Annotated in this window: 59 protein-coding genes, 2 tRNA genes and 12 pseudogenes (2 of these 73 only partly in view); 23 read left to right on the top strand and 50 right to left on the bottom strand. The window is 61.3% G+C overall.

The features are described 5' to 3' along the window. Positions 1-516: pseudogene (locus tag AAF143_RS03460) on the top strand (aldo/keto reductase); it begins 472 nt to the left of the window's first position. A gap of 32 nt (positions 517-548) precedes the next feature. Here the strand turns inward: AAF143_RS03460 and AAF143_RS03455 are convergent. Continuing rightward, entirely contained in the window at positions 549-1,211 is a 663-nt protein-coding gene (locus AAF143_RS03455) for a hypothetical protein (protein WP_255009506.1), read from the bottom strand. A gap of 121 nt (positions 1,212-1,332) precedes the next feature. Continuing rightward, positions 1,333-2,365, bottom strand: a pseudogene (gene purM / locus AAF143_RS03450) (phosphoribosylformylglycinamidine cyclo-ligase). 401 nt (positions 2,366-2,766) lie between these two features. Here purM and AAF143_RS03445 point away from each other — a divergent pair. Both AAF143_RS03445 and AAF143_RS03440 read left to right on the top strand, forming a co-directional pair. Further along, positions 2,767-3,323: pseudogene (locus AAF143_RS03445) on the top strand (septal ring lytic transglycosylase RlpA family protein). 131 nt (positions 3,324-3,454) lie between these two features. Continuing rightward, positions 3,455-4,968, top strand: a pseudogene (locus AAF143_RS03440) (bifunctional pantoate--beta-alanine ligase/(d)CMP kinase). A gap of 234 nt (positions 4,969-5,202) precedes the next feature. On the opposite strand, the gene AAF143_RS03435 reads toward AAF143_RS03440, so the two are convergent. From AAF143_RS03435 to cpeB (AAF143_RS03375), 13 genes are all read right to left on the bottom strand, one after another. Continuing rightward, positions 5,203-5,694, bottom strand: a complete 492-nt coding sequence (locus tag AAF143_RS03435; RefSeq protein ID WP_255009500.1) for a low molecular weight protein-tyrosine-phosphatase — start codon at positions 5,692-5,694, stop codon at positions 5,203-5,205. A 20-nt stretch (positions 5,695-5,714) separates the two neighbouring features. Further along, on the bottom strand, positions 5,715-6,395 hold the full coding sequence (locus AAF143_RS03430) for a HEAT repeat domain-containing protein (protein WP_414026514.1): 681 nt from the start codon (positions 6,393-6,395) through the stop codon (positions 5,715-5,717). Next, the gene (locus tag AAF143_RS03425) at positions 6,392-7,144 is read right to left on the bottom strand and encodes a HEAT repeat domain-containing protein (protein WP_315859631.1); all 753 of its coding nucleotides are present in this window, start codon (positions 7,142-7,144) and stop codon (positions 6,392-6,394) included. The genes AAF143_RS03430 and AAF143_RS03425 overlap by 4 nt, the downstream gene beginning before the upstream one ends. Positions 7,145-7,290: 146 nt before the next feature. Beyond that, positions 7,291-7,779, bottom strand: a complete 489-nt coding sequence (gene cpcA / locus AAF143_RS03420) for a phycocyanin subunit alpha (protein WP_255009496.1) — start codon at positions 7,777-7,779, stop codon at positions 7,291-7,293. Positions 7,780-7,824: 45 nt separating this feature from the next. Next, entirely contained in the window at positions 7,825-8,343 is a 519-nt protein-coding gene (locus AAF143_RS03415) for a phycocyanin subunit beta (RefSeq protein ID WP_255009494.1), read from the bottom strand. 174 nt (positions 8,344-8,517) lie between these two features. Then, complete coding sequence (locus tag AAF143_RS03410) at positions 8,518-8,811, bottom strand: CpeR family transcriptional regulator (protein ID WP_255009493.1); 294 nt, start codon at positions 8,809-8,811, stop codon at positions 8,518-8,520. A gap of 20 nt (positions 8,812-8,831) precedes the next feature. Then, positions 8,832-9,449: a CpcT/CpeT family chromophore lyase gene (locus AAF143_RS03405; protein ID WP_414026513.1), complete on the bottom strand. Its 618-nt coding sequence runs from the start codon at positions 9,447-9,449 to the stop codon at positions 8,832-8,834. A gap of 28 nt (positions 9,450-9,477) precedes the next feature. After that, the gene (locus tag AAF143_RS03400) at positions 9,478-10,023 is read right to left on the bottom strand and encodes a phycobiliprotein lyase (RefSeq protein WP_414026512.1); all 546 of its coding nucleotides are present in this window, start codon (positions 10,021-10,023) and stop codon (positions 9,478-9,480) included. Positions 10,024-10,144: 121 nt separating this feature from the next. After that, entirely contained in the window at positions 10,145-10,891 is a 747-nt protein-coding gene (locus AAF143_RS03395) for a phycobilisome rod-core linker polypeptide (protein WP_414026511.1), read from the bottom strand. 86 nt (positions 10,892-10,977) lie between these two features. Beyond that, on the bottom strand, positions 10,978-12,456 hold the full coding sequence (locus tag AAF143_RS03390; RefSeq protein ID WP_255009486.1) for a phycobilisome rod-core linker polypeptide: 1,479 nt from the start codon (positions 12,454-12,456) through the stop codon (positions 10,978-10,980). A gap of 33 nt (positions 12,457-12,489) precedes the next feature. After that, positions 12,490-13,359, bottom strand: coding sequence for a phycobilisome linker polypeptide (locus tag AAF143_RS03385; RefSeq protein WP_255009485.1), 870 nt, complete (start codon positions 13,357-13,359; stop codon positions 12,490-12,492). A gap of 203 nt (positions 13,360-13,562) precedes the next feature. Next, the gene (locus AAF143_RS03380; RefSeq protein ID WP_255009471.1) at positions 13,563-14,057 is read right to left on the bottom strand and encodes a bleomycin hydrolase; all 495 of its coding nucleotides are present in this window, start codon (positions 14,055-14,057) and stop codon (positions 13,563-13,565) included. A gap of 54 nt (positions 14,058-14,111) precedes the next feature. Next, positions 14,112-14,672 carry a class 1 C-phycoerythrin subunit beta gene (gene cpeB, locus AAF143_RS03375; RefSeq protein WP_255009469.1) on the bottom strand — a complete coding sequence of 187 codons (561 nt, stop codon included), beginning with the start codon at positions 14,670-14,672 and terminating at the stop codon, positions 14,112-14,114. Positions 14,673-14,983: 311 nt separating this feature from the next. Here cpeB (AAF143_RS03375) and AAF143_RS03370 point away from each other — a divergent pair, with 311 nt between their 5' ends. Next, complete coding sequence (locus tag AAF143_RS03370) at positions 14,984-15,181, top strand: hypothetical protein (RefSeq protein WP_414026510.1); 198 nt, start codon at positions 14,984-14,986, stop codon at positions 15,179-15,181. Here the strand turns inward: AAF143_RS03370 and AAF143_RS03365 are convergent, their stop codons facing one another. From AAF143_RS03365 to AAF143_RS03350, 4 genes are all read right to left on the bottom strand, one after another. After that, complete coding sequence (locus AAF143_RS03365) at positions 15,182-16,495, bottom strand: HEAT repeat domain-containing protein (protein WP_255009481.1); 1,314 nt, start codon at positions 16,493-16,495, stop codon at positions 15,182-15,184. It abuts the gene before it with no gap. Between the two features lie 9 nt (positions 16,496-16,504). Then, positions 16,505-16,951 carry a DUF2656 family protein gene (locus tag AAF143_RS03360; RefSeq protein WP_255009480.1) on the bottom strand — a complete coding sequence of 149 codons (447 nt, stop codon included), beginning with the start codon at positions 16,949-16,951 and terminating at the stop codon, positions 16,505-16,507. A 93-nt stretch (positions 16,952-17,044) separates the two neighbouring features. Then, positions 17,045-17,659, bottom strand: a complete 615-nt coding sequence (locus AAF143_RS03355) for a hypothetical protein (protein WP_255009478.1) — start codon at positions 17,657-17,659, stop codon at positions 17,045-17,047. 123 nt (positions 17,660-17,782) lie between these two features. Then, positions 17,783-18,058 (bottom strand): hypothetical protein, encoded by a 276-nt coding sequence (locus tag AAF143_RS03350; RefSeq protein WP_255009476.1) that lies wholly within the window; start codon positions 18,056-18,058, stop codon positions 17,783-17,785. A gap of 129 nt (positions 18,059-18,187) precedes the next feature. On the opposite strand from AAF143_RS03350, the gene AAF143_RS03345 reads away from it, so the two are divergent. Then, the gene (locus AAF143_RS03345; RefSeq protein WP_255009474.1) at positions 18,188-19,096 is read left to right on the top strand and encodes a HEAT repeat domain-containing protein; all 909 of its coding nucleotides are present in this window, start codon (positions 18,188-18,190) and stop codon (positions 19,094-19,096) included. Here AAF143_RS03345 and AAF143_RS03340 read toward each other — a convergent pair. The 5 genes from AAF143_RS03340 to AAF143_RS03320 all read right to left on the bottom strand — a co-directional run bounded on the left by AAF143_RS03340 (position 19,071) and on the right by AAF143_RS03320 (position 23,883). Next, positions 19,071-19,676 (bottom strand): HEAT repeat domain-containing protein, encoded by a 606-nt coding sequence (locus AAF143_RS03340; protein WP_255009473.1) that lies wholly within the window; start codon positions 19,674-19,676, stop codon positions 19,071-19,073. The genes AAF143_RS03345 and AAF143_RS03340 overlap by 26 nt on opposite strands. 112 nt (positions 19,677-19,788) lie before the next feature. Beyond that, complete coding sequence (locus AAF143_RS03335; RefSeq protein ID WP_255009471.1) at positions 19,789-20,283, bottom strand: bleomycin hydrolase; 495 nt, start codon at positions 20,281-20,283, stop codon at positions 19,789-19,791. 54 nt (positions 20,284-20,337) lie between these two features. Next, positions 20,338-20,898, bottom strand: a complete 561-nt coding sequence (gene cpeB, locus AAF143_RS03330; protein WP_255009469.1) for a class 1 C-phycoerythrin subunit beta — start codon at positions 20,896-20,898, stop codon at positions 20,338-20,340. Positions 20,899-21,544: 646 nt separating this feature from the next. Then, entirely contained in the window at positions 21,545-22,720 is a 1,176-nt protein-coding gene (gene hemH, locus AAF143_RS03325; protein ID WP_255009468.1) for a ferrochelatase, read from the bottom strand. A gap of 548 nt (positions 22,721-23,268) precedes the next feature. Beyond that, the gene (locus tag AAF143_RS03320; RefSeq protein WP_255009466.1) at positions 23,269-23,883 is read right to left on the bottom strand and encodes a pentapeptide repeat-containing protein; all 615 of its coding nucleotides are present in this window, start codon (positions 23,881-23,883) and stop codon (positions 23,269-23,271) included. Positions 23,884-23,910: 27 nt separating this feature from the next. Here AAF143_RS03320 and AAF143_RS03315 point away from each other — a divergent pair, with 27 nt between their 5' ends. The 3 genes and pseudogenes from AAF143_RS03315 to AAF143_RS03305 all read left to right on the top strand — a co-directional run bounded on the left by AAF143_RS03315 (position 23,911) and on the right by AAF143_RS03305 (position 26,054). Continuing rightward, entirely contained in the window at positions 23,911-24,606 is a 696-nt protein-coding gene (locus tag AAF143_RS03315; protein WP_255009465.1) for a phycobiliprotein lyase, read from the top strand. Beyond that, on the top strand, positions 24,599-25,318 hold the full coding sequence (locus tag AAF143_RS03310) for a 15,16-dihydrobiliverdin:ferredoxin oxidoreductase (RefSeq protein WP_255009464.1): 720 nt from the start codon (positions 24,599-24,601) through the stop codon (positions 25,316-25,318). The genes AAF143_RS03315 and AAF143_RS03310 overlap by 8 nt, the downstream gene beginning before the upstream one ends. Further along, positions 25,318-26,054: pseudogene (locus AAF143_RS03305) on the top strand (phycoerythrobilin:ferredoxin oxidoreductase). The gene AAF143_RS03310 and the pseudogene AAF143_RS03305 overlap by 1 nt, the downstream one beginning before the upstream one ends. Before the next feature lie 18 nt (positions 26,055-26,072). Here AAF143_RS03305 and AAF143_RS03300 read toward each other — a convergent pair. Next, positions 26,073-26,546, bottom strand: a complete 474-nt coding sequence (locus AAF143_RS03300; RefSeq protein ID WP_255009460.1) for a hypothetical protein — start codon at positions 26,544-26,546, stop codon at positions 26,073-26,075. Between the two features lie 114 nt (positions 26,547-26,660). Here AAF143_RS03300 and AAF143_RS03295 point away from each other — a divergent pair, with 114 nt between their 5' ends. Continuing rightward, positions 26,661-27,077 (top strand): hypothetical protein, encoded by a 417-nt coding sequence (locus tag AAF143_RS03295; RefSeq protein WP_255009459.1) that lies wholly within the window; start codon positions 26,661-26,663, stop codon positions 27,075-27,077. Between the two features lie 663 nt (positions 27,078-27,740). Then, complete coding sequence (locus AAF143_RS03290) at positions 27,741-28,658, top strand: NAD-dependent epimerase/dehydratase family protein (protein ID WP_255009458.1); 918 nt, start codon at positions 27,741-27,743, stop codon at positions 28,656-28,658. Here AAF143_RS03290 and AAF143_RS03285 read toward each other — a convergent pair. The 15 genes and pseudogenes from AAF143_RS03285 to psbB all read right to left on the bottom strand — a co-directional run. Next, a complete protein-coding gene (locus tag AAF143_RS03285) occupies positions 28,637-29,497 on the bottom strand; it encodes a hypothetical protein (RefSeq protein WP_255009456.1) in 861 nt (286 codons plus the stop codon). The two genes, AAF143_RS03290 and AAF143_RS03285, sit on opposite strands and share 22 nt — an antisense overlap. Positions 29,498-29,562: 65 nt before the next feature. After that, on the bottom strand, positions 29,563-30,294 hold the full coding sequence (locus AAF143_RS03280; RefSeq protein ID WP_255009454.1) for a phycobilisome rod-core linker polypeptide: 732 nt from the start codon (positions 30,292-30,294) through the stop codon (positions 29,563-29,565). 105 nt (positions 30,295-30,399) lie between these two features. Then, a complete protein-coding gene (locus AAF143_RS03275; protein ID WP_255009452.1) occupies positions 30,400-30,990 on the bottom strand; it encodes a chromophore lyase CpcT/CpeT in 591 nt (196 codons plus the stop codon). A 251-nt stretch (positions 30,991-31,241) separates the two neighbouring features. Then, a complete protein-coding gene (locus AAF143_RS03270) occupies positions 31,242-31,535 on the bottom strand; it encodes a hypothetical protein (protein WP_255009450.1) in 294 nt (97 codons plus the stop codon). A gap of 105 nt (positions 31,536-31,640) precedes the next feature. Next, positions 31,641-31,713 (bottom strand) — tRNA-Phe (locus AAF143_RS03265). An 8-nt stretch (positions 31,714-31,721) separates the two neighbouring features. Next, entirely contained in the window at positions 31,722-32,393 is a 672-nt protein-coding gene (locus AAF143_RS03260; RefSeq protein WP_414026509.1) for a ComF family protein, read from the bottom strand. Positions 32,394-32,427: 34 nt separating this feature from the next. Beyond that, entirely contained in the window at positions 32,428-32,709 is a 282-nt protein-coding gene (locus tag AAF143_RS03255) for a DUF2470 domain-containing protein (protein WP_255009447.1), read from the bottom strand. Between the two features lie 157 nt (positions 32,710-32,866). After that, positions 32,867-34,137 (bottom strand): annotated as a pseudogene (locus tag AAF143_RS03250) (FGGY-family carbohydrate kinase). A gap of 44 nt (positions 34,138-34,181) precedes the next feature. Next, positions 34,182-35,435, bottom strand: a complete 1,254-nt coding sequence (metK, locus tag AAF143_RS03245) for a methionine adenosyltransferase (protein WP_255009443.1) — start codon at positions 35,433-35,435, stop codon at positions 34,182-34,184. A gap of 98 nt (positions 35,436-35,533) precedes the next feature. Next, positions 35,534-35,662, bottom strand: coding sequence for a hypothetical protein (locus AAF143_RS03240; RefSeq protein ID WP_414026508.1), 129 nt, complete (start codon positions 35,660-35,662; stop codon positions 35,534-35,536). Between the two features lie 26 nt (positions 35,663-35,688). Continuing rightward, positions 35,689-36,258 carry an HAD family hydrolase gene (locus AAF143_RS03235; protein ID WP_414026507.1) on the bottom strand — a complete coding sequence of 190 codons (570 nt, stop codon included), beginning with the start codon at positions 36,256-36,258 and terminating at the stop codon, positions 35,689-35,691. 77 nt (positions 36,259-36,335) lie between these two features. Continuing rightward, positions 36,336-37,342, bottom strand: a pseudogene (locus tag AAF143_RS03230) (30S ribosomal protein S1). Positions 37,343-37,486: 144 nt separating this feature from the next. Continuing rightward, on the bottom strand, positions 37,487-37,993 hold the full coding sequence (nrdR, locus tag AAF143_RS03225) for a transcriptional regulator NrdR (protein ID WP_255009438.1): 507 nt from the start codon (positions 37,991-37,993) through the stop codon (positions 37,487-37,489). Positions 37,994-38,235: 242 nt separating this feature from the next. After that, positions 38,236-38,331: a photosystem II reaction center protein T gene (locus AAF143_RS03220; RefSeq protein ID WP_010314684.1), complete on the bottom strand. Its 96-nt coding sequence runs from the start codon at positions 38,329-38,331 to the stop codon at positions 38,236-38,238. 132 nt (positions 38,332-38,463) lie between these two features. Then, positions 38,464-39,914 (bottom strand): annotated as a pseudogene (gene psbB, locus AAF143_RS03215) (photosystem II chlorophyll-binding protein CP47); the annotation flags it as partial. Between the two features lie 259 nt (positions 39,915-40,173). On the opposite strand from psbB, the gene AAF143_RS03210 reads away from it, so the two are divergent. Together AAF143_RS03210 and psbM are read left to right on the top strand one after the other, a co-directional pair. Next, on the top strand, positions 40,174-40,620 hold the full coding sequence (locus AAF143_RS03210; protein WP_255009434.1) for a 2Fe-2S iron-sulfur cluster-binding protein: 447 nt from the start codon (positions 40,174-40,176) through the stop codon (positions 40,618-40,620). A 123-nt stretch (positions 40,621-40,743) separates the two neighbouring features. Then, positions 40,744-40,848 (top strand): photosystem II reaction center protein PsbM, encoded by a 105-nt coding sequence (gene psbM / locus AAF143_RS03205; RefSeq protein ID WP_254940831.1) that lies wholly within the window; start codon positions 40,744-40,746, stop codon positions 40,846-40,848. A 26-nt stretch (positions 40,849-40,874) separates the two neighbouring features. Here the strand turns inward: psbM and AAF143_RS03200 are convergent, their stop codons facing one another. Then, positions 40,875-41,723: a universal stress protein gene (locus tag AAF143_RS03200; protein WP_255009432.1), complete on the bottom strand. Its 849-nt coding sequence runs from the start codon at positions 41,721-41,723 to the stop codon at positions 40,875-40,877. Between the two features lie 71 nt (positions 41,724-41,794). On the opposite strand from AAF143_RS03200, the gene AAF143_RS03195 reads away from it, so the two are divergent. The 6 genes and pseudogenes from AAF143_RS03195 (at position 41,795) to AAF143_RS03170 (ending at position 45,271) form a co-directional block, all read left to right on the top strand. Beyond that, positions 41,795-42,253, top strand: coding sequence for an acyl-CoA thioesterase (locus AAF143_RS03195; RefSeq protein WP_255009668.1), 459 nt, complete (start codon positions 41,795-41,797; stop codon positions 42,251-42,253). 229 nt (positions 42,254-42,482) lie between these two features. Next, positions 42,483-43,126 (top strand): annotated as a pseudogene (locus AAF143_RS03190) (DNA-processing protein DprA); the annotation flags it as partial. Beyond that, positions 43,112-43,474, top strand: a complete 363-nt coding sequence (locus tag AAF143_RS03185) for a hypothetical protein (RefSeq protein ID WP_414026882.1) — start codon at positions 43,112-43,114, stop codon at positions 43,472-43,474. The pseudogene AAF143_RS03190 and the gene AAF143_RS03185, both read left to right, overlap by 15 nt. A 227-nt stretch (positions 43,475-43,701) precedes the next feature. After that, on the top strand, positions 43,702-44,400 hold the full coding sequence (locus AAF143_RS03180; RefSeq protein WP_414026506.1) for a methyltransferase domain-containing protein: 699 nt from the start codon (positions 43,702-43,704) through the stop codon (positions 44,398-44,400). Between the two features lie 67 nt (positions 44,401-44,467). Then, positions 44,468-45,070 carry an L-threonylcarbamoyladenylate synthase gene (locus tag AAF143_RS03175; protein ID WP_255009427.1) on the top strand — a complete coding sequence of 201 codons (603 nt, stop codon included), beginning with the start codon at positions 44,468-44,470 and terminating at the stop codon, positions 45,068-45,070. Between the two features lie 39 nt (positions 45,071-45,109). Next, a complete protein-coding gene (locus AAF143_RS03170; RefSeq protein WP_255009426.1) occupies positions 45,110-45,271 on the top strand; it encodes a hypothetical protein in 162 nt (53 codons plus the stop codon). An 82-nt stretch (positions 45,272-45,353) separates the two neighbouring features. Here the strand turns inward: AAF143_RS03170 and AAF143_RS03165 are convergent, their stop codons facing one another. Beyond that, entirely contained in the window at positions 45,354-45,755 is a 402-nt protein-coding gene (locus AAF143_RS03165) for a hypothetical protein (RefSeq protein ID WP_255009424.1), read from the bottom strand. 163 nt (positions 45,756-45,918) lie between these two features. On the opposite strand from AAF143_RS03165, the gene AAF143_RS03160 reads away from it, so the two are divergent. Then, positions 45,919-46,443: a DUF1543 domain-containing protein gene (locus AAF143_RS03160; protein WP_255009666.1), complete on the top strand. Its 525-nt coding sequence runs from the start codon at positions 45,919-45,921 to the stop codon at positions 46,441-46,443. A gap of 23 nt (positions 46,444-46,466) precedes the next feature. On the opposite strand, the pseudogene AAF143_RS03155 reads toward AAF143_RS03160, so the two are convergent. The 5 genes and pseudogenes from AAF143_RS03155 to minD all read right to left on the bottom strand — a co-directional run bounded on the left by AAF143_RS03155 (position 46,467) and on the right by minD (position 48,841). Next, a pseudogene (locus AAF143_RS03155) lies at positions 46,467-47,200 on the bottom strand (putative 2OG-Fe(II) oxygenase). A gap of 136 nt (positions 47,201-47,336) precedes the next feature. Then, a tRNA-Thr gene (locus AAF143_RS03150) sits at positions 47,337-47,408 on the bottom strand. A gap of 12 nt (positions 47,409-47,420) precedes the next feature. Further along, positions 47,421-47,675: a response regulator transcription factor gene (locus AAF143_RS03145; RefSeq protein WP_255009422.1), complete on the bottom strand. Its 255-nt coding sequence runs from the start codon at positions 47,673-47,675 to the stop codon at positions 47,421-47,423. A 36-nt stretch (positions 47,676-47,711) separates the two neighbouring features. Next, entirely contained in the window at positions 47,712-48,023 is a 312-nt protein-coding gene (gene minE, locus AAF143_RS03140; RefSeq protein WP_255009419.1) for a cell division topological specificity factor MinE, read from the bottom strand. 5 nt (positions 48,024-48,028) lie between these two features. Beyond that, entirely contained in the window at positions 48,029-48,841 is an 813-nt protein-coding gene (gene minD, locus AAF143_RS03135) for a septum site-determining protein MinD (protein ID WP_255009664.1), read from the bottom strand. A 160-nt stretch (positions 48,842-49,001) separates the two neighbouring features. Between minD and AAF143_RS03130 the strand changes: the two genes are divergently transcribed. From AAF143_RS03130 to AAF143_RS03115, 4 genes are read left to right on the top strand one after another with little or no spacing between them, the layout of a single operon-like run. Then, positions 49,002-49,586 carry a phospholipase D-like domain-containing protein gene (locus tag AAF143_RS03130; protein ID WP_414026505.1) on the top strand — a complete coding sequence of 195 codons (585 nt, stop codon included), beginning with the start codon at positions 49,002-49,004 and terminating at the stop codon, positions 49,584-49,586. Then, positions 49,583-49,960 (top strand): phospholipase D-like domain-containing protein, encoded by a 378-nt coding sequence (locus tag AAF143_RS03125; protein ID WP_414026504.1) that lies wholly within the window; start codon positions 49,583-49,585, stop codon positions 49,958-49,960. Before AAF143_RS03130 ends, AAF143_RS03125 begins: the two co-directional genes overlap by 4 nt. A 3-nt stretch (positions 49,961-49,963) precedes the next feature. Next, complete coding sequence (locus AAF143_RS03120) at positions 49,964-50,560, top strand: chromate transporter (RefSeq protein WP_255009416.1); 597 nt, start codon at positions 49,964-49,966, stop codon at positions 50,558-50,560. A 5-nt stretch (positions 50,561-50,565) separates the two neighbouring features. Beyond that, a complete protein-coding gene (locus tag AAF143_RS03115; protein WP_414026503.1) occupies positions 50,566-51,171 on the top strand; it encodes a chromate transporter in 606 nt (201 codons plus the stop codon). Here AAF143_RS03115 and minC read toward each other — a convergent pair. The 3 genes and pseudogenes from minC to ctpZ form a co-directional block, all read right to left on the bottom strand. Then, positions 51,172-51,851: pseudogene (gene minC / locus AAF143_RS03110) on the bottom strand (septum site-determining protein MinC). Between the two features lie 24 nt (positions 51,852-51,875). Next, positions 51,876-53,144 (bottom strand): annotated as a pseudogene (locus AAF143_RS03105) (HD domain-containing protein). Beyond that, positions 53,141-53,773: the 3' portion of a carboxyl-terminal processing protease CtpZ gene (gene ctpZ / locus AAF143_RS03100; RefSeq protein ID WP_409995655.1), read on the bottom strand. It continues 585 nt past the right edge of the window; only the last 633 of its 1,218 coding nucleotides appear in the window; its start codon lies beyond the right edge, outside the window; it ends in the stop codon at positions 53,141-53,143. Before ctpZ ends, AAF143_RS03105 begins: the two are co-directional and overlap by 4 nt.

Here is a 53,773-nt window from a genome sequence, read left to right as displayed (position 1 = left end):
TTTCCAATTTCGGCCCGCGGCGGCTGCGCTGGGCCCATGAACGGCTCCAATGGCAGGGGTGCGGCTCGCCAGCCTCCAGGTTCAGCTGTCCTTGCTCGCTCCGGCGCCGATCCAGCCGGGGGTGTGGCGGAGGTCTGCCGGGAGCTGGGGATTCAGCTGATCGCCTACAGCCCCTTTGCCCTGGGGCTGCTCACCGAGGGCCCGGCCTCGGAGCGGGCCTTACCGGCGGGTCCCCGCGGCAGCCTGTTTCGCCGGCTGCGGCCCCGGATCCAGCCGCTGCTCGAGGAGATCGGACGCATCGCCGATCGGCACCAAGCCACAGGCGCCCAGGTGGCCCTCAACTGGTGCCGCAGCCATGGCGCCATGCCGATCCCCGGCCTGCGCACGGTGGCCCAGGCGGAAGATGCCGCCGCCGCCCTCAGCTGGCGGCTCAGCGCTGCCGAGAGCTCTCGCCTCGATGGGTTGTCGTCGGGGCTGGGGGCGTCGATGCCGGCCAACCCCTTTTCCAGCGACTGAAAGGGGTCCTGCGAGGGGTGTGGGCCGTTGGCTCAGAGCGCCTGGCCAGAGGGATCTGGGGTGAGCACCACGGGCATCGTTTCCCGCCGCACCGGAGGCTCCGGGGATTGCCGCAGCAGGGGCGCCCCGTGGCCTGACTCTGGCCCCAGAGGGCCAGAGAGCGCCAGGCTGGCGGTGGGCTCTGGGTTGTCGCAGGCGGCCAGGGCCTCCTGGAGCAGCGAATCGAAGATGACGATGGGCAGCCGCTGGCGGGCGATTTCGAGGAAGGCGCTGCTCACCGATTCGCCGGCGGCCGAGGGCAGCCCCGGGTTGCTGCGCCGATGCTCCTGCTCCTCCTCCACGGCGCGGATGAACCGCTCGGTCACATCGCGTTTGGTGGAGGCGCGGATCTGGGTCTCCCGATCGACCGAGGTGAGCGAGAGCTGGCACTCCAGTTCCTGCAGGCGGCGGTTGAGGCTTTCGAGCACCTCTTGGGCCTCCTCAACCACTTTGGCCAACTGGCCATCGGAGAGCCTGGGCAGGTGGGCGACGTAAACCTTGCCGTGGTCCCTGAGGGTGAGAAAGGTGGGCCGGAAATTGCCCCGGCTCGAACCGGGGAAGGCCTCGCGGGGGCGCTGGGGTCGGTTGGGGGGAAGCGGGCCTGCGGAACTGCGGCGGCGGGTGAGCCGTCCCGGCGATGAATTACTGGACGTCAAAAAACGAACCTATGGAGAATGAAACGGATGTCGCTGCGGCGTCGAATGGGTGTGAATCCCTATGGGTCGCACATTAAGCAATAGATAGTGTGCCCCGGCGAATTCGGCAGGACTTGATGCCTCAGCCGGGGAGCCTCACCAGCGCCCCATGGCCCTCGGGATCGTTCTCCACCTGGCCCAGCACCCAGGCGTCGTGGCCGCTGGCGGCGGCGGCGGCCATGGCGGCTCCCTCGGCGCCGTCGGGAACCACCAGGCAAAACCCCACCCCCAGGTTGAAGGTGTTCCAGAGATCGTCCTCGGGGACGCTGCCCTGCTCCTGCAACCACTGAAACAACTCGGGCCGCTCCCAGCTGTTCGGGTCGATGCGGGCCCGCAGCCCACCGCCCAGGCACCGGGGCAGGTTTTCCGGCAGGCCACCACCGGTGATGTGGGCCATGCCATGGAGGGGCACGGACTGGGCCTTGAGAGCGCTCACCAGGGAGCCGTAGAGGCGGGTGGGGGTGAGCAGGGCCTCCAGCACAGGACGGCCGCTGTGGGGCAGGGTGGTGGTGGCCTCGGTGCCGGCGGCCTCAAGGATGCGCCGCACCAGGCTGAAACCATTGCTGTGGACGCCACTGCTGGCCACCGCCACGATCCGGTCCCCGGCGAGGGTGCTGCGGCCGTCGATCAGCTCGTCCTCCTCGACGACGGCCACGCAGAACCCGGCCAGGTCGTAGCGGCCCGGTGCATAGAAGCCCGGCATTTCGGCGGTTTCGCCCCCCAGGAGCGCACAGCCGCTCTGCCGGCAGCCGTCGGCGATGCCCTCCACCACGGCCGCCATGGCCTCGGGGCTGAGCTTGCCGGTGGCGATGTAGTCAAGGAAGAACAGCGGCTCGGCGCCAGTGGTGATCACGTCGTTGACGCACATGGCCACCAGATCGATCCCCACCGCGTGGTGCTGGCCGTGGGCCTGGGCCAGTTCCAGCTTGGTGCCTACCCCATCGGTGCCCGCGACCAGGAGGGGCCGGCGCAGGCCCGCAGGCAGGCGGCAGAGTCCACCAAACCCCCGAGCCCCCCAGCACTTCTGGCCGGCGGGTGGAGTCCACGCTGGAGCGGATGCGTTCCACGAAGGCCCGTCCGGCCACCACATCCACGCCTGCTGTGCGGTAGTCCATGCGGGTATCGCCCTTTCCCTGATCCTCCGATGCCATCGCCCCTGGGGCGCCGTTCTTTCCCGACAGACTGTGGACAATTCCATTATTGGCACAACAAGCGATCAGCCGAGCTTATGGGGTCGATTCGGTTGTCTGATCAATTCCGGTTGACGGAGCCGTGTTCAGGCCTGTGGGTGGCAGGGATCAGGCAATTGATGATGAATACTGATCAATCTTGGTCCCACGGCTGCTCACTTTTTTGACTGCATTCACGGGTTAACTTTGCGTCGTTGTCAATTCCCGTTAGGAACTCAGCCGACTGGTTCGCTCCACAAACTCTCCTATTCGTGAGGGAGCAACCACAGTCAACAGCCCACTGAATTTCCAGTAACTGCTGTTTTACCCGGCGAGTTCCGATTGTTATGCGTCGTACCACCTCCCTCGGGGCCCTGGCCCTCCTGCTCTCCGGCAGCAGCGTTCTGATCCCCGCCATGGCCCAATCGGGCCGCACGATCAGCGGCGAGGCCATCGCCTCCGCCCAGTACAGCGAAGAGTTGGCCGCTCCTGCCGCCACCACCAAGCTGGCGATCCGTGAGGTCCAGGAACCTGCTCCCGCCGCAGAACCGCTGCTCCGTCCGATCACCCCGCCCCTGCCGATCGCTCCGGCGCCGGTGGCCCCCGGGTTGTGGCTACGAGCAGTGGTCAGGCCAGCTGGTATGGCCCTGGGTTCTTCGGCCGTCGCACGGCCAATGGTGAACGGTTCCGTCCCGGCACCCTCACCGCAGCCCACCGCACACTGCCCTTCGGCACCAAGGTGCGTGTCACCAACCTCTGGAACGGTCGCACCACTGTGGTGCGGATCAACGACCGCGGCCCGTTCCACGGCAACCGTGTAATCGACCTGGCCCATGGTGCTGCCAGTCAGCTCGGCGTTGTCGCCAGTGGCGTCGCCCAGGTGAAGCTCGAAGTGCTGCGCTGAACCTCCGCCTTGACGGATCCCCAGGCCCATCCGCCACATTGGCGGGTGGGCCTTTCCGTTGAGGGCGCTTGCAACTGCTCCAGACCCGCGTCGAACTGCTGCACTGGTGCGCTACGCCGGCCCAGAGAACGGTGCCGCTGCACTTCGTCCCCACCATGGGGGGCCTGCACCGGGGGCACAGCAGCCTGGTGGAGGCGGCCCGTCGACCCGTTGCTGGCCTGGAGCCCAGGGTGCTGGTGAGCGTGTTCGTCAACCCGCTGCAGTTCGCACCAGGTGAGGATTTCAGCCGCTACCCCAGGCCCCTTGAGGCGGACGAACGCTTGGCCAGGGAGGCCGGCGCCGATGCCCTGTTCAGGCCCAGCGTCGAGGAACTGTTCCCGGGGGAGGGCCAACTCACACGGCTCAGTCCCCCCGGGAGCTGCAGGAGGTGCTCTGCGGTCGCCATCGGCCCGGCCACTTCGATGGGGTGGCCACGGTGGTGACACGCCTGTTGGGCCTGGTACGCCCCGAGCGCCTGATGCTGGGCGAGAAGGATTGGCAGCAGTTGGTGATTCTCAGGCGCCTGGTGGCCGACCTGGGCCTGCCCTTGCGCGTGCAGGGTTGCGCCACCGTGCGGGAGAGCGATGGTCTGGCCTGCAGCTCCCGCAACCGCTACCTCAGCGCTGCGGAGCGCCTGCAGGTGCAGGCCTTGCCCCAGGCCCTGGAGGCCGCCCGGGGAGCGCTGCGGGCGGCCGGTGACATGGTCAATGGCGTGGGCAGTGGCGTTTCAGGCGAGGCGCTGGTGGCGGTGGTGCGGGAGGCCCTGGGGCGGGCCCAGCTGGAGGTGGAGTACGTGGAGTTGGTGCAACCCCATAGCCTGGCACCGTTGCCCCGATTGGATCGCCTTGGCCTGCTGGCCGTGGCCGTGCGCTGTGGCGGCTGCCGCCTGATCGATCACACCGTTCTGATGACCCGCCTGCCCCTCGTTGCCATCGATGGACCCGCCGGAGCGGGCAAGAGCACGGTCACCCGCGCCTTCGCCGCTCGCATGGGCCTGGTCTACCTCGACACGGGGGCCATGTACCGGGCGCTCACCTGGTGGGTGCAGCAGCAGGGGGTGGATCCCAGCGATGGGGCCGCGATCGAGCCGCTGCTGCAGGGCCTCGACCTGCAACTGAGCACGGCGGCGGGCGGCGAGCAGCGGGTGTGCATCAACGGCCATGACGTGAGCGAGGCCATCCGCAGCCCCGACGTCACCGCTCAGGTGTCCATGGTGGCGGCCCACGCCTGCGTGCGGGCGGCCCTCACCCGCCAGCAGCAGGCCATGGGCGAACGGGGGGCTGGTGGCCGAAGGCCGCGACATCGGCACCGCCGTGTTCCCCCACGCCGATCTGAAGGTGTTCCTGACGGCCACGGTGGAGGAGCGGGCCCGGCGGCGGGCCCTCGATCTTGAGCAGCGGGGCTTCCCGGTTCCTCCCCTTGCCGAGCTGGAGGAGCAGATCGCAAGCCGCGACCACGCCGATGCCAGCCGGGAGGTGGCCCCCTGCGACAGGCCCCTGATGCCCAGGAACTGGTCACCGATGGGATGACGATTGAGTTGGTGATCCAGACCCTGGTGGACCTGTTCCGCGAACGGGTCCCGGAGGAAGCTTGGCCAGGATCTTGACGGTTTGTTTCGAAGCCGCCCTGGGATACTCCCCCACACCGGTAGTGTTTGAAGCAAGTTGAATTCAGAAGGCGCTTCTCGGAATGTCATCAAGCACAACGACAGCGAACTCTTCATCGGCAGCTTTGAACTATTCAAGCGCTTCCGATTCCACAATTCGACGTCCATCCAAGCGTCCTCTAAGCAGCGGCGATCATGCCTTTGGCATGATGATCCATTCCATGGTGAGCATGGTTAAGAATGGCTCCTCTCGTTGAGGCGAGCAAGTAAGCCGGCGCAAGCATCTTCCAGCAGATCGAGCACATCTTCAAACCCATTATCGTCGCCGTAGTAGGGATCAGGGATCATTGTTGCTGAAAACTTGCAGCAATGATTGGTGATCGGCTCTATTAAGGCAATTTTGTCTTGGTCAATCCCACTTTGTGCGGCCATTCTGCATACTTGCTTGAAGTTTTCCTGATCCATCGTAAGGATCCGATCGAAATTCATGAGATCGTCCTCTGTGATTTGGCGTGCCTTGCTGAGTAAGTTGACCCCGCGTTTCGCCGCTGCTGCCCGCATTCTCTTGTCGGCATCATTTCCGACGTGCCATGCTCCCGTCCCTGCAGAATCGACAAGATAGTTAGACTTGAATTCGGTTAAATCCAACAGATGAAGAAAAATCCCCTCGGCAGCGGGCGATCGACAAATGTTGCCTAAACAGACGAAAAGGATACGCTGTGTCATGTTCAATTGAGTCTGAGTTTTCACTTGGTCAAGTTGCGATCTGGCCGCTTGGCGTTCAGCCGTCTTAGAGCCAAGTCTGCCCGCATTCTTACCACCATCACAGGCTCCTTCTCTTCATTGACAAGGCCGCCGAGGCTTTCGATCACCCTAGAGACGTCTCCAGGAGGTGACTGAAGGGCCGGAGTGAGTTTTTCCAGACCTACCACTACGGCGTAGCGAACAATCCACTCCCCATCGCTCAGGCCCATCTCCAGGGAGGTGAAACAGCGATGGATCACCTCCTCTTGCTGCTCCTGCCCAAGGCCCTGCAGCTGAAGCCTTCCGAGGCCACAGGCGGCAGCTCGTCGCACGCTTGGCACCATGTCTTCTGCCAGAGCCTGCTCCAAAACAGCAAGACCTCGGACGTCGCCGATACCAGCCAGGGCTCTGACCGCCCAGGCTCTGGCTCCGTAGTTGTGTTGATCCAGATTGGCGAGCAGTGGGGCCACGGCTGGCCCACCGATCGAGACCAGCCCCTCCACGGCTGCCACGGCTGCTCCTGGGTTGTTGTAAGTGAGAATCTCCATCAGACAATCCAGGCTGCCAGGGTCTGCCATGGCGCTGAGGGCTTCGGTGGCGTCCAGAAGCGCCTCGCCAGTGCAGGCCAGTTGGACAGCAGCAATCAGATTTGCCAATTCATCTGGGGATGCGGATGTCTTCACAGCAACTCATCCATCGCCGCAAGGACAGCTTCAGTGCTGCATGGGTCCGCTGCAGCCTCTGCAAGCCCTCGAAGAGCAATCAGTTTGAGGCTATTTTCGGCCAGAGTCTGGGAGATGGGCAACAGTGCCGGTAACCATCCACAGGCGCCCAAGTCCAGAAGAGCCGATCGTCGTACCTGCAACTGTGGGTGCCGAAGCATCGCGACGAGCCTCTCTCCCCAGCAGGGCTGACCGGTGAGTTGAAGGAGCGCCCGTGCGGCGGCATTGCTCACCACCGGACGTTCGTGGTCGAGAAAGGGAGTGATGACCTCCAGCACCTCGGGACTTGCCACCCCCAGCTCTCCCAGGGTCTCAATGATGGCTTCGCATGGTTCAACCAGACGAGCCGTGCCACTCTGAGAACGTCCGGGTCCAGTTAGCCCTCCTTTTAGGCGGCGAGCCAGTGGCTCAACAGCCTCCTTGGCACCTAAGTTTCCAAGACTCCGGGACGCCGCTTCGCGCAGCCCTGGATCTTCATCCTCGAGCGCAGAGAGCAGATCGGGAATCGCCTGGCGCGCTGCCGGCCCAAGTTTTCCAAGGGCTCGTGCGGCATTTCTAGCCACTGCAGTTGCATCTAGATCCTGCCCTGGATGAACAACGTGGCGGTCTCGAAGGGCTTCCAGCAACAACGTGATGGTTCTTGGATTGTCGCTGCGATGCCTTCCCAGCCACCAAGCGGCGTAGTAACGGGAGGATGCATCGTCAACCAACCCGAGCCTGCGCAAGGCCTCGGCTTCGCTGATGGGAGTTCCTATTGGCTCCGCATCTGTTTGCCTCACCATCTAACCAGAGCCCAATAGTTCCATGAAAATGGGGGCATTAAGCCCCCATGAGAGACACCGATGTCTATGTCTTGTCAGACGAGGGCGTTGATCGCATAGTCGAGGTAGTTATTGGCTTCGGTTGCAGCTTCGCCACTCAGACCATGGTTGGATTTGATGTAGCGAAGAGCTTCTACATACCAGGAGGGAGAGAGCTCAAAAGTACGGTTGATCTCGTCAAGCCCTGCAATCAGGTAGTCGTCCATTGGACCTGTACCACCTGCAACCAAACAGTAGGTCACCATACGAAGATAGTAGCCAACGTCTCGAGCACACTTCGCTTTGCCCTCTGTAGTTGAAGCGTAGTTCGGTCCCTGCTGCTGTGTAGTGTAAGGGAACTTGGTGTAAACCGCCTGGGCGGCCCCGTTGACCAAGGCGTCGGCCTTGGCGGTCAGTTGCTTGGCGGCTTCAAGGCCTGCCTTGGCACGACTAAAGCGACCGAAGGCGGCTTGAATCTCCGTGTTGCTCAGCAAACGAGCCTGGGAGTCAGCGGTGGAGACGGCTTCTGTGAGTGGGGATTTCATGGAAAGCGAGAAAGAAAGAAAGGGTTGTTCAGCTGAATGGGAGCCTTAGGCGACAGAAGATGCGGCTCTGTCAAAGTAGGTGCCGATTTCAGAAGAAAGTGCGGTGCAATCACCCTGGGTGATACCGGCACGATCGTTCACAATGCCAAGAGCAGCTTCTTTCATCTTGCGGACACCTTCCGCAACCGAGGCGCCAGGGGTGCCTAAAGCCAGGTAGGTCTCGCGCAGTCCATTCAGGCAACGATCCTCCAAAACGCTGGAGTCTCCGTTGAAAATGGAATAGGTCACGTAACGCAGGATGATCTCCATGTCGCGGAGGCAAGCAGCCATGCGACGGCTGGTGTAAGCATTGCCGCCGGGTGAGATCAGGCCGGGTTGCTCAGCAAAAAGGGCGCGAGCGGCGTTGGCGACGATCGAGGATGAATTGCTTGTGATGCGATTGACTGCATCCAGCCGCTTGTTGCTGTCTGAAACCATCGCAGCTAAGGCATCGAGTTCGCCAGCAGAGATGAAGCTGCCACGCGCATCAGCTTGGGCAATAACCTTTGTGAAAGCGTCAAACATGGGGTTGGCACCTATTCTTTGAGGGAGTGTCGTGAAAGACCCTGACAAACTCCAGAACGTCGAAACGCTAGGGGAAAGGGCTTCGCTGGCTTGCCGATGCCAAGCACTGGGGGCCAAGCGATCTGTCTATTATTTAATGCGCACGGTCCAGAGGGGGGAGGTGTTAACAAAAGGTCACCCACGCTCGTCAAAACGACTGTAAAACCCTCCTTTTTCTGCCCAGTATTGTAGTAGCTCACCCCAGTGCTGATTCAGCATTGAGGCCTTGCCTTGAAGCACGCGGATAGTGCGATTTCCTGAGGAAAGACTCTTGTCGGTGTTCACGCTGATGAGGTGTCCATCAAGGCTCTCAACGGCTTCCGCAAAGCGATCAATGGCGTTCTGCTCAAGTGACTCCATGAGCAGGAAGTTGCCCTTAAGAACAAGGTGGCGGCTCCGTATCCAGCTCCTGAGACGCTGCTTGGCCATTGGGGGCAGAATGGCTCCACTCATGGAAGTGGCTTGGCAGGATCAAAAGAATGTGTCAACTCGTGAGCAAAACTCTCAATGAGCTCAAACTCAAACTGTCGATCAGTGAGACCCCAGCGTTGTTCATGGCTCTTTGGGTCACAGCCGAAATCACGGCTACGCCATAGGCCTTCTTCAAGTAGAACTTCACTAACGAGATAGGTGAGCTGGCCGTCGCGGGGCACCATGCAGCGACAGCCTTCTTCAAGCTGGCCGCGGAAGCCACCTGTGTCTTTTGGGAAGAACTCCATAGCGCAGCCAGGCCTTGCAGTCAGCTTGCTCCGCTCCAAGGTCTTCAGAAGACTGGGTTCATGGCTCGCACCTGCTACAAATAGGGGATCAGGTGGACTGAAGTTATCGATTCTGAGCCGATCCGACAGTTGTGTTACATGGTGTACACCTTGCCGATACGGACGCCAGAGGTCAAAGGTGTAGGCCTGTTCTGAGTACAGCCAACAACCATCAAAGCCAGGAGCGTTGAATGGGCGAAAGGCTAGTTGAATATGAGATACCTCAGTGGAGTGGGTGGCAAACTGGCGATCATTGCGGAAGGAGCCCACCATGAGCTGAATACACTGACGGGCTTGGGTGTCGGTCAACTGCATCTCAATCATTGATTATGTCTACTCAGCTCCCATCCCGTTGGCGAATCTCTGAAGAAAAAGAAGCTTGGACGATACCTTGGCCGCCCTTAGTTCGCATCAACGATACTCGCAGTCTCACATCCTTTGTGGCAAACCAGATGCGCTCTTCTGCGCTTGAACCTTGGTAAGGAGTAATCAGCGTAAACGCCCCATCGTCGTCAAGTCTATAGTGACCTACGGCAGGAATTTCTTCTGTATAACCTATGCTTCGGAGCAGCCTTCCGCTTCTTGTGCCATCCGGGACTGGGACGAGCAGGCATTCACCAGCGCTGACTTCTGATTCATCCCAATCGGAACTCCCGCGCCAAGACATGCGAAAAGGGCTGGTAATTGCTTGGCTGTCCACCTCATTAGAGTTCAGTAGCTGGATTAACTCAGCGGAATCATGGGGCTCAGCAATGATTTCAATCGTGGATTCGACCTCCTCGACATGCCGAAAGGCCAGGTTGTGACCACTGCGCTTGGAATGCCATGTTCCAAGGGATCTCTCGACGAAGTCTGAGATTGAGATATCGGCCAAGGTCTTCAAGTCTTTGAGTTTCGGTTTAGCCTGGGGATTCTTTGAGTAGGCCTAGATTAATGAATTTACAATATGCAAGAGAAAGCCACCATGACTAGCATGGTGGCAACACGATGGAATCTGCTCGAGTTTACTTGGCGACAGGCTTGATTGTGCGAATGCGAGCACCCTGGCGCTGGATCACATTGATTCGCTGGCTGAGTTGAGCATAGTCAACAGTGATGACTTGGGCAGCCCGTCGGTTGACAGCACTGTTGCGGGGCATGTCGATCACAATTTCGAAGCGTCCGTTTCGATTTCCGCCCGATCGAGTGGCTGTCGGAGGATTGGCCGATTCTGCAATGTTGGAGGCCAAGCTTCGAGCGTTTGGCTGGCTTTGAGCTAGGTCGCTGCTGGCAAAACCGCGGCATTGGTTAATCGTGCGCAGGAAGTCTCTTGTTTGGGAGAGCTGGGCCGAATCTGTGCGGGTGAAAGGGGTAATGTTGTCTCCGAAAACGGAGCTGTATTCGTCACTTTCAATGTAGGAAAGAATGTCGGCCTCATAGCCGGCAGCTGCGTAGATGGCTGTGTGTTCGGCAATTTCGGCCTGATTCCGAGGCGCGCGGCCAAGCAAATGCTTGAAGTTCAATTCGATGAAACGATACTGTGAGTTCGTGTCAAAGAATCGTTGCCTGTAGGCATCAGAGAGGGCGACAGCGGCGACAAATTGCCTGACGGAAATGTCACGATTCCGCAACTGAGATTCGGCTGTGGTCAGCCGATCGGACTCAGTTACGTGAGCATTCCCCAAGACTTGACGATAGACGGAGAGCATGACATCGTCCAGCTCCATTTCGCTTGAACTCGCCCAGAGTTCACTTGTGGGGTTGGATTGCATCCAGAGAGACATTGTTTTAGAGCAAGTGAGAAGGGGAATGGGAGCAACAAGTTGCTTTGCTGAGACTAAACTTGCATCAGTGGATCTCAGACGATCTCACTGATGCTGACAATACGGCCGCTTGTGCTGTGAATGAACTTCAGTTGACTCGTCATGCGGTCTCCAGCAACCTCATAGGTTGTTGCCGCCCTACGACGACGACTCCCGAAGGTTTGACTTGTGACCTCAATTCGGTAGCGCTTGCCGGGCGGCTGCATCGATCCACTGGATGCAGTCGAGCGCAGTGGAATGATCTGATTGGCTCCTCCAGTCACCTGATTGAGCAGACGAGAACTGGTGACTTGACGGTCCCCACCGCTGAAGCCATTGACGAGTGCAAGCGTACGGTTGAAATTGCTTTGGCTGCGGCCTTGCGCAGACTTTACGGCTTTAAGATAGGGAACGACGTTCTCTCCAAAGCTGTTGATGTATTCTTCGCTGTTGACGAAATGGTCAATCGTGGCTGTATACCCTTGGCGAATCACGATGTCAAGCGGAACTCTGAATTCTGCTTGATTTTCTGGAGCACGGCCAAGCAGTTGCTTGAATAGCAACTCGACAAAGCGATAGGGTGAAGCCTTGGCAAAGAATCGCTGTTGATAATGAGCTGTGAGACAGAGCTCACGGATGAAGGCCCTGACACTGAGTTTCCCGTCAATCAGTTGCGATTCAAGCGAAGTTGGGATGTCCCCTTCCATCAGGTGTGGATTGCCAAGCACCTGGCGGTAGACGGCGCGAATCACTTGCTTGACATCTTCGGCGCTGCTGCCAACCAAACATTCTAAGCGTTCTTGATCTTGCTGTGAGACTCCAAAGCCGGCGTAGAGTGAAGGGCTGAGGGGCGCTGTGTCGAGCCCTGAGGTGGAACGCATCGGCTTGTAAACAGCCGTTGGAGATGGATTGTATCGACCGAAACTCAAACCCGACATAGCCCTTGCCGCCGCGGCAAGGTAGGGAAGGGTCTGTGATCGTTTCGGTTGGGAGTTATCGCTGCTGCTGTTGGTGCCCTTAAGCAAGAGCATCTTGGTGTAATTGTTCTGAGCAAGACTGACTTGGCTTACCACTGAACGCAGATAAGGAACAGTATCTTCTCCAAAAGCGTTTAGATATTCTTCGCCGTTGGTATAACTTTTGATTTCCTCCTCAAGACCTTTGCCCTGAAGAAGCTCTACATGTTCTGTCACTTCCGCTTCGGACTGCGGAGCACGACCAAGAAAGTGCTTGAAATTAAGCTCTACAAAACGGTGGGGTGAGCATGTCTCGAAGAAGCGACGACGATACAGTTCTGAGCAACCAAGCTCAGTGACAAACTCGCGAATTGATCGTTCGCCGTTTGTTAGCCTGGATTCGGAAGTGAATAGCCGCTCACTCTCCATCACGCCGATGTTTCCAAAAACCTGTTTGTAGGCGGCACGAATTGCAACCTGGCAGGCCTCTGTTCCCGCTTGAGGCCAGAAACTTGTTGGAGCTATGTTCGGCTGCATCAGATTGGCAGACGCAGCCTGATACCGATTAATGGTGGGCATGGGATGATAATGAATAGGACTCAGGTGAATCGATCAATTGACAGGGGTCACGCTTGCTATTTTTCCGCCTTCAGCGTGGATGCGCTGAAACTGCTCTGAGAGTTTCTCGAACGGTACATAGAACACTCGATTGGATTGGCGATAGCGGGAAAACTTTTGAACATTGTTTGCTCGGTATCCGCTCACCTGAATCTTGTAGATTTTGCCTTCCTGGCCCGCTCCAACCCCTGCTCGGGTTTTGCCCACACCATTCTGGGGTGCAAGCCGGAAGCTGCTAGCTGTATTACCAGGGCTGATCACCGGGAAGCTCGTGTTCTGGTAAGCGGCACCACCAAGTTTGGGGGCAATTCCGGCTACGTCTCCCTTGAGATCGCTGCTGCTGGCGCCCCGAGTGAGCTGGAACATCCAGGTGAATTCGCGCATACTCTTTCCAGGACCGGTTTGCCAGCCGTGCAGGTAAGGAACTGTATCCTCGCCAAATCGATTTTGATATTCGGCGCTGTCGATATAGCTATCGATATCCGATTGATACCCGAAATGATCTAGAATTTCGCTATGGCCCCGCATTTCTTCGAAGTTGTCTGGAGCTCTCCCAAGTAAATGCTTGAAAGTGAGTTCAATATAGCGATACCGGCTGCATGTATCGAAAAAACGGCTTTGGTACGTTGCACTTTTGGATAGCAGTCGAACAAACTCGCGAACGCTGATGCGGCCAAGCTTGAACTGCGACTCGGCTACGATCTGGCGCTCTTCCTCCATCACATAGGCATTGCCAAGGACCTGACGGTAAATGGCTCGGATGATGACGTCCTTGTCAGCGTTGGCATCACCAGAGAAATGCTCTTGAGCGTTGATAGATGTGAAGCGCTCTACACCAAGGAAGGAGGCAGGTCCAAAAGTCATGCTGGGAGTGCTCGGGGAACTGGTGGCATACCCTGGGGCCGCGGGTGCCAAGGTTTAAGTCTTGAAAATCATACTAAAGGCTTCCTGCCCATTGCCTTTTAGTGCGTGATCTGTTACCTCAAGAGGCCTATAGAGGTTTGAGCGCTTTGAAAAAAGGCCCCGTGAGGGGCCTTTGGAGAAGTAGTTGATCAGCGCCTTGGGGTTCAGGAGAGTGACTCGATCACATAGGAGAGCAGAGCCTTGAATTCCTTGGCGGCTTCAGGGCTCATGTCGCGCGGTGCGCAAGCGCGCTCACGGGTGTAGGAGAAGGCCTCCACATAAGCTGCGGTGGGCAGATTGAGGGTGCGGTAGACCTCACGGGCGCCGGCAATGCCCCACTCATCAATCGGGCCGGTGCCGCCAACCACCAAGGAGTAGTTGATCAGACGCATGTAGTGAGCGATATCGCGGTAGCACTTGTCGGTTTTGATTTGGTTGCTAGCAGCTTCGCCCGACTGCTTGAGGTAGGGGTACTTCTTGAAGACAGCATCGCCAGCTTCCTGGACAACTTTGTCAAGCCCGGCAGCGAGCTTTTCAGCGGCTTCCAGACGAGCGGCAGAACGCTGGATTGAACCTTGGACCGCTTCCAGGTCGGACTGGGTGGGGAAACGACCGGCGGCGTCAGCAGCTGTGACGACGGTGGTGACAACAGATTTCATTGGAGACTTTGAAACGAATGGGTTGGAGAAGGATCAGTCAGAGACGGGAGGGAATCAGCCGAGTGCGCTGATGACGCGATCGAAGTAGCTGGCCGCTTCTGAAACCACAGCCGAGCAGTCGCCCTGGATGGTTTGCATCTTGTTGAAACGGGTTTCGTCTGGATTGGTGCCGCTGGTGTTGGTCTCGCTGATGTGAGCACAGGAGGAGGCCTTCATGATCGCCACGGCCCGACCAGTGGATTGCAGGGGCACACCCAGAGCGATGTAGGTTTCCTTGAGGCCGTTGAGGCAGCGGTCGTCGAGGACGGAGGCATCGCCGGCCAGCAGGGCGTAGGAGATGTAGCGAAGAACGATTTCACCATCACGCAGGCAGGAGGCCATGCGGCGGTTGGGGTAGCAGTTGCCACCAGCCTGGATCAGACCGGTGTTTTCGCAGATCATGCCTGACACGGCGTCGGAAACGATGCAGCTGGCGTTGCTGGCAATCGCGTTGACGGCATCAAGGCGCTTGTTGCCATTAGCCACGTATTGGCGCAGGGCGGCCAGTTCGGCACCACCGATGGTGGCTGTCTTGGCGTCAGCGCTGACAACAGCGCGGGAGAAGGCGTCGAGCATGGGTTCCTGAAGAGGGAGATCTCAGTCGCGACAAGACGAGCGGGTTTGGCCTTGGTGAGGAATACTTGCGATGCTCAGCTGTTTGGGTGCCGAATCCGACATGTCAACAGGCCAAGGCGTGGAGCAATCCCTGTGGCCAGCAAGGTTTCTAGCCTTGTTGGACCAGTGCGTCTTTATCGCTCACTGAACATAAATCTCAGAAGCTCCCCCTGGACCTGAGTGTGGGGACTCATAGGATTTCGTAACAAGCAGCCGTCCGCAGGCCGGGCTCAGGATGGAGGATGGGCAGGACAAGCCCATTGGAATGATTGATGACAGACCTCAGCGACCTCTCCGCAATGAGTTCCGACGGGCAGGTAGAGCTTGAGCTTGCCATCGAGGACCTGCAGGCGTACCGGCAGCGGCTTGTGCAGGACTTGATCAGCATGGGGCACAAGCTGAAGCTTCCCAAGGCCAAGGTTGACCGAGACCTGAACGAGCATCCGGAGATTCGGGGGTTGACCAGTTGATCAGCCAGTTGACCCAACAGCATGGCGACAGCGCCTCGCCCGCAGGCCAACCAGCCGATCCTCATCGCTCAGGCACGCTTCCGGAGGGCTGAGGCCAAGGCTTTCCATCGCCATCAAACAGGCGTAGCGAAGCTCCCAGCTCCTGGCGTTGACGGCTTGGTCCAGAAGAGCAGTTCCGGCTTCAGGTCCTTGAAGTCGCGCCAGGGCCAGGGCGGCTGCCGGGCGTGATTTCAGGAACTGGGGTCGCAGGTTGTTCAGCCCATCCAGCACCAGAGGCAGCAGCATTGGGTCGCCCAGTCGACCAAACAAATGCATCAGGTGGTAGTGGGCGCCGTAGTCGTTCCAGCCCTCTTCCTCAAAGCTTGTCACCAGTGTCGGCAAGGCGCTGCTGCCGAACTGATCCGTCAAGGTGGCGATCGCCAGGTAGCTGCGTCCGAAGTCGGTACCGTAAAGCTCGCGCACCAGTGCTCCAAGTTCCTGGGGCTGGTCGTAGCGATGAACGAGCCGCAGGGTTTGGGGACGATCATCGATCTGATGGTCGATGACATTCAACAGGATGTCATCGGATGGGGCGACGCCGAAGGAGGCCGCGTCTGCATCCGCTGCCAGGTTGGCCAGGTGTCGGATCCCCCGAAGCCGAAACACAGGAGATACCGGCGCCTGTCCGATGGTCGGAATGGCTGGCAGCCAACCGGCGTCCATCAGGTCCTGGATCACCCCTCGCCGTACGTTCACATTGGGATGAAAGAGGAACGGCTCCAGATTTTCCAGGTTTGAGCTGTTACCTGAAATCAGTGCATGGGCGGTGATCGCGGCGGTGGCCAGCATGCCGTCGTCGGCATCCATGAATGCTGAGATGGGTGCCAGGGCTGCCTGGCATCGCTGGCGTGAGAGAACCTGCACGATCACCCTCCTGCTCTGGCTGGGGTCGGCCAAAAGGTTGATCAGGTTGGCCTGAATGCCAACATCATCTGCGCCCAGCTGACCTAGGGCCCAGCTGGCATTCTCAACTAAGTAGGGATCCTTGCTGGTTAAGCATTCCACAATGTCGGGGATTGCTTGTCGACAGCCCAATCGGGCCAGAGTTTCCACTGATTTACGTCGAGCAATCCTCTGGGCTTGAGCCGTGTCAGTGTCCCTGAGGCAGGCTATCAGTGCAGCTTCACTGTCCTCACCGGGGAAATTGATCAGGTGTGCCGCTGCCGTGTAGCGATCACTATCAAGGTCAAGTTCCTCAAGTGGTCTCAAAAGCATGGAGATGGCCTCATCCTTGCCCAGGCCGGGGTGGATGTTGTGGAAGCGGTTATCGGACATGGTCTGAACTCACTGGCAATCAGGCTCCCACACTTCGAAGACGGCATCGAGTGCTCGACTGGCTTTCATGGCTTCCCAGGAGAGGGCACTGAGAAAGGCCTGGGGCGTTGTTGTTTCCACCATATCAACTCCCCACATCCCAGCTTGCAACGGAGATCCTGGCTGAGCGGCCTGATCCTTGCGCCCTCCAAGCAGCAGAACGGTATAAGCATCGGACTCACCAGCCTTCACCCGTTCGCTTCTCAGGGACTGGCCGAGGAGGCGTGCCAGAGCGATCGGTTCGAGGGGCGCCGTGATCTTGGCTCGCCAATGGGGGTGAACAAGCCCTTCGATAGCGATGCCGTTGGCCAATCCGTGCGAGAGAAGAGCTACTAAAGAGCCTTCCCGTAGCTCATTGTACTTCTCGTTCGGTAGCTGGAAGTTATGCGAGAGCACGAAGCTTGTCTTCGTTTCCATGGCCGTTGATTGTCTGCGCTCATTCTATGCTGTTGTGGAAGGGCTTCGTCTTGTATTGCCTTCGGGGGTCATTCATGACCAGTACCACGATGGCTACACAGGCATCTCCCAGCTCAAGTGACGGGCTCGCTGCAGGGATGTGTGGATGTGTCCCAAGCCGCCAATCAGCTGCTGCTCTGTAGCTGATGGGGCGGATTGCAATCTTTCGCGATAGGTGCTGGCCATGTCGACAAGGGCCGCGGCCATGGCGTCAACGGGCACGTTGAACAGGCGATAGAGCTCCATAGTGGCGGCATAGCCTTGCTGATCGCAAAAACTGAGATCGTCGATCGCTGCTCCGTAGGTGGTGATCCTGAGGAAATGCCAAAGGTCGCGCCAACAGGCCTTGGAACGATCGGGCGTGTACAGGGCGCCGTTGATCTTGAACAACAGCGGAAATTGCTTTTTGATCCTTAGCCTTGCATGCTCAACGAGCCCATCCATCATATGCTGGAACGTCAGGATTGCCACAGGTTCTGCCTGGGATTCTGCGCAGATTGAGGAGAGCTCATTCGGCTCAAGTAAGCGTTTCCCCAGGTTTGTTTCATTCAAGATTCTGCGACTTTCGCCACTTATGCGCGATGAATCGGGTATGATAAATAAGCGAGCTTGCGATTGAATTGTTTGTAAATATTCAGCAGACTCTTTGGGTTTATTTGCTGATGTCATAGCCTGATTTTATCGCACTGTGTTGTTAGTTTAGCACCCAAAAAATTTACGTCAAATTTTAACTCAGCACTGGCCGGGATGGGCGAGACTAGTGAAGCTCGCAGGCGAAGGAGTCTGCACTTTCTAGCGGGAGAGAAGTTCGATGAGTTTTGCCCTGGAAAGTTTTTTTGCTGTGTCGATACCCTGCTCCGAGGCTTTCCTGCGGAGTTCGGCTAAGCTGAGCATGGCCAAGGCATTTTCGTCGCTTGGATTTAATGTAGATTCTGCATGCTGTTCATTGTCGTCATGTTTGTTTGACGTTTTTGAGTCTGCAGGATTCGTCTCCACAATGGACCGGACAAGGTATTGCCAAGGCCGCTGTCGGCCCGCTTGTTCCCGCTTGCTCAAGGTTGCGACCATGGTGACAGTTGTTGGTCCTTCTATCTAGGATGGAGTTTCCATGTCGGCAAGGCCTCTTCAGATCTTGTGATCCATTCCCATGGGGGCAGCGGCGTGCTTGAGAATGCTTCCACAAGACCTGGTTTCTGCATGAGTGGCACGATCTCGCCTCAGTTCACTCCCAAGGAAAATGACGCGTTACTTACCGAAGTTCGTTCTGCTCTGGCTTCCGGTCAATTCAGCAGCGATGACCCTGAGGCCTTGGCTCGAGTGGTGGAGGGATTGGGGGATTCACGGGGCTTGATCCGCCTTAATTTTGCCGAGACGCTTGGGGAGATCGGCCGTCCAGCGATTCCGTTCCTCATCAGGGCGATGCGTGGCCATGAGAATGTGACGGTTCGCCGCGCTGCTGCCAAGACGCTGACCCTGATCGAGGCCCCAGAAGCCTTACCCGATCTCGATGCGGCGCTCAGTCACGACCCCGATCCCGTTGTGCAGGGCTCGGCGGCCGGCGCCATGGCTCGTTGTGGTGCAGAAGCTGTTCCTTTCTTGATGAGGCAGCTTCAGGATCCTGGGGCAGGTTCCATCGTCAAGGGATTGGCCAGTTGGGCACTCTCTTTCATTGGTGCTGAGGATCTTGGCCCTATCAAAGAGACCCTTCAGCATGGGAACGAGGATCAACGTGCGGCTGTGGTCGGAGTGATGGCTGATCTCGTACGATCCAGCGAGGACATTGAGCTGAAAGTGCTGTTGATCAATTGTTATTCTGATTCTTCGGCTGATGTCAGGGCTGAAGTCGTGACAGTTCTAGGTAATATGTTGGATCCTCAGTACTTACCTTCGCTGCTCATTGGGTTGTCAGATCCATCGGGGGTGGTGCGAAGGGTGGCAGCATTGGCCCTTGTCAAACAGAAGGATCCTCGAGTGCTAGATCAAGTTAGAGAGGCTGCTGCTGCGGAGAAGGATCCAAGTGTCAAGCCTGTGATGGCGCTGGCAATCCGCCAGCTCGAGCAGCTCAATGAGTCTGGAGATATCAGGCCCGCCAGGCTTGAGTTGTGAATCGTTCAAGTGCCTGATTGGCGGCTTGCTGGATCAGTGGATCTTCCTGATGCTTGCCATTGGCGATAAATGTTGTCACAAGAGTTTTGCCTTTAGAGTGGTTCATTGAGGCAAGGGCATTGAGCGTGGCCATGATCACAGCAAGATCATCTCCGTTCAGGGCGCGTTCCAAGGCGGGCAGGGCCAACGATCCCATTTCCCCAAGAGCCATCACAGCTGTGAGCTGGACCACTGGATTTGGTTCCAGACACTTCTGACCCAGCAGAGTGAGCGTCTGCTCACTGAATGAGTGCTTCGGCCAGGCGACGGCGATCTGGGCCATGCCTTTGCAGCAACTGGCACTGGTGGTTGGATCGATGGTTTCAGACAGTTTTTCTCGGAGTAATGGTTCCACAGATGGTCCGATCGCCCCCATGGCACGAACCGCACTCCGACGCAGGCTCACATCTTCAGCATCCAGCAGGCCGAGCAGACGTGTTTTCACGCTCTGATCACCGCTGGCGATGATCTCGTGCATCAGCCTGTCGCGCTGATGAGGATTGGGATGGTGGAGTTGAGCGAACAGGTCGTCGAGAGGCATGGAGAGGCTGGGTAAGGATACGTGTGCTGCGCAGAACGTCTGCCAGAAAAAAGCGGCCCCATGGGGGCCGCAGTGCAGACAGGCTAGAGGCCGCTGAGAAGGATCGCTGTGATCAGGAGAGTGACTCGATCACATAGGAGAGCAGAGCCTTGAATTCCTTGGCGGCTTCAGGGCTCATGTCGCGCGGTGCGCAAGCGCGCTCACGGGTGTAGGAGAAGGCCTCCACATAAGCTGCGGTGGGCAGATTGAGGGTGCGGTAGACCTCACGGGCGCCGGCAATGCCCCACTCATCAATCGGGCCGGTGCCGCCAACCACCAAGGAGTAGTTGATCAGACGCATGTAGTGAGCGATATCGCGGTAGCACTTGTCGGTTTTGATTTGGTTGCTAGCAGCTTCGCCCGACTGCTTGAGGTAGGGGTACTTCTTGAAGACAGCATCGCCAGCTTCCTGGACAACTTTGTCAAGCCCGGCAGCGAGCTTTTCAGCGGCTTCCAGACGAGCGGCAGAACGCTGGATTGAACCTTGGACCGCTTCCAGGTCGGACTGGGTGGGGAAACGACCGGCGGCGTCAGCAGCTGTGACGACGGTGGTGACAACAGATTTCATTGGAGACTTTGAAACGAATGGGTTGGAGAAGGATCAGTCAGAGACGGGAGGGAATCAGCCGAGTGCGCTGATGACGCGATCGAAGTAGCTGGCCGCTTCTGAAACCACAGCCGAGCAGTCGCCCTGGATGGTTTGCATCTTGTTGAAACGGGTTTCGTCTGGATTGGTGCCGCTGGTGTTGGTCTCGCTGATGTGAGCACAGGAGGAGGCCTTCATGATCGCCACGGCCCGACCAGTGGATTGCAGGGGCACACCCAGAGCGATGTAGGTTTCCTTGAGGCCGTTGAGGCAGCGGTCGTCGAGGACGGAGGCATCGCCGGCCAGCAGGGCGTAGGAGATGTAGCGAAGAACGATTTCACCATCACGCAGGCAGGAGGCCATGCGGCGGTTGGGGTAGCAGTTGCCACCAGCCTGGATCAGACCGGTGTTTTCGCAGATCATGCCTGACACGGCGTCGGAAACGATGCAGCTGGCGTTGCTGGCAATCGCGTTGACGGCATCAAGGCGCTTGTTGCCATTAGCCACGTATTGGCGCAGGGCGGCCAGTTCGGCACCACCGATGGTGGCTGTCTTGGCGTCAGCGCTGACAACAGCGCGGGAGAAGGCGTCGAGCATGGGGGAGGAGAGAATGGAGTGGTGGTGACGCAGTGATGGGAACGAGGGTTGTTCCAGCCACTTGAGAGGGACTCTTTCAGTTCTCTTGCCCTGTCCCGCGGGGACAGGGACCGCCACCAACAAAACTTAAAACAGAATAAAATGTTAAGAACAACCCGGGTTCGACGCCATGGGTGTGAGATGGCCTGGGTTTTCTGGGAAGGCTCCATCGTTAACTTTTGATTCAGGGCCCCGCCCCTTAGTGGGGCTTTAGCCCATCAGCAAACGCCATACCCACAGCCCCCAATCTCAAGACCAGAGTCGCCAGGGAGGCATCAGTGGCCGCACGGCTCTCCAGGCGATCGCCGCCGACCACGCGGTGCACCCGATCCAGGTGAGCGAATGGAAGAAGCGGCTGCTGGAGGGAGCCAGTGTGCTGTTCACCAGGGGGAAAGAAGCCCCATTGCACAGTGGAGAGCCAGGTCAAGGAAGGAGAGCTGCTCCTGCAGGTACACGGGGTCAACTACGTGGGCGGCTGCGTTGCCTCATGGAATTTGTTACCCATTTAATCGACGCCGAACAGCCCTTGCTCCATTGCCGTTATCAGCAGCAGCTGTTCCCTAGCTGCTGCATTTTCGCAGAGCAGCCTGAATTTTTCAGCGAACTCTTAGAGTAAACCAAGGGCATGAAGCGGACCTCGGCCACTCAATAACTCCAGCAGGAAGGCCGAGAACCCGAGCATCGCCAGGCGACCATTCCAGACCTCCGAGCTGTTGTTCCACCCCCAAGCCCACTTGTCCTGGGGGAAGAGCTTCACCTGGCTGGGCAGGGAGGCGGCCTGATCCAGGTTCACTTCGGGGCCGGCCTGGGCCAGTTGTACCAGATCAGCCAGACCCTTGATGAAGGTGGGGTAGGTGTCGAGGGCGGGCACGCGCACGAAGTTGCTGATGCCGGCTCTAGTGGCGATTTCCCGGTATTCGATATCGATTTCCTCGAGGGTCTCGATGTGCTCGCTCACGAAGCTGATTGGCACCACCACCAACTCCTGGACCCCCTCCTCACCAAGCCGCACCAAGGCTTCTTCGGTGTAGGGCTTGAGCCATTCCACCGGACCCACCCGGCTCTGGTAAGCCAGGGTGTAGGGATTTGCATGGCCGAGCAGTTCCTCCAGCTTGACCAACACCAGCCTCGAGCAGGCTTCGATCTCCTGCTGATAGGGATCACCGGCTTCCTCTACATAGCTTTTGGGCACTCCATGGGCGCTGAAGAACACGTGGGCCGAGGCGGGGTCCTTGCAGCTGCGCACCCCAGCGGCAATCAACTCGGCCATCGCAAGCACGTAGCCGGGATGGTCGTACCAGCTGCGGATGCAGCGGATCGGCAATTTGCTGAAGGCGGGATCGGCCTGGCGCAGGCGCTGCAGTTCGCGGAAGCTCGAACCGCTGGTGCTGATCGAGAAGTGGGGATAAAGGGGGAGCACCACCACCTCATCGACTGAATCCGCCTTGATGTCACCCACGGCCGATTCGGTGAATGGATGCCAGTAACGCATCGCCACGTAGGTGGTGGCCTCGATGCCCCGCTGCCGCAGCTCACTCTGAAGCTCGCGCGCCTGCTGTTCTGTAATGCGGCGGAGTGGAGAGCCACCGCCGATGGCGCGGTAGGCCTCCTTGGACTTGTTGCTGCGCAGGGTGCTGATCAGCCAGGCCAGAGGCTTCTGCAGTAGGGGCGTGGGTAGCCGGATGATCTCCGGATCAGCGAAAAGATTGTAAAGAAAAGGGCCGACATCTTCGATGCGCTCAGGCCCACCGAGGTTCAGCAGCACTACGCCGATCCTGGCCATACCCGAATTGGTCCATCGATTGGCTCAGAGCGTAACCCTGCTGGTGCCCGCCAGAGCTTGCCAGCACTGATCGATCCGTCTTCGCGCCCATCGCCGCCATGGCAGCCGACCCACTGTTTGGTGGCGGCCATCGGCTCCCACTGCCCAGAAACCCTCCCTTGTCGGGATCGATGCTGGCTGAGCCAGGCCCTGAGCCAGCAACGCTTCAGCTGTGGAGACTGGGGACTGCCGAGCGCAGCGGCCACGGCGCTTGAGCGGATCGAGGCCTCCAAGCAAGCCTTTTTCACCAATCCCTTCGGTGGTTTTTGTTGCAGATGCAGGTTGTGGAGATCCTGGGTGGCTCACTGCGTCGGTAAGGTAGTGGGTTGTTGAAGATCCGCCTCAACATCTCCCCATCACAGGACTCAGCTGGATCTATTCCACTGATCACCAGCACCTGGGTGCTCGCCGGTTGATTTGTGGAGACTTCACTGCAGGGGGAGTCAGAGGACGCACTCCTTAGGAGGCTTTCCTCTGGCTGTTCGTTCCGTCATGACCAGATCTGAGCCTCACAGCGAGAGGAGGCTGTCGCGGCTAGTGCAGCGCGCCAGTGGATTCCAGCAATCCAGTTCCGCGGGAGACCGACTCAGCAGTGAAGAGGACCATTCCTCGCTTCCCAGCGCTTCAGAAAACACCGCTCCCTTGATGCTGCGGGCCTGGGTTAAATCAGCTCCGCGTAGGTCTGCCCCGCGAAAGTCGCAACCGTCCAACTCTGCGTCCCTGAAGCGGCATCGTGCCATCAAGGCACCTCCAAAACGTGCCTGCCGCAGATCGCCGCCGACAAAGGAGATGTCTTCAAGGATGGCACCGCGCAGGTCAGCGCCACTGAGATATATTCCTAACATACTGCAGCCTGTGAGATCCATTCCACGTAAGTCGGCGGTGCAGAGGTACTTACCAGAGAGGTTGGCACCCGGGCCGACAGCCCCCGAGTGGCGATAGTCGAACCCCTCTGGCCAGCGAGTTGCCGCGTCATAGCGGGCCTGGTTGAGACGTGCCTGGGCCAGCTGTGCACCGCGCAGATCGGCTGCCCGTAGATCGGCGCGGCATAGGTTGGCGCCTATGAGGTTCTGACCACGTAGATTCGCCCCCTGGAGGGCTGCGGCACGGAGGTTCTGGGTCATGACAAAATCTGAGGATCCTGCAGGAAAATGCTTCCGATCATGCAGTATGCAACAAGTGATGATCTGAGTGTGTCATTAGCAATGCAGACTGCTTCACCGCGTACAATGGCGGAGTTCCTAGCCAAAAGCGCTGGAACCTGGCTGTCTCACCGCTCTGTTCACCACTTTGAGGAGAGTGAAGATGAGTCAGGGTGTTCAAATCTTGTCATCGTACCCTTCGGGCCTGATGATAGTTCTGTAGGCCGTGTTTGTGAGCAGTTCAAGCTTGCGAGTGATGGCGCTGCTGGCGGGGCGAGATTCTATTGGCAGAGCAATACGATGTCGATTGACCTCGCCGAGGGAAGTGCTGCTGTTCTGGTCGATATTCCTGATCCAAGTGATGTTACGAGGGGTGTAATGTATCGCGATATTGGCTACCTTGAAGGCTTGGCGGTTGCTAGCCACTATGTCATCAGTGATGATGGGGTCATGTCCCTGCATACCGAGTATGATCGCAATTCTGGGGTGGAACGTTGTTGGTTCTTGAGCGATGACACCCGTGTCCGAGTGGGAACTTCGTTGGTGATGGGTGGGGTGAATCTAGTAAGCTACTCTACTGAAACCAGATGCCACGAGATTGGATCTTTTCATGCCTTGCGCCGAGACAGCGAAGTTAGGCGGGATCAACTTAAGATGTCGGACGTGAATACTATCAAGTTGGATGGGGCCTCCGACAATGTTTGACCGTTACCATGACATCTTAATTAAGGAGATTGAAGCCTTAGGAGGAACACGTCTATCCTTGGATTCCGATCTAGCTCATCAGGCCAATTCTCGCAAAGGAGCTGTTATTCGGAGCAGTCTATGGCAGGCCCCCGGTATTCGCCGATGGAGAGTGACCCAACTTGATGGCGGTGATGCCGTCCAAGTTCTCAATGCGGTCGCCTACCCAGAGTTTGGCCGCGATCAACCGATCCTTGGCATCGACCTGCTCAGCTTTGCAGTTCGAGACAAGCTGGTTGCTGTGATGGACTTCCAGCCTCTAGAGCAGGGCAAGATCTATGCCGAACGCTACCTTGCAGGATTGGAAGCCATTCAGGCAAGGCATCCAAGCTTGGCTGTTGGTGAGGCGATGCGCTTCTATGACGCTGATCAGTATTTTTCACCATTTCTCCTGTTTGCTCGAGGCTCGATTGCTGAGCTCGCCCCTTTGGTCGAGCAATCATTTCTTGAGATCATTCAGGCGTATTCAGCTATGCACTTGGAGGCGCTTAGCACACCTGACCAGATTGAGCGTGTCGAATCCCTGCAGCGGGCTTACGATCAGTACAGTGCTGAGCGTGATCCCGCCCACGGGCTTTTTACCAGCTATTTCGGCGAGGAATGGAGCAATCGTTTCATGCGATCCTTCCTTTTCCCGCTCTCCTCTCTTGTGTCAACTTCTTTAAATCACTGATGACCTGGCGCTGGGAATCCTTTTTTAATCATGCAGTGACACGGATCACCGAGAAACTTGATCTGGAGCCATACCCGATTCCGATAGACATGGTAAAGAAGGTCGGTTCCACGGGATCCCGTTCGAATCCGATTGATGTAACAACAACGAGTTGGGGAGTTCGCAATGCCAAGCTGCGCCAAGCGAGGGCGGCGTGCGTCGTGGCTGAACCGAGCCCGCAAGTGCTGAACTTGGTAATCAGCCCTGAGCCCAGCTTTGATTTACCTTTTTTGGGGCCGACTTGGTGACATTGCCCGGAGGTCACCTCATAGCTTTGGACCTTCAACCCGTTTTGAAGCGTGACCGCCTTCACACTGAGGCTGTTTGGGCGAGGCTTTTGCCTTTGTTTGACCATTTTCGCCCCCTCCTCCCTGATGGGGGGCCAATACCCGAGGAGGCCGAACCTTATTTCTCACCATGCTTTCTTTGGACCCGGCTACCACTGACATCTGAAAGCGATACTTTGATTGATGGCCCGTTAATGGACGCCTTTGTTGCTTATCTAGACCTCTACCTTGAACTCGTTCTGGAGGCAGTCTCAGTGGATGATGTGAGGAGGCAAGAGTTGAGGGAGGGGCAATTAAAATATCTTGACTACCGAGCGGAGAAGGATCCCGCTCGCGGCATGCTTACAAGATTTTATGGTGAATCATGGACAGAAGATTATATTAAAGGATTCCTATTTGATCACCGCTGATCGAATCTATTGCAAAGGCTATTGGTTGCGGTTTAGGCTCTTCGCAAATCCATAATTCATAAGTGGTACGGCAACCAATAGGTTGTGGCGATCTCGATAAAATGACCAAGCCATTCCTAGGTTCAGTCCTTCGCAATTGTCCGCTGCCAGTGCCGCATGGCTAGAATCAACGCCTATTCCAAGTAGTAATTCATAGAGTTCATCCGGACTATGCGCGCCAGCCACCTTCAGGGCTGCACCAACAATGTATGTGAGGGTGAAATGTTGTCCGTTTATATTTTGTTCGGAAGCAAATACGATGTTCGTATCTGAGTTTAGCTCAAGGCTTTCTGCCTCTGATTGCCATGTGGCTTGGATATCAGGCTCAAGGCTTAGAACTAGTTGGGCTTGATTTGACTTGATCTCCAGTCTTTCGCCCCAGTGCTCGGTAAGAAGTGTTGTTAGCCGTCTCTGTTGCTCGTCAACAGAACGCTGTTCAATGGGTTTAGCCATGGGTCTGCTCTCTGATCAGCCGGGCTTGTGGATGAACTCCTTACTCTAAGCGGTAGGGGCTGGACCTGTGACCAAATTACGGTAGCATTTAAGAGTGAATCCGCGTTCAACCCCGTGGACCCTTTTCAACAGAGGCTTGCAGAGCAGGTCAAGGCCTTGAGTCAAGTGTGTGAGACCTTGCTTTTACGCCTTTTAGAAGCAGAGTCGCGTCTAGTAAAACTAACCATTTTGCTGGATAATGATACTATGAAAGGCATCAGTGATTCAGCTTTCCAGGCAAGTGAAACAGCATTAAATGATGCCGACGTCATTGTTGAAAGCCTTGCAAGCTATTTAATTTTCAATGATCATGAGTCAAGCGTCAATTTAGGCGCATCAAGCCAAGCCGAGGCTCCTCATCGCCATTTGCCTGGTTCAAAAACTATTGAACTTTCATTCGAGTCATCTGAATTCATTGATGACGAAAACCAAGAACTTGGGATTGATTACGAAGAAGTCCAGGATGTCTCGCAGGATTTCCTCGCAGCCTAATTGATTGAATAGCGCAAGACGTACACCAGCCTGGCTTGACTTTAGTGATGGGAGATCAGTTCTCTATGGGACCGGTTGGAATCGTGTGCTGGTGCATGTGGAGGGTGCAGGTAAAGCCTGAGAGGAACTGCCGGAGGGGATGATGGTGGTGTGGGAGTGGGTGCAGATATACTTAGAGCGGGGTACAAGGTTGAGCGCAATGTCGTAATCGAGTATGTCGGCGCAGTGACGTAGTGCCGTGTTTTGGAATGCCTCCAACCTGCTGAGGGTGCGCGTGATGTCAGTCAGAACATCAAGCGTCGATTCGATCGACTCTGATCTCCTTGGTGACGGTCCGATCTTCACTGCCTCCAGCTACGGGACTGAAGGACACTTGAAACCACCAATGGAGGCCGTCCTCGCTGCGCCGATTTGCGGTGTAGCGCACCATGCCGCGTTCGCTTAGGGCGAGAGCGAGGGCGTCACCACTGCAACCTGAGCAGGCCACCTGCAAATCCTCCAACCCCTCCGCTGTGATCCGGTAGTTGGGCATTGGAATAGCGCGCTTCAGGTCACCTTCTACGCGAGGCGGAGCCCAAAAGCCCTTTGATCGAGGTGAACGGTAGAAACCGACACACACTGCAACGTTCCGTGAGCTAATGTTTACGAAACGTAATGACTCCTGTGACAGCCTCCCCCGACCTATCCTCGCTCTATCGGCTGCTTGCCAAAGAGCAGCGCCCCATCCTGCCTTCAGGCGAACAGCGCGCGATCCTTGGCTGTGGCTATGTGGGTGAAGCTGTCGCCAAGGCTTGGAAGCAAGAGGGCCATGGGCTGTGGGGAACCACCACACGCCACCAACGCCTGGTTCAGCTTGCTGAGCTTGTCGACTCCCCGGTGGTCTTTGATTCTTCGGATTCCCGCAGCAGCCTCGATTTTGTTAAAGACCTTGATGGGATTCTGGTGTCATTCGCTCCATCGAGGAGTTCTCAAGTTGATGTGAATCAATACCGACAAACTTTTCTTGGAGGAATCCAGTGCTTGATTGATGCACTGGAGCGACGAGTTGACAGCACCCCGTTACAGCTAGTGCATCTCAGTAGCTGTGGTGTCTATGGCAATCGTGGAGGAGCCTTAACCGATGAAGCTGCGCCGCTTGATACGCAACACCCCGTCAACGAGGTGCTTTCATTAGCTGAAGAGATGATCCAGTCCTTGCGCTCAGACCAGATCAAGGTTTGCATTTTGCGCTTGGGCGGTATCTATGGTCCGGGCCGTGACATTCCTGCCATGCTCCTTTCTGCAGCTGGGGGCCTTGTGCAACGCAATGGTCAGAATGTGCCTTGCTGGATTCATCGCGATGACATCGTTCGCGGAGTGTCGTTTGCTTTTGAACACAACCTTAACGATACCTACAACCTGGTGAATGATACCCAGTGCAGCGGGCAAGAACTCACCGATCGCCTGTGCGAGCAAGCGGGCCTGCCGCTGGCAAAATGGCTTTCGGTGGATACAACCGATCGTGTGCTCAATGCAAAAGTAAGCAATGCCAAGCTCAAGGAGCTGGGCTTCTCGTTCACTCAGCCATTGATGGTGGGTTGATAGCGGCGTTCAACCCAGCGAGTGAGATGGTGAGCTTGATCGTATTCAATAATTAGATGCACAAAGCTGTTTGGGGTGACCAGGCAGCCAAAATGTAGATCAAATGGCCCCTGGGGCAAATGCGCCGGTAAGCTGCAGATCAGTTTATCGGCAAAATAACCGTTCACTTCATGTTTTAGAAAGTTGCTGGCATCGAATGCAGCGACTGGCAGGCTCGGCGGCGTGTGTTCCGGCCATTGGCCGGGACGTAACTCCTGCTCCATCCCTGTCCAGCCTGTGATGGTCTGAAGGAGATGGTGCCGTGTCTCTGTGACGTCCCGAACGGGATCGGCAGTGGTCCGCTGGCAGCGAAATGCCGTCGCTGCGATGGAATCCAGGATCATGCTGTGATCCTCCTCACGTTGATAAAGGGCAACGAGCATGGATCGGGAGCGGGACGTGAAGAAATTCACTTCATGGCCAGCGCTCCCGCTGCTTGCGTCCATATCAAGGCTGGATTGACCGGCCGTATCAGGGAAATGCCAGCAATGGTCTCCTAGATTGTAGTTATGGCGATTGAGGGGGAATTGGCGTTCACCACCTGGAGCGAATCGCAAGCCTGTGCCATGCCAAACGCCAGTGTTGTCATCGGAAAAACGTATGGAATAGATCGAACCTGCGGGATCCGATACTCCATGGCTGAGATCCATCTCAGCGCCGTTGCGCCCATACCAGGTGGTCACCCCCTTCCAGTCGCCATCAAAGCTGCTCCGCATCAGATCCCACTGACGATCCACGCCTGCGCTTCTCTGGTTCGCTGTGCTTGCCATGGAGATCTTGTGCGGAAGGTGGTCCTTCATGGCCTCAACGGAAGGGCCGCTTATTGCACGAATCTAAGGATCTAGGCCTCCAAAAATATGTAGTGTCAGTTCCCGGCATTTCCTCCGGTGCTCAGCATCGATCCAGCAATTGTGAGCAAGATTCGAATGATTTCGAGGCTGCCAACTGCTATTAGGGCCAGCCAGATGCGCAAAGCAAATTTTGGTGGTTGTCCATTCACCCACGCTGCTGAGATCTCCCCATCGATGCGAGTTGTCGAGGGTACTCTCAGATAGGTAACATCTCTCCAGTAGGCTCCATAGCGTGGCGCTTGCTGGTTGAATGGTAGTTCGCCCGATTTCCTGCCTGGTAGTGATCTGGAGCGTTGGAAGGGGATCTCGTCGTATCCATACGCATCAAGATATTCTCGTGAATCAAGAAGAGCGTCTATAAATCCCTGAAATCCTTTGGTTGCAATCACAACAGACCAGGCCATTTGTTCATTGATGCCGAAGGTGTTCCTGCCCAAAACCCTTCCAATAACATGCTCTACAATGCGGTAATTACTGTTGCACTGGTAAAAATCATCTCGAAATCGTTTGGATAGGAGGAGTCCGCGGACGAAGTCGCGGGCTTGGATCTGCCCATTGGTAAACTGTGACTCCAGTAGAGGGTCACGATCAATGCTCATGGCGTGGAAAAAGATCTGACGGTAGGCACTCTCAATCTTTTCTGTTGAGCTGGAGTTAATGCGTGCCGACTCATCATTTCCAATTGAAAATGAAGGCACTCGGGCATTCTGGGTTGTGAGTTCGTATGAAAGCAGCGGAATGCCCATTCTGGTCAGAAATTTTCTGTGCAAATAGTAAGTATTTCAACTAATGTTTGAAAGCAAATGGCCGAAATCCTCACATAGCTTTACCAGCGCCACGGGCTTCTCTCATCAGGCCAGCCAGGCTTCGGGCAGCTCATGGCTGAAGTCGGCAACACGTTCAAAGACGAAAGGCCCTGCAAGCGATCCCCAAACCTGCTCATGGGTTTGGGGATGATGGCCGCGATCTACGGTTTGCATGCTCTGGGCATCCAACTGGAAGCTGCTCACTAGATAGGCCGATTCCCCCTGGCGTTCAACGATGCAGCGGCAGCCGGGCTCAACTTCCCCGAAGAAGCCGTCATTCTGTTCCTGCACGATATAGGTGCAGCCATCCAATTGTTCGAGGTCATCCATCTCGATCAAGGCTCGTGTGCAAGGATCTTCCACAGCACCCCAGAAGCGTCTGGAGTTTCGAATCGCATGATTGATGATCACAAGGCCACGGCGATCAGCTTGAACCGTGAGCACGCGTATGCGATAGGGCTGCAATGGAGAGACGGCGTAGGCCTGCTCCAGCAACAGTGAACCGGGCATCAGCTGAGGCAAGGGCCGGAATCGAACCAGTATGTGTCCATACAGAGGCGGGTTGGCAAAGGCCTGGCGTTGATTGCTAAAGCTCGCCGAGAGCTGCAGTAGCAGACGACCAGATGAACTAATCATAGGATGATCTTATGTCTATCCTTCGCCTCTTCTGGCTTGATTATGCCAGGCCGAGGCAACGTACTGTTACTTTTCATGTAGATTGATGCACACTTGCTTTCCTGGTTGCTTGATGCCTTGTTCTTGCCTTTGAGGGCTGTGTTCGGTGAGCGGCTGACGACCCATCGGGATGGGAGTTGGCCAGTCAGCAAGGTTGGGTTTTCGGTTCGCCTGACTGATGCTCCCAAGCTGTGGAGTTAGAGAACTGTGTCTCAGCGACCCAGCAGTCGCAATCGGAAGGTGGCAACCTGGAGTGCCAGCTCAGGCTGGCTGAGTGCGAATGGATGGTCACTGAGGTCGTCAATGGCTTGCTGCAGCCTGGCCTCACGATTTGGGGCTTCGGTTGCTGTCTGTTGATTGAGCTTTTCCCAGGCGGCATCGAAGGCCATTGCGTAGCTGTCGGCATTGTTGAACTGCTGATTGAGCGGGTGATCGGGAGGCGTTCGCATCGTGGAATGTTGAAGCAATCTTTGTGAGTCCAGAACACGACCATATCCGTTTGTCATGGTCCCTTGGTCTAGGGCGGGCCTCATGCATGGAAACGAACGAGACAATGATCTGCCGTCGGAAGGGTCCGTTACTGATGATGGCTCCGTGTTGTTATCGAAGAATGCCAGGACCCAGATTTGAACTGGGGACACGGCGATTTTCAATCGCCTGCTCTACCAACTGAGCTATCCCGGCCTGCCGCGTCAGCGACGGGCAGATCTTAGATCACGACCTTTCTCGGCGGTGTGGGCCAGGCACAGCAACCCCTCGACCCGATAACCGGCCGAACGCAGTGCTGTGGCGGCGGCGCAGGCGGTGGCCCCCGTGGTGAGGATGTCGTCGACGATCAGCAGCGGACGTCTCCGCAGCAGTGGACCGGGCCGCTCGGCGCCAGGTCGGCAGCGGAACGCCCCGTCCTGGTTGAGGGCCCGCAGCTGCTTCCCCAGGTGGTGTTGCCCCAGGGTGGGCCTGGCCCGCTCCAGCGGTGTGACCTGCTCGAACCCCAGGCTGCGGCTGATCAGGCCGGGCAAGGGGTTGCCCTGCCGTTTCCAGCTCGGGATCGCCACCACCAGGGGGCGGAGCGGGCTTGTTGCCCAGGGCTCGGCCAGGCGCTCGCTCAAGCTGGCGATCACCACGGGGGAGGGATTCTTCCGCTGGCGTAACAGCAGCCGTCGCAGTTGGCCCTCATAGAACCCGAGGCTCCACCAGGGGAGTGGTTCATGTCCCTGCAGCCCCTCAGGAGGCAGGCTCAGCCGCTGCAGGCAGGCTCCACAGGGGCCTGGGCCGGAAGCAACCGGCTCAAGGGGGTTCTGACAGAGGGGGCAGCAGGGGGTGATGATCAGATTGAGGCAACCCTGAAGCAGCTGAGCCAGCACGGCAGCATCGCCCGAAGGCGTGGGTGGGACCCGCTCAGGATTCCCCGCCCTTGGCGGGCAGGGCCCGCAGCATCGCCACCAAGGTGCGGTGGGCGTCGTCGCTGTCGCTGAGGGTGTGATCGAACGGCACCGACACGCGCGATCCAGCCACCTCCAGCACCATCGCCTCCGGGGTCACCCGCGTCATCACGGCGCCCTCGGAGGCTTCGACGCCGCCGTAGTGCCGGGCGAAGTCGGCCACCGCCTCGGCGTGGTCGGCATTCATGTGACGGCAGATGCGATCGCTGACGCTGGCGGTGAGGGGATCGGCGGCCATGGGGAGGGGTGGGGGCTGGTGACAATTCTGAGGCGTGGTGTTCAGCCGGCGCCGAAACGCTGCCAGAGCAGCAGGCCCAGCCGCAGGGCGCTGAAACCCACATAGCCGGCCAGCACCAGGAACAAACCCATGGACAGAACCGTGCGCAACCGTTCGTTCATGGTCTTCGCTGCGGCAATAAGGAAGGGCCCATCCTCCACCCTCCCAGGGCCAGGCGGGCTGTGCCGAGGGCGGGGGCCAGCCCGGGGCGGTTGAGCACAGGGATCCCCAGGGCTCGCTGACGCAGCAGGCGCCATTGGGGGTTGCGGGCGCCGCCCCCCAGGCTGATCACCCGCTCCAGCGGCGGGGCCCCCAGCTCCGCCAGTCGCCGCCAGCCCTGGGCCTCGATCGCGGTCAGTCCCTCCAGCAGGGCCTGGAGATAGAGGGCATCGCTGATCGGCCTGGGCTCCAGCACGGGCTCCAGCTGGGGGTCGTCCACGGGGAAGCGCTCGCCGGGGGCGGGTAGGGGTCGTAGCCGCAGGCCCGAGGGGCGGCGGGGATCGATCTGGCGGCTGAGCTGTTCGATCTGCTCTGACGTGAAGAACCGCCGCAGGATGCCGGCACCGGCATTGGAGGCCCCACCCACCAGCCAGCGGCCGCCCACGCGGTGGTTGGTGAGCCCGGGGCCTTCCAGGGGGCGTCCACGAAGCGCTTGAGCACCAAGGTGGTGCCCAGGACGCTCACCCCATCACCGGGGCCGTGGCCGGCGGCCAGCACAGCCGCATTGGCATCGGTCGTGCCGCTCACCACCTGGCAGGTCTCTGGCAGCCCCAGCTGCTCGGATGCCACAGGGCCCAGGGGCCCCAAGGCGGTGCCACTGGGCACGACCTCGGGCAGGGCGCTGCTCCAGGGTTGCTGCTCGATTCGGCCCGCCCAGGACTCGCGCTGCAGATCCCAGCCGAGGCGGAGGTTGTTGCCTTCTTCGCCCCAACGCCAGTGGCCCAGCAGCCAGCCCATCAGCCAGTCGGCCTGATGGCGCAACAAAAGGTGTTGGGAGCCATCGAGGGCCCCTTCCCGGCCGAGCAGGTTCAAGGCTCGCGCCAGGCTGCCACTGGCGCTGGCGGCGGGGCTGCCGGCGGACACCAGCGACGCCAGGACCTCGGCCTGCTCAGCGCAGGCCCGGTGGTACGGGAGAGCCGGCCCACGGGTGCTGCCATCAGGGCCGCAGAGCAGCAGGGTTCCGGAGGTGCCATCGACGGCGATGGCACCAACCCTGGCCCGCAGGGGCTCCTCGAGGGTTCCGATCAGCTCCACCAACCCTTGGCGCCAGCCTTCGGGTTGCTCGAACGGCAGCGGGTAGCCGCCGCTGCGTTCGCGCAGCAGGGTGCCCTGGGCATCGATCAGGGCCAGCCGTAGCCCGCTGCTGCCCAGGTCGATGCCCAGGGCCAGATCGGGGCTGGGTTCCTGGGAGGCCCCCACCGGGGCGGGCGGACTCAGGCGGAAGCGCCCACCCGGCTGGCCGTGGCCTGTTTCAAGCTGGCGGCGATGGTGTCCACGTTCTCCCAGGGCAGATCCAAATCGCGGCGTCCGAAGTGGCCGTAGGCCGCCACATCCTGATAGAAGCGGCCACCACGTTGCTGGGGCAGATCGCGCAGGCCGAAGGTGGCGATGATCGCCCCGGGGCGCAGGTCAAAGTGTTCCTGAACCAGGGCGGTGAGGTCTTCGTTGCCAAGGGCGCCGGTGCCGAAGCTCTCCACAAGGATGCTCACCGGCCGAGCCACGCCGATGGCGTAGCTGAGCTGCACCTCCACCTTGCTGGCCAGGCCGGCGGCCACCAGGGCCTTGGCCACGTAGCGGGCGGCATAGGCGGCGGAGCGGTCCACCTTGGTGGGATCCTTGCCGGAGAAGGCGCCGCCACCGTGGCGGGCATAGCCCCCGTAGGTGTCAACGATGATCTTGCGGCCGGTGAGGCCCGCATCTCCCTGGGGCCCCCCGACCACGAACTTGCCGGTGGGGTTGACCAGGAAACGGGTGCTGCCCTTCACCGGTTTGAGATCGATGTCGGCAGTGGCGGGTTCCACCACATGCACCCAGAGGTCGGCGGAAATGCGCTCCCGCAAGCCTTTCTCATCGCTGATGCCGTCGATCTCGGCCACGTGCTGAGTGGAGATCAAGATCGTGTCAATCGAGATGGGCCTGTTGTCTTCGTAGACGACGCTGACCTGGGTCTTGCCGTCGGGCAGCAGGTAGCCCAGGGTGCCGTCATGGCGCACCTGGGCCAGCTGGCGGGCCAGTCGGTGGGCGAGGCTGATCGGCAGCGGCATCAGCTCGGGGGTCTCGTCGCAGGCGAAGCCGAACATGATTCCCTGGTCGCCCGCGCCCACCTTGTCGAGGGGGTCGCCGTCGTGGTCGTCGGCCTCGTTGACCCCCTGGGCAATGTCCGGGGACTGCTGGTCGAGGGCCACCAGCACGGCGGCGCTGTGGGCGTCGAAGCCGCCGGCCCGGGCGCTGCTGTAGCCGATCTGCTCGATCACACCCCGCACCAGGGTGTTGAAGTCGACCCGGGCCTGGGTGGTGACCTCACCGGTGATCAGGCAGAGCCCCGTGTTGACCACGGTCTCGCAGGCCACCCGGCTGGCGGGATCCTGGGCCAGCAGGGCGTCGAGCACGGCGTCACTGATCTGATCACAGATCTTGTCGGGGTGCCCTTCGGTCACCGACTCGGAGGTGAAGACGTAACGACTCATGCCGACCGGTATCGGGTAGGAAGCGTCTGAGCCTATCTCCAGCCCAAGGATCGTGGTGTGCTCAGGTTGGTTGGCTGGATCAGCGGCAACCCAGGCCTTCAGTACACACTGGTAACTGTGAGCTCCGACCAGCGCTCGAGCGGCAGATGCGGGGCGCTCAGGGATGGGCGGCTGCTCCAGCCGCCTTGAAAGCCGATCACCAGGGGCACACCCGCCAGGGCGGCCATCAACAGATCACTGTCCGCATCGCCGATCAGGGCGCAGTCGGAGGGGCGACACCCAGTTCGGTGCAGAGTCCGTGAACGGCCGCTGGATCTGGCTTGCAAGGGCGGTGCTCGGCGCTCCAGATCGACTGGAAACAATCCTGCAGGCCGTGGCACCCGAGGAAATGCTCAATGCCTGAGCGCTCGTCGTTGCTGATCACTCCGCAGCGCACACCGGCCGCTTGCAGGCTGGTCAACAGGCTTTCCAAACCAGCCGTGGGGGCGCCGGCGGGTCGGGAACCATGGACGTGCAGGGTGTCACTGAGGGCGAACACCGCTTCGCTGTGGGAGAGAGCCTCCGCCCAGCCCAGGCCCACCTGGCAGAAGGCCGTGGCGGTGGAGATCAGATTGTGGGCCCTGGACGCCACCGCCGTTGTGCCGGCCGGATCGATCGCGCCATCGTTGAGACCGTAGGCGCGCTGCAGGAGATCTCGCAACGGGCTCTGGCGCTCCATCGACACCCGTTCCAGGGCCGCCTCAATCCGGGCCGCTCCCAACTCCACCAGCAGTGGCTCGCTATGGCTGAGGGTGCCGTCCTTGTCGAACAGCACAGCTCGCACTGGACCTAGATCCACGCCCCGAAGTTGGAGGTGCGCCATGGCGTGGAATTGGTTGGTGCGGGAGGTGGATCGGCTGGTCAGTCGAGGGTGACACCCATGGGCTCGTTCTCTTCGGCCTGCTCCAGCAGCATCTGCTTGTAGCGGGCGGCCATCTCCTCGGCCTTTTCGAACACCTTGGCCGGGTCGGTGAGCATGTCGCCCGGTTCGGGTTCGAGGGCTTTGGTGGAAAGGGAGATCCGACCGCGCTCGGCGTCGAGGTCGATGATCATCACCTTCATCTGATCGTTGACATTGAGCACCGTGTGGGGGTCTCGATGTGCTCGTGGCTGATCTCGGAGATGTGCAGCAGGCCGCTGACGCCGCCGATGTCGATGAAGGCGCCGTAGGGCTTGATGCCGCGGACGGTGCCGATCACCACCTCGCCCACCTCCAGGCGATTCATCTTGCGCTCCACCAGGGCGCGGCGATGGCTGAGCACCAGGCGGTTGCGCTCTTCGTCCACCTCCAGGAACTTGAGGGGCAGGAAGTCGGCCACCAGATCTTCCTTGGGCTTGCGGGTGCTGATGTGGCTGCCGGGGATGAAGCCCCGCAGGCCTTCCACCCGCACCAGGGCACCGCCCCGGTTGGTGGCGAACACTTCGCTGTAGATGGTGGCGTCTTCCTTCTGGAGCTGACGCACGCGCTCCCAGGCCCGCTGGTACTCGATGCGGCGAATCGAGAGCGACAGCTGGCCGTCCTCGTTCTCCTCACTCATGATGAAGAACTCACGGACCTCGCCGGGCTGCAGCACGTCGCTGAGGGCCTCGACCCGGTTGATCGACACCTCCGGCATCGGCATGAAGGCGGCGGTCTTGGCGCCGATGTCGATCATGGCGCCCTTGGGCTCCATGGCGAACACGGTGCCCTTCACCACGTCGCCGGGTTTGAAGTTGTAGTCGTACTTGCTGAGCAGCGCGGCGAATTCGTCGCGGGTGAACCCCACACCGTCGCTGTCACGGGCCGCCGCACGGCTGCTGGGGTCATCGGCGGTGGGAACCTCTTCCGTGAAGGCCAGGTCGAGATCGGCCGCGTCTTCGATCACCATGTCGAGATCGACCGTGGTGCTGGTGTCGGAAGGGGTCAGGGTCATGGGGCGTTGGCGGACTGCCTAGGGCAGGTCGAAGGAATCCGCGCGCCTGTCCGCCGACAGGGCATGCAGAACGTTTGACTATACAAAGCAGACAGGCCTTCAGCCCACGGCGGCCAGGGTGTTGCCGTTGGATGAGCCCTTGCGGGATTTGCCGGGCCTGCGGCTCAGGCCTTCGAGGGTGGCGACGAAATCGCTGACGCCTTTGAACTGGCGGTAGACGGAGGCGAAGCGCACATAGGCCACCTCGCTCATCTCGCTGAGTTCCTGGAGCACCAGTTCGCCGATCTCACCGCTGCTCACCTCCCGGCCGCTGCGTTGCTGCAGCACCACTTCGATGTCATCGACGACGCCCTCCAGGCGGGCCGGTTCGAGGCCCGTCTTCTCGCAAGCCCTCAGCAGGCCATGGAGGAGCTTGGCGCGGTTGAAGGTTTCGCGGCTGCCATTGCGTTTGATCACCGTGACCGGAACCGTTTCGACGCGTTCGTAGGTGGTGAACCGGTGCTCACAGTTCAGGCATTCGCGCCGTCGCCGCACACTTCGGCCTGAGTCCGCGGAACGGGACTCAAGAACGCGGCTGTCGGTGTGTTGGCAGGAGGGACATTGCATCCCTTGGTTAACGCGCAAGCTCAACAATTCTAGACAGACATTTGCCAATTGAGAAGACTTCCGCCGCAATGGGTTTCGTCGTTCCGGCGCCCAAACGCTCCGCTTCAGGGCGGAATCTCCCCGCCCAAGCCCTGGCGAGGTTTCAGGGGCAACGGGGCCTTGGAGGCCGTTGGACGGGCTGCAGGCGGCCATGAAAAAGCCCCTCGCTCAGGCGGGGGGCTGGGGGGATCCTCAAGCAGGGATCACTTGCCGATCTTCGGGGGATCGCGGAACGCGATCGCGAAGAACAGGGTCGAGATCGCAAGGGCGAGGATCAAGATGTAGGCGAAGCTCTCCATTGGGTTACCTCGAGGAACTGGCGATCAACTGAGGGTGGTGCCGGCCGGGGGCACGTAGCCCTCGGGAAGGCGCCGGGTGGAACGGTCGCCCAGTTTCTGGAACAGACCGAATTCCACCTGCTCGCCAAGATCGGGATCGATGCCGGCGAACACGTCGCGGTAGAGGGTTCGTGCTCCGTGCCAGATGTGGCCGAAGAAGAACAGCAGCGCGAAGGTGGCATGGCCGAAGGTGAACCAGCCGCGCGGTGAGCTGCGGAAGGTGCCATCGGAGTGGTAGCGCTCGCGATCGAATTCGAACGCTTCACCCAACAGGGCCTTGCGGGCCAACCGCTTGACATCAGCTGGATCGGTGAAGGTCTGGCCGCCCAGGGCTCCCCCGTAGATGGTGGCGGTTACACCGGTCTGCTCGAAGGAGTACTTCGCTTCCGAACGGCGGAAGGGGATGTCGGCGCGCACGATGCCGTCTTGATCGAGGAGAACCACAGGGAAGTTCTCGAAGAAGTTGGGCAGCCTGCGGACCTCAAGGTCACGGCCTGCTTTGTCGGTGAAACTGATGTGGCCCAGCCAGCCCGTGGGGAGGCCGTCACCGTTGACCATCGGACCAACCCGGAACAGGCCGCCTTTGGCGGGGCTGTTGCCGACGTAGTCGTAGAAGGCCAGCTTTTCAGGGATGGCGCCATAGGCCTCGGCCTTGGTGGCTCCTCCGTCGAGAGCGGTCTGAACGCGGCGGTTGATCTCGGTTTTGAAGTAGCTCTGATCCCACTGGTAGCGGGTGGGCCCGAACAACTCCACAGGCGTCGCCGCAGCGCCGTACCACATGGTCCCTGCGACGATGAAGGCGGCAAAGAACACGGCGGCAATGGCGCTGGCCAGCACCGTTTCGATGTTGCCCATGCGCAGGGCCTTGTAAAGCCGCTCCGGTGGCCGTGTGGTGATGTGGAAGATGCCGGCGATGATCCCGACGATGCCGGCGGCGATGTGGTGGGCCACGATGCCGCCAGGGTTGAAGGGGTTGAACCCCTCAGCACCCCAGGACGGTTGAACCGCTTCCAGGTGACCGGTCAGTCCGTAGGGATCCGAGACCCACATGCCCGGACCGAAGACGCCGGTGAGGTGGAAGGCACCGAAACCGAAGCAGGCCAGACCGGCCAGCAGTAGGTGGATGCCGAAGATCTTGGGCAGATCGAGGGCTGGTTCACCGGTGCGGGGGTCCTGCCAGATCTCCAGATCCCAATAGGTCCAGTGCCAGATGGCGGCCAGGAAAAGCAGGCCGCTGAAAACGATGTGGGCGGCGGCCACACCCTCGAAGCTCCAGAAGCCTGGATCCAAGCCGGTTTCACCGGTGACGCTCCAGCCCCCCAGCTGCTGGTGACGCCCAGGCGGGCCATGAAGGGCATGACGAACATGCCCTGGCGCCACATGGGGTTGAGGACCTGGTCGGAAGGGTCGAAGATCGCGAGCTCGTAGAGCGCCATGGAGCCGGCCCAGCCAGCTACCAGAGCGGTGTGCATGAGGTGCACGGCCAACAAGCGGCCCGGGTCGTTGATGACGACCGTGTGCACCCGATACCAGGGCAATCCCATGGGGGTTAGGTCCGGGGAAACAAACGGCTGCGTGGTGGATGCCACGACAGCAGAACGATCGACGCGAAGGAAGGATCGATCCGTGCTGGCGATGGTAGGGGGTATCGATCACCCAAGGTCCACCGATCTCCTCAGCTGAAACGTGACGTGATGGCGATGGCCGTGCGGGAGCCTTTCTGCGGGGATACTGCGCCGTGCCGTGGTGGTTACAAATCGCAACCTGGGGTCTCAGAATGTCGGTTCGCCTGCCCTTGCCGCCATGCCCGTGATCCGTTTTGTTCGTGAGGGCCTTGAGGTGGAGTGTTATCCCGGCGAGAACCTGCGCGATGTGGCCCTGCGCCAGGGTGTGGAGATCTACGGGCTCAAGGGCAAGCTCGGCAACTGCAACGGCTGTGGCCAATGCATCACCTGTTTCGTGGGTGTGGTGGCCGAAGCTGCCCCTGGCGCCTTGAGCGACCGCACGGCAGTGGAGGATCAGAAACTGCGCAAGCGCCCCCAGGACTGGCGCCTGGCCTGCCAGACCCTGGTGCTGAAATCGGTGACGGTGCTGACACGGCCCCAGGTGGGTCTGGCCGATGGCGCCGCCCGTCTGGAGGCGGCCCGCCAGGCTCCGTTGGCCGAGGGCCCCACGGAGTGGCCCGAGGTGAGCGAGCCGGAGGGGGTTGAGGAATCCCAGTCCGCCGAAGCCACCGACCCATCGGCCTAGCCCGCTGTGGCTGAATCCGATGGACGTGATGCGGGTTGACCGTCCAAACCGCAACGAGCGGTGAAGCGGGGCCAAAAGCGCCCTGGTGCCGGTGATACGGTCCCGTTGCTCCGGTCAACAGCAATGGAAACCAACGATCTCGGCTTCGTCGCCAGCCTGCTGTTCGTTCTGGTGCCAGCCGTCTTCCTGATCGTTCTTTACATCCAGACCAGCAGCCGTCAGAGCTGACTCCCCACCGTGGGTGGCCTGCCCCGTCAGCGGCGGCCCTCGGGTTCGCGCACCACCAGCACGGGCGTCGGGGCGTGGACACGGATGTAATCGCTCACGGAGCTGCCCAGGAGCCGGTCGATGTCCACCAGCCCCTTGGCCACCAGAGGGCGACGGTCCTGGGAGGCGATCACCACCAGATCGGCCTTGAGTTCCTCGGCCGCGGCGCAGAAGGTACGACCCACATCGCCGCTGCGGTGCAAGGGCTTGAGCTCCACGCCGAAGCTGCGGGCCCGCTGGACCGCCTTCTCCAGCACCTCATCGGCAGGGGTTTTGCCCCCGCGGGAGGGGGTCACGTCCTGACGGGTGATGTGGATCCCGGTGAGGCTGCCGCCGGGGATGTCCTTGACCAGCTCGCAGGCCAGGCGCAGGGCGTCATCGCCAACGCCGGTGCCGTCGATGGCCACCGCAACGCGGTTGATGTGGCGCACGTAGAGGTCGTCCCGCACCAGCAACATCGGCCGTGTGGAGAGCTGGAAGACGTATTGGCTGGCGCTGTTGCTGAGGATCGACTGCAGGCGCCCCAGGCCCCTGGAGCCCATCACGATCAGATCGCTGTCCAGCTCATCGGCCACCTTGAGCACGGTTTGCTTGGTGTCGCCCTGGCGAATGATCGTGTTGATCTCGCTCGGGTCGAGGCCCAGTCGTTTCACGGCCTCGGCCACCAGGCCGGCGGCGTTCTGCCAGTGCTCCTGGAAGTTCTCGCCCGCCTGCTCGGGCACCACGTGCAGCAGGTTGAGTCGGGCTTGCCGAAACACCGGGATGGCGCTCAGCATGCGCACCATTTCTTCAACGTGGCCCTTGCCGGAGTCGGCGATCAGAACATTGCGAAACATGGGGCTGGCACCGCTCTTTGGCAGCCTATGGCTGAAACGCAAGTGGGCCGTTGACGAACCAGGAGGACGTCATGAAGCGTGGCTGGCGCCTGCGGCGGCGGGTGCTCCCCCAGCACACCGACCACGCCGGGGTGATGTGGCATGGCGCCTACCTGGGGTTTCTCGAGGAGGCGCGAGTGGAGGCGTTGGCGGCGGCTGGCCTGGATTACAGCGACCTCTCGGCCCGGGGATTCGAGCTGCCGGTGGTGGCCCTCTCGATCGATTACCGCCAGGCCCTGTTGCACGGTGAGGCGCTCGAACTGTGGAGCACGATCGAGCCCCGGCGCGGCCTGCGGCTGCCCTGGCACAGCACCTTTCTCAATGGCGCCGGTGAGGTGGCCGCCGAGGCCCGGGTGGAACTGGTGCTGGTTCAGCTGCCCACGACGGGCGCAACGCCGGCGCCACGGCGGTTGCTGCGGCGCCTGCCGGAGGATCTGGAACGGGCAATCGAGCGCCTGGGGCGGGGGCCCAAGGGCCAGCAAGAGCCGTAGAGTACATATGTATTGCTTTGGTTCGGTTGGGGGATCTTCTGCTCGTTCCGTTCGGTTCGGGGGCGCGCCGTAGCCCCATGGGCTGGGGTGAGTGTCGGCGCCTCTGGTGGCTCGTCTGGCGCGGTTGCCCGGGTGTCGGCTGGAGCCGCCTCAGGGCCCTGGAGCGCCATTGCGGTGACCTGGGGATCGCCTGGGGGACCCCCTCGAAGAGCTGGCTGCGGTGCCGGGGATGGGGCCCGCTGTGCTCGGCAGGCTGGAGGCCTATCGACGGCGCCTGGGCCAGGAGCCGCTGAGTGCCTTTGGCAGGGGCGGTCGTCCGACACGGATGTTGCTGCCGGGGGATCCCGCCTTTCCAGGGGCCCTGCTGGAGCTGGATCGGCCCCCGCTGGCGCTCCACTGGCAGGGCTGCGGCAGCCTCTGGCCGCCGTTGCGGCGCCGCCAGGCGGTGGCGGTGGTGGGCACCCGCCGTCCATCCCGCCATGGGCTCGTCATGGCACGGGCCATCGGCAAGGCCCTGGCCGGGGCCGGTTGGCCGGTGGTGAGCGGCCTCGCGGAGGGCATCGATGCGGCGGCCCACGAGGGTTGTCTGGCCCAGGGGGGCGGCCTGTGGCGGTACTGGGCACTCCCTTGGAGCGCATCTACCCCCGCCATCACGGGGAGCTGCAACGGCAGGTGGCGGCCCAGGGCCTGCTGATCTCCGAGCAGCTTCCTGGAGCCGGGGTGCACCCAGGCAACTTCGCCGCCCGCAACCGCCTGCAGGTGGCCCTGGCCCGGGCGGTGGTGCTGGTGGAGTGCCCCATGGTCAGTGGGGCTCTGCAGTCGGCGGCCCTCGCCTGGGACCAGGGGCTTCCGCTCTGGGTGGTGCCGGCGGATGCGGGAAAGGTTTCCGCGGCGGGCAGCAACCGGCTGCTGGCCAGGGGCGCTTCGGCCCTGCTCGACCCCGCTGACCTGATCCGCCAGCTGGGTCCTGGGCCCTTGAAGCCAGCGGCGGGCCTTGCAGTGGCGGGGCGATCGGTTGATCGGGCCGAGCAGGCGTGGCCGGGGTTCCCCCTCGGCGGCGTGCAGGGGGAGGTGCTGCAGGTGTTGGGGCAGGGGGCGAGCCTGGAAGACCTCTGTCAGGGCCTAGGGCGCCCGGCGCCTGAGGTGGCCAGCCGCCTGTTGGAGTTGGAGTTGGCCGGGCGGGTGATCGCGGAGCCGGGCCTGTGCTGGCGGCCTCTCTGAGGCGCTTCCTAGGGTGGCTCGATGGATCGCCCTTGCCAGTCGCCATCCCCCGCGGCGCCATCGCCCACCGTGGTGCCATCGCCCGCTGCGGTGCTGGGGCCTGAGGTCCCAACGGTGGTTCAGGGCAGCGAGTTGTTGGCCTGGCGCCGCCGTCTGCTGGAGGGGGAGGTCAGAGCGCCGAACTCGACTGGCTGCTGGATCTGGCCGGCGGCCTGCGTTGGAGCGCCTTGCAGCGGCTATGGCTTGAGCCCGAGCGGGTGGTGAGGCTGGTGCGTCCGCTCCAGGCGTTGGAAGCGCTCTGGCTCCTGCACCGCCAGCGTTCCATACCCCTGCAGTACCTGGTGGGGGTCTGCCCGTGGCGGGATCTGGAACTGCGGGTGGCACCGGGGGTGCTGATCCCCCGTCAGGAGAGTGAGCTTCTGGTGGATCTGGCCCTCATCTGCTTGGCTGCGCTGCCCCCTGGACCACTCCGCTGGGCCGACCTGGGCACCGGTTCCGGCTGTTTGACGGTGGCCCTCGCGGCGGCCCTGCCTCCCGGAAGTCGGGGCTATGCCGTGGACTGCAGCCCCGAGGCCCTGGCCCAGGTCCGCTTGAACCTGGAACGCGCCGCTGGGGCGGCCTCTGTGGAGCTGCGGCTAGGGCAGTGGTGGGCGCCGCTGGAGCCGCTGGCCGGCCAGCTCGATCTGGTGGTCAGCAACCCCCGTACATCCCCACGGGCCTGCTGGCGCAGTTGGAGCCGGTGGTGCGCGAGCACGAACCCCACCTGGCGCTCGATGGCGGTGCCGATGGACTGGCCTCGATTCGACGGATCGCCGCCGGTGCCTCCCAGGCCCTCGCCCCCGGTGGCTGGTTGCTGCTGGAGCACCACCACGATCAGGGCCCGGCCGTCGCGGCGCTCCTGGCGGCCGCTGGCCTGGTGGAGGTGACCACCGAACCTGATCTGGAGGGCCACGGGCGGTTCACCCGCGCCCGGCGCCCGCTCCCAAGCCATCCATGACATCTTCCCCAGCTTTTGATCAGGGCCGGGTGCTTGAGGCCGCCGAGCTGGCCGAAGCCCTGGCCGCCGGTTCGGCCGCCCTCTTCCCCACCGATACTCTGCCGGCTCTGGCCTGCCGCCCCCTGGCCGCACCCCTGCTCTGGAGGCTCAAGAACCGCCCCGCCGATCGACCCCTGATCCTCATGGGCGCTGATCCCGAGGAATTGCTGGCGGCGTTGGCGGTGCCGATCCGCCCCCAGTGGCGGGAGATGGCCCTGGGGCACTGGCCCGGTGCGCTGACGCTGGTGCTGCCAGCCGAGGGGCCGATCGCCCAGGCGCTCCATCCCGGTGGCGGGAGCCTGGGGTTGCGGGTGCCGGCCTGCCCTTCGGCCCTGGCGTTGCTGCGGCTCAGCGGTCCCCTGGCCACCACCAGTGCCAATGCCTCAGGAGCGCCGGCCTGCCTCACGGCCGAGGAGGCTGAGCGGGCCTTCCCTGCCGTGCCCTTGCTGGGGCCGCTGCCCTGGCCCGCCGCCGCTGGGCTGGGGAGCACGGTGCTCGCCTGGTGCGAGGGAGACCGCTGGCAGGTGCTCCGTCCTGGTGCTGTGATGCCGGAGGTCTGAGTTGACAGCTCCGATGCGGTCTCGACCGGGTGCGCCTCGATGCTGATCCTGACCCTGCTGGTGGCTCTGGTGCTGGGCCTCAACCATCTGGTGCTCGAGCCGCTGACCGTTCTGCTCACGCCCCTGTTCGAGCTGCAGGGCCTGTTCCCCTGGTTGGTCTTGGCGCTGGGGGCCTGGTTCCTGGCGGGTCGCCGGGGCTGATGGGCCAGCCCGAATCGGGGGGCGGGGGGTGAAGTGGCTCTTTTGGGCGCCAACGTTGGCCAGCCCTGGTGGCCTGAGGGCGTTACTTGCTGAAGTTCTCCAGGGTGTCAAGACCCTTGCGCAACAGTTGCTGGGATTGGTCGATCAGCCGCCTGCGGTCGTCGCGGTACTCGCACGACTTGATCAGGTAATTGATGTTCCGTGTCTTGGGGTGGTAGCCCACGAAGCGCAGCTTGCAGAAGGAGCGTCCTGACTTGCCGGGCTCCCGTTTGAGCAGCTCCCCCTCCAGGCAGTTGTAGCCCTTGTCGCCCTTGCGCGAGCAGAGGCCCAGGTTCTTGAAGAACAGATCGTTGCCAAGGGCCTGCTGACGGCTATTGGCGTAGCCGGCGAAGGACACCGGATCGAAGCTGAACGGTGCGGCCATGGCCGTCATCGGGGCTGACCCCAGAAGGATCGTGGCCAGCAGCCAGCGGCGTAGGCGCATGCTCTGAGGCTTGTTCGCTTGGCAACGAATGTAGGGGCGGCTACCGGAATCGCTCGGCACCAGGCCCTGGTGGGGGCTGAAGCCATGTCTGGATGCGACTACGTGATTCCGTCGGGGGGTGCCCTCCCGCCAGGCCAGGATCCCAATCGCCTGCCCCGAAGCGATGACGCGGCTCTATCTGGTGGTGCTCGGTGGGCGCAGCGAGGGCTGCCACATCGAACTCCACGATGTGCGCTTCGTGGCGGCCGCTTCGATCGAAGCGGCGATACCGGAGCTGCGCCGCCAGTGGTTCGGCCGTCGCCGCGGACTTCACATCGACAGTTATGTGGCACTCGACTTCGTCGATGGCCATCGCATTGAGCTGCGGCCAGAGCCCTGGGGAGGAAGCGAACGCCTCTGGTTCGTGAACATGGGCGCCTACGACCCCACCCAGTTGGCGGAGCTGCACCAGTTCACCCTGGTGGTGGCACCGAGTGCCCAGTCCGCCAAGGCCAGGGCCCGGCGGCAGCTCCTGCTGGGGGCCGCCGGGCGCCACAACGACGACCTCCACGCCGTCGAGGATGCCCTGCAGCTGGAGTCGCTGCAGGGCTGGCATGTGCACCTGCCCCTGGACCCGGAGAACCGCCATCAGCCCCTGGTGCCCGATTGGTTCGGTTACCGCCGAATTGATCGTGAGGCAAGCGCCTGATGCCCCCATCGGGTGAGCTGGGATCAGGAAAAGCCACCCGGCCGGGGTCGATGGCTGGAGAGCGACACGTTGCCAGCGACGTTGGCCTGGGTCTGGAACGGCTGTTGGGGCGCAGACGACTGCCGGGGCTGGGGTACCGCCACCACGTTGAAGGCCAGGGACCAGCGCTCTCCTTCGCCTCTGAAGGGGGCCACCGAATGGGGTTGCCAGGCGGGAAACACGTAGAGGTCGCCAGGCACGGGCAACACGTAGTGGGCCATGCCGGTGCGGAAGCTCTGGATGTGCCATTCCTCGGGGCCGTGGAAGCAGAGTTGGCCGTCGAAGCGCTCGCCGGTGATCTGGGGCGGCACCTGCAGGAAGATCACACCGGAGAAACTGCCGCCGTGGGTATGGATGGGGTTGTAGTCGCCGGCGCGCTGCAGGTTCAGCCACACATCGATCATCTGAAGCCGGTAGCCCCCGGAACCCATGGCCCCCGCCCCTGGGGCGGCTGCTGGTCGATCACGTGGCGGATCCACTGCTCGCAGGCCGGCACGATCACCTCGGCGCAGAGCTGGGCGATGGGTGGAAACTGGGGCCCCAGTTCGCGCTGGAGGGCGAGCTGACCGGCCAGTTTGCCGGAGGCGTCCGGGGTGCTGCCGGGGTCGCTGAGCACCGCCCTGGCCAGCTGTTGCAGATCGGCCAGCAGGCCCTCGTTCAGCCGTTGCTTGAGCAGGTAGCGGGGAAAGAGGCTGAGCACCTCTGAGTTCGCATCCATCCCTGCCCTGCCGTTCGGCCGAAATTACGACTGGGGCGGGATCGCTCGGGCGTTCAGGGGCAACGTTCCTGCCGGAGAGGGCCCACCCCCAATCCCAGCAGCCGTTCCGTTCAGGCTTCTGTGGCTACTGACGAAAAGCCGGCTAACGGATTTGAACCGATGGCCTTCGCTTTACAAAAGCGCTGCTCTACCACTGAGCTAAGCCGGCGTGGAGGCAAGTTTATCGCTCGCCCATGGCCCAGAGGAGCAGTTGGGTTCGGTTGCCGCAACCGGTCTTGAGCAGCAGATGGGAGATGTGGCTTTCTACCGTGCGCGGGCTGAGAAACAGCCGCGCGGCGATCGCCTTGTTGCTCAGACCCTCCAGCAGGGCCCCGAGCACACGGCCCTCTGCCGCCGTGATCGGCTCTGGACTGATGGGCCCTGGGGCGGCTCGGTGTTGGGAGGTGACCACGGCGATCGGGCGTTGGCCTCCCAAGGATTCCCAGGGGATGCCAAGGCCTAACCCAAAGGCTCAGGCCGGGGAGGGTGTGGGCTCGACCGGTTCGGGTGCGGGCAGGGGGATGGCCCGGGCCCGCTTGATCGGCAGGTTGGCCACCAGGGCGGTGACCCGGTCTTCGGTTTCCAGGCTCACATCTCCCTCCTCCAGATCGATCTCCACATAGCGGGAGACCACCTCGAGGATTTCCCGGCGCATCTGCTCCAGCAATTCGGGGTTCAGGTCGCTGCGGTCGTGGGCGAGCACCAGTTGCAGTCGCTGGCGGGCGGTGTCGGCGCTGGCCGGCTGCCGCCCGAGCAGTTTGTTGATGAAGTCGAGCAGGGTCATCGGGCTCAAAAGATCTTGGTTTGCAGCAGCCGGCCGAGCTTCGAGCGCAATCCACCACCCTCCTTGAGCGGATCGATCATCGGCACCTCCTCACCCTGCAGGCGCCGAGCCACGTTGTTGTAGGCCACCGCCGCCGGTGAGCGGCCGCCATTGAGGGTGAGGGGCTCGCCGCGGTTCGTGGAGACGATCACCTGTTCGTCCTCGAGCACCAGCCCCAGCAGCGGGAGGGCCAGGATGTCGGTCACATCGCTGACGGCCAGCATCTCCTGGTTGGCCATCATCTTCGGCCGCACCCGATTCAGCACCAGTTGAATGGGCTTGATGCCATGGGTATTGAGCAGCCCGATCACCCGGTCCGCATCCCGCACCGCTGAGACCTCTGGGGTGGTGACCACGATCGCTTCTTCGGCCGCGGCCACCGCATTCTTGAAGCCGTCCTCGATGCCCGCCGGGCAATCGATCAGCACGTATTCGAAGTCTTCGCCCAGCAACTTGGCGATTTTGACCATGTCATCGGGCTTGAGCCACTCGAGCATGCGCGGGTTGCCCGCCGGCAACAGGGCCAGGTTGGGCTCCTGCTTGTGTTTCACCAGTGCCTGTTCCAGCCGGCAGGTTTCGGCGAGCACCTCCTGGGCCGTGTAGACGATCCTGTTTTCCAGACCCAGCAACAGATCAAGGTTGCGCAGGCCGAAATCCGCATCGAGCACGGCGGTCTTGCGACCCTGTTTGGCCAGGGCAATGCCCAGGTTGGCAGTCAGCGTGGTCTTGCCGACGCCGCCTTTGCCGGAGCAGATCAGGATGTAGCGGGTGCGGGCGATGGCGACGGGAAGCGAAGTGGGTGCAGGTTAAGGCCCACACGCTGGGAAGGGGCAATCTCAGTGGACCATCGACCCGCCGCAGCCGATGCCGGTAGAAAGGTCGAGCCTGCCCCCCTTGGTGATGCCTGAGTCCACACCCCATCAGCAGACCCTCCTGGTCATGCCCGACGACGGCGTGGATTCCGTCGTTGCCCTGATCGATCAGGCCCGGGAACAGCTTCTGCTCAAGCAGTTCAAGGTCGAGTCCGAGGCCATTGAGCAGGCCCTGCTCCGGGCCCATCAGCGCGGGGTCACGGTGCGGGTGATGCTCAACCCCCACACCTCCGGCGGCGATCGCTGGAACGATGAGGCCCATGCTCGTCTCAACAGCTGGGGAATCGAGGCGATCTGGACCAGCGAGGCGTTTCCGGTCACCCACGAAAAGTCCTTGGTGGTGGACCAGCAGTTCGCCCTGATCGCCACCTTCAACCTGGCCGATAAATACTTCACCGAGACCCGCGACTACGGGGTGGTCACCTACTCCGCCCCCGTGGTCGCCCAGGTGATCGCCGGTTTCGAGGCCGATTGGCACCGCCAGTTCTTTCAGCCCGACCTGGGGGTGGGCCTGGTCTGGAGCAGTTTCCACAGTCGCGGCCAGATGGCCCGCATCGTCGATGCAGCCACGGAATCCCTCTGGATTCAGCACCCCAAGTTCGTCGATGCGGTGATCCTTGATCGGATCATCACGGCCCGGGAGCGGGGGTGAAGGTGCGGGTGCTCTGCGGCGGCAAGCACGGCATCAGCGACTGGGACATCTACGACACCTTCGCCTCCTTGCGGATCATGGAGCGCTACGGCGTGAAGGTGCGCCGCCAGAAGCACCTCAAGCTCCACGCCAAGCTCATCGTTGTTGATGGCATCGCCTCCCAGACCGGATCGATGAACATCGACCGCAGCGCCTTCGACCTGCGCCGGGAATTGGGGATCGAATCCGATGCCCCCGCAGTGGTGGGTCGGCTCAAGGAAACGTTCCAGGCCGACTGGGCCGAGGCGGAGAAGTACCACGCCCCTGATCCCCTCGATCCCACCCTCCACGAAGAAGGCGAACTGCCTCCGGATCCCCATTTCGTCCACGACTGAGCCATGGCCCATCCGGCTCCCACCGGCCCCCAGGACCTGGCGCCGCCACCGGGTCTGCGGGCCCTGTTCATCGGCATGTTGCAGGTGTCGCTCTCCTCGTTCGGCGGCGGGCTCTCGGCCTGGAGCCAGCGCATCGTGGTGGAGCAGCGCCGCTGGATGACCAACGAGAGCTTCCTCACCGGCCTCACGGTGGCGCGGCTGTTTCCGGGGCCCAACCAGATCAACATGGCCGTCTACATCGGCGCCAGTTTCCGCGGACTGGTGGGGGCCGCCGTCGCCCTGGCCGGGATGCTGCTGCTGCCGTTCACGGCCCTGATGCTGGTGGGTCTGCTCTATTTCCATTTCCACGAGCTGCCCTCCGTGGACCGGGTGCTGGCCGGCGTGGTGGCGGCGGCGGCCGGCATGGCCCTTTCGATGGGCTTCAAGATCCTCGACCAGTACTGGCGCGATCCGATGGCCCTGGTGCTGGCCGCGGTCACCTTCGTGGCGATGGTGGTGTTCCACGTGCAGCTCATCCCATTGGTGTTGGTGGCCGGTCCGCTGGCCATGGCCTGGTACTGGCCCCGCAACAGCAACGCCATCCCTGACCGCCCCGCCTGAGCCGCGTGTCCCTCCCCCTCCCCCCTCCCCTCCCCCTCCCTTTGGCGGCCTGCACGCCGGTCTCGCTCAGCGATCTGGGCAACCTGCTCCAGGTGCTCTGGACCTTTCTTTCCTTATCGCTGTTTTCGCTCGGGGGTGGTAACACCCTGTTGAGCGAATACCACCACCTGAGCGTCGAGCAGTACTGCTGGCTGAGTTCCTCCCAGTTCGCCGACCTCTACGCCCTGGCGGAGGCGGCCCCGGGCCCGAGCTCGATGATCGTGGGCTTGTTGGGGATGGGGGCGGCCTGGCGGGAGGGTGCCTGGTGGTCGTTGCTGAGTGGCTACGGCGCCGAACTGGCGATCCTGCTGCCTTCCACCTTGCTCATGGTGGTGGCCTGCCTGAGCTGGAACAAGCTCAAGAACTCCCCCTGGCGGGTGGCCTTTGAGCGAGGCCTTGGGCCGATCACCCTGGGGATCCTGTTCGCCGTCGGGCTGAAGATCCTGCAGACCGCCGACACCAACACTCCTGGGGTGATTGTCTCGCTGCTGGTCTGTGTGCTGATGCTGCGCACCCGGATCTCACCGCTTTGGTTCATGGCCTTTGCGGGGGCGCTGGGGGGCTTGGGCTGATCAATCGCTGAGGGGCCAGAGGGGATCAGCGGCCTCGATTTCGATGCTGGAGCCCACCAGCCTGGCGGTTTCGGTGAACCCTGCCGGAGGGTTGTCCTGGGGCCCCCGGGCGACCGCCCTGGCGATTCGCAGTTGAAGAGGTCTCAGCTGCAGGGCCGTGATTATGGCGCTGTTGTCGCCGCCGCAGCCTGCGTGGGCCACCCCCGCAGTCGACCCCACACCAGTACGCTGTCGCCGGCGCTGATCCGAGCTCCCGGGTTGACATCCCCCAGGAGCAGCACCGATCCCGCCACCTGCAGATGATCGCCGGAGCGCAGGGTGCCCCGGTGCACCGTGAGGGCGTTTCTGGGTCCAGAACGCTCGGCTTGCGGCGCTGCCTCGGCGATGGGGAGATGCTCGGTGGGCAGCCCCAGGGCCGCCGCCGCCACCAAGGTGGCGCCGTTGCGGGCCTGCAGCGCACTCAGCTCCAAGGCCGACTCGGCCAGGATCTGATCGAGGGCCCGAAGGGTGGCCGTGGTCAGCCTCCACTCCCCCGCCTGCAGCAGCACGGGACCCGCTGGTGGCGCCACCCCCAGGGCATAGCTCGCCTGCTCAAGGACACTGCTGGAACCATCGGCTGCGCCGAGCCGGAGCACGTGGGGCAGATCCGGGCCGGCGGAGGGAATCAGGACGGCGCTCATGCCCGCTCCGTGGGGGCCCAAAGATTAGGCAGCGCCCACTCGGGCTCCGATCAGCTCCGCCACCGCCCGCCGCAAGGGCCCACTCACCTCCGGTGGATGGATCAGCCAGGCCAGCTCCACCGGCAGGGTGAGGCTTGCCACCTGGGGGAGAGCTGCTCGATCGCCTGTAGATCGGTGCCGTTCCAGAGCCGAAGGCCCCCTTTATAGGGGTCGTAGCCGCGGGTTTGCCGTTGCTGCAGCCCGCAGCAGAGTTCGGGGTCCTGGCCATCCACGGAGCTCAAATGTCCTGCCAGGGCCAGCATTTCCAGCCGCTCTGAGCTGCTCAACCGGCTGACGTCAGTGGCCTTGAGCAGCTCCCGATCCAGCAGGCGGCGGCACACCTGCGCCAGCTCCGGAGGTCCCTCCTCACGCCAGCGCATCAGGTGGTAGCCGGTGCGGACGTCGTCGTTGGCCAGGAAGGTGCCCAGGTCCAGATCCTCAGGGCTCCAGAGCCAGCGGGCCATCACCTGATCGGCCTCCACGGCCTTCGGTCCCAGCCGGCGCGCCAGGCTGATGGCCAGATCCAGCAGCCAGTTGCAGACCACGTTCAAGCGGTGGTTGTAGACGCTGCGGTACATCAGGTTGCGCACCAGCAGGTAGTGCTCCACGGCCATCAACCCTTTGGGGTGCAGGGCCAGCGCGCCGTCGGGGGAAATGGTGAGGGCGGCCAGGATTCGCTCGAGATCCAGCCGGCCGTAGCTGGTGCCCGTGCTGTAGCTGTCCCTGAGCAGGTAATCGAGGCGGTCGCAGTCCAGCTGGCTGCTCACCAGCGCCTTGATCGCCGGGTGGGAGTAGTGGCCGTGCTCGAGCAGGTCGGCCACGGCGTCGGCACTGCCGGGGGCGAAAGCGTCGAGGGGATCCCTGAGGGAGGGATGGCTGCGGATCAGGCTTCCTGACCATTCCTCGTGGTGCATTCCGAACATTTCCTCGCCGGAATGGCTCAGGGGCCCATGGCCCACGTCGTGGAGCAGGGCCGCCGCCAGCAGCACCCCAGCGTGCTGCTCGAGGCTGGGGTCCAAGCGGCTCAGATTGGCCAGGGCCAATCGCGCCAGGTGCAGCACCCCCAGGGAATGGGTGGAAGCGGCTGGATTCGGCGCCGTGGAAGGTGAGGAAGGCCGGCCCCAGCTGACGGATGCGGCGCAGCCGCTGGAAAGGGGCGGTGTCGATCAGCCGGATGGCGAGGGCCTCGGCAGGACGTTCCCCATCCAGGCAGATGGCCCCATGCAGGGGGTCGTGGTAGGTCCGGCGTGTCATGGCTGCCCGGCGGCGCTGCCGAGTCGCTGAATCAGCAGGCGTTCGGCCTCCTCCAGCCAGGTGTCCCCGGGAGCTCCGGGGTTGAGCGGTTCAGGTTTGGCCAGGGGCCGGTCCGGTTCGATACCCAGATTCTGGATGTCCCGTCCGCTCGGGGTCTGGTAGCGGGCCACCGTCACCGCCAGGCCGCTGCCGTCCCCCAGGGGAATCAGGGTTTGGATCAGGCCTTTGCCGAAGGTGCGGCTCCCCAGCAGCTCTGAGCGGCCGTCGTCCTGGAGGGCGCCGGCCAGGATCTCGCTGGCGCTGGCGGTGCCCCCGTTCACCAGGGTGAGCATCGGTCCCCCGAAAAGCTGGCCTGGACCCGCCTGCTGGGGCATCCCCAGGCCGTCCCGGTCCATCGTCTCCACGATCGGCTGGTTGTCCAGCAGGCCATTGGCCACGGCCAGCCCGGCAGACACCAGTCCCCCGGAGTTGTTGCGCAGATCGAGGATCAGCCCCTCCATCCCCGCGGCCTCCAGGGCCTCGATCGCTGCCTGGAACGAGCCGGGCACCGTTTCGCTGAACTGACTCAGGCGCAGGTAGCCCAGCCGGTGCGCGCCTTCCTCCAGCAGGCGAGAACGCACCGGCTGCAG

Source organism: Cyanobium sp. ATX-6F1 (genome assembly GCF_047395825.1).
Taxonomy (GTDB): Bacteria; Cyanobacteriota; Cyanobacteriia; order PCC-6307; family Cyanobiaceae; genus ATX-6F1.
Note: the sequence above shows the minus strand (reverse complement) of the source record. Positions and strands in the feature narration are given on the sequence as shown.

Bases quoted from the DNA above. Each gene is read 5' to 3' on its own strand.
- AAF143_RS03280 (WP_255009454.1), bottom strand. From the start codon at position 30,294: ATGGGCATTCCGCTGCTTTCATACGAACTCACAACCCAGAATGCCCGA.
- AAF143_RS03210 (WP_255009434.1), top strand. From the start codon at position 40,174: ATGCCCGTGATCCGTTTTGTTCGTGAGGGCCTTGAGGTGGAGTGTTAT.
- AAF143_RS03340 (WP_255009473.1), bottom strand. From the start codon at position 19,676: ATGCCTCTCGACGACCTGTTCGCTCAACTCCACCATCCCAATCCTCAT.
- AAF143_RS03240 (WP_414026508.1), bottom strand. From the start codon at position 35,662: ATGGCCGCCCTGGCGGGTGTGCCCCTGGTGATCGGCTTTCAAGGCGGC.
- AAF143_RS03310 (WP_255009464.1), top strand. From the start codon at position 24,599: ATGTTTGACCGTTACCATGACATCTTAATTAAGGAGATTGAAGCCTTA.
- AAF143_RS03355 (WP_255009478.1), bottom strand. From the start codon at position 17,659: ATGACATCAGCAAATAAACCCAAAGAGTCTGCTGAATATTTACAAACA.
- minE (WP_255009419.1), bottom strand. From the start codon at position 48,023: ATGACCCTGCTCGACTTCATCAACAAACTGCTCGGGCGGCAGCCGGCC.
- cpcA (WP_255009496.1), bottom strand. From the start codon at position 7,779: ATGAAATCCCCACTCACAGAAGCCGTCTCCACCGCTGACTCCCAGGCT.
- AAF143_RS03195 (WP_255009668.1), top strand. From the start codon at position 41,795: ATGAAGCGTGGCTGGCGCCTGCGGCGGCGGGTGCTCCCCCAGCACACC.
- AAF143_RS03160 (WP_255009666.1), top strand. From the start codon at position 45,919: ATGACGCGGCTCTATCTGGTGGTGCTCGGTGGGCGCAGCGAGGGCTGC.
- AAF143_RS03385 (WP_255009485.1), bottom strand. From the start codon at position 13,359: ATGACTTTTGGACCTGCCTCCTTCCTTGGTGTAGAGCGCTTCACATCT.
- AAF143_RS03435 (WP_255009500.1), bottom strand. From the start codon at position 5,694: ATGACACAGCGTATCCTTTTCGTCTGTTTAGGCAACATTTGTCGATCG.
- metK (WP_255009443.1), bottom strand. From the start codon at position 35,435: ATGAGTCGTTACGTCTTCACCTCCGAGTCGGTGACCGAAGGGCACCCC.
- AAF143_RS03350 (WP_255009476.1), bottom strand. From the start codon at position 18,058: ATGGTCGCAACCTTGAGCAAGCGGGAACAAGCGGGCCGACAGCGGCCT.
- AAF143_RS03255 (WP_255009447.1), bottom strand. From the start codon at position 32,709: ATGGCCGCCGATCCCCTCACCGCCAGCGTCAGCGATCGCATCTGCCGT.
- AAF143_RS03300 (WP_255009460.1), bottom strand. From the start codon at position 26,546: ATGGCTAAACCCATTGAACAGCGTTCTGTTGACGAGCAACAGAGACGG.
- AAF143_RS03270 (WP_255009450.1), bottom strand. From the start codon at position 31,535: ATGACAAACGGATATGGTCGTGTTCTGGACTCACAAAGATTGCTTCAA.
- AAF143_RS03315 (WP_255009465.1), top strand. From the start codon at position 23,911: ATGCTTCCGATCATGCAGTATGCAACAAGTGATGATCTGAGTGTGTCA.
- AAF143_RS03345 (WP_255009474.1), top strand. From the start codon at position 18,188: ATGAGTGGCACGATCTCGCCTCAGTTCACTCCCAAGGAAAATGACGCG.
- AAF143_RS03365 (WP_255009481.1), bottom strand. From the start codon at position 16,495: ATGTCCGATAACCGCTTCCACAACATCCACCCCGGCCTGGGCAAGGAT.
- cpeB (WP_255009469.1), bottom strand. From the start codon at position 14,672: ATGCTCGACGCCTTCTCCCGCGCTGTTGTCAGCGCTGACGCCAAGACA.
- nrdR (WP_255009438.1), bottom strand. From the start codon at position 37,993: ATGCAATGTCCCTCCTGCCAACACACCGACAGCCGCGTTCTTGAGTCC.
- AAF143_RS03170 (WP_255009426.1), top strand. From the start codon at position 45,110: ATGCTGATCCTGACCCTGCTGGTGGCTCTGGTGCTGGGCCTCAACCAT.
- AAF143_RS03410 (WP_255009493.1), bottom strand. From the start codon at position 8,811: ATGGCCAAGCAGCGTCTCAGGAGCTGGATACGGAGCCGCCACCTTGTT.
- AAF143_RS03220 (WP_010314684.1), bottom strand. From the start codon at position 38,331: ATGGAGAGCTTCGCCTACATCTTGATCCTCGCCCTTGCGATCTCGACC.
- psbM (WP_254940831.1), top strand. From the start codon at position 40,744: ATGGAAACCAACGATCTCGGCTTCGTCGCCAGCCTGCTGTTCGTTCTG.
- AAF143_RS03275 (WP_255009452.1), bottom strand. From the start codon at position 30,990: ATGATTAGTTCATCTGGTCGTCTGCTACTGCAGCTCTCGGCGAGCTTT.
- AAF143_RS03390 (WP_255009486.1), bottom strand. From the start codon at position 12,456: ATGCCCACCATTAATCGGTATCAGGCTGCGTCTGCCAATCTGATGCAG.
- AAF143_RS03335 (WP_255009471.1), bottom strand. From the start codon at position 20,283: ATGAAATCTGTTGTCACCACCGTCGTCACAGCTGCTGACGCCGCCGGT.
- AAF143_RS03285 (WP_255009456.1), bottom strand. From the start codon at position 29,497: ATGAAGGACCACCTTCCGCACAAGATCTCCATGGCAAGCACAGCGAAC.
- AAF143_RS03395 (WP_414026511.1), bottom strand. From the start codon at position 10,891: ATGCAATCCAACCCCACAAGTGAACTCTGGGCGAGTTCAAGCGAAATG.
- cpeB (WP_255009469.1), bottom strand. From the start codon at position 20,898: ATGCTCGACGCCTTCTCCCGCGCTGTTGTCAGCGCTGACGCCAAGACA.
- AAF143_RS03320 (WP_255009466.1), bottom strand. From the start codon at position 23,883: ATGACCCAGAACCTCCGTGCCGCAGCCCTCCAGGGGGCGAATCTACGT.
- AAF143_RS03130 (WP_414026505.1), top strand. From the start codon at position 49,002: ATGCCCGACGACGGCGTGGATTCCGTCGTTGCCCTGATCGATCAGGCC.
- AAF143_RS03120 (WP_255009416.1), top strand. From the start codon at position 49,964: ATGGCCCATCCGGCTCCCACCGGCCCCCAGGACCTGGCGCCGCCACCG.
- AAF143_RS03165 (WP_255009424.1), bottom strand. From the start codon at position 45,755: ATGCGCCTACGCCGCTGGCTGCTGGCCACGATCCTTCTGGGGTCAGCC.
- AAF143_RS03380 (WP_255009471.1), bottom strand. From the start codon at position 14,057: ATGAAATCTGTTGTCACCACCGTCGTCACAGCTGCTGACGCCGCCGGT.
- AAF143_RS03175 (WP_255009427.1), top strand. From the start codon at position 44,468: ATGACATCTTCCCCAGCTTTTGATCAGGGCCGGGTGCTTGAGGCCGCC.
- AAF143_RS03415 (WP_255009494.1), bottom strand. From the start codon at position 8,343: ATGTTTGACGCTTTCACAAAGGTTATTGCCCAAGCTGATGCGCGTGGC.
- hemH (WP_255009468.1), bottom strand. From the start codon at position 22,720: ATGGCCAGGATCGGCGTAGTGCTGCTGAACCTCGGTGGGCCTGAGCGC.
- AAF143_RS03200 (WP_255009432.1), bottom strand. From the start codon at position 41,723: ATGTTTCGCAATGTTCTGATCGCCGACTCCGGCAAGGGCCACGTTGAA.
- AAF143_RS03370 (WP_414026510.1), top strand. From the start codon at position 14,984: ATGACAGACCTCAGCGACCTCTCCGCAATGAGTTCCGACGGGCAGGTA.
- AAF143_RS03360 (WP_255009480.1), bottom strand. From the start codon at position 16,951: ATGGAAACGAAGACAAGCTTCGTGCTCTCGCATAACTTCCAGCTACCG.